The organism is Streptomyces sp. NPDC007205 (genome assembly GCF_040634095.1).
Lineage (GTDB): Bacteria > Actinomycetota > Actinomycetes > Streptomycetales > Streptomycetaceae > Streptomyces.
On sequence record NZ_JBEYEW010000040.1, the window covers coordinates 1 to 52,682 of the forward strand.

At 69.5% G+C, this 52,682-nt stretch carries 47 protein-coding genes, 1 tRNA gene, 1 rRNA gene and 3 pseudogenes; 32 read left to right on the plus strand and 20 right to left on the minus strand.

Annotation, left to right across the window (positions count from 1 at the left end; translation table 11 throughout):
• From rrf to ABZ624_RS36115, 3 genes are all read left to right on the plus strand, one after another.
• Positions 1 to 87 (plus strand): 5S ribosomal RNA (rrf, locus tag ABZ624_RS36105); the annotation flags it as partial.
• 115 nt (positions 88 to 202) lie between these two features.
• Entirely contained in the window at positions 203 to 865 is a 663-nt protein-coding gene (locus tag ABZ624_RS36110; protein ID WP_360098816.1) for a DegT/DnrJ/EryC1/StrS family aminotransferase, read from the plus strand.
• 85 nt (positions 866 to 950) lie between these two features.
• Positions 951 to 1,026: transfer RNA gene (locus ABZ624_RS36115), tRNA-Thr, on the plus strand.
• 50 nt (positions 1,027 to 1,076) lie between these two features.
• On the opposite strand, the gene ABZ624_RS36120 is transcribed toward ABZ624_RS36115, so the two are convergent.
• On the minus strand, positions 1,077 to 3,836 hold the full coding sequence (locus tag ABZ624_RS36120; protein ID WP_360098731.1) for a SpoIIE family protein phosphatase: 2,760 nt from the start codon (positions 3,834 to 3,836) through the stop codon (positions 1,077 to 1,079).
• Positions 3,837 to 4,262: 426 nt separating this feature from the next.
• Here ABZ624_RS36120 and ABZ624_RS36125 point away from each other — a divergent pair, with 426 nt between their 5' ends.
• From ABZ624_RS36125 to ABZ624_RS36170, 10 genes are all read left to right on the plus strand, one after another.
• On the plus strand, positions 4,263 to 9,725 hold the full coding sequence (locus ABZ624_RS36125) for a HAMP domain-containing protein (RefSeq protein ID WP_360098733.1): 5,463 nt from the start codon (positions 4,263 to 4,265) through the stop codon (positions 9,723 to 9,725).
• Positions 9,726 to 10,023: 298 nt separating this feature from the next.
• Positions 10,024 to 10,704 (plus strand): response regulator, encoded by a 681-nt coding sequence (locus ABZ624_RS36130; RefSeq protein ID WP_360098735.1) that lies wholly within the window; start codon positions 10,024 to 10,026, stop codon positions 10,702 to 10,704.
• A gap of 124 nt (positions 10,705 to 10,828) precedes the next feature.
• A complete protein-coding gene (locus ABZ624_RS36135; RefSeq protein ID WP_360098737.1) occupies positions 10,829 to 13,579 on the plus strand; it encodes a DNA translocase FtsK in 2,751 nt (916 codons plus the stop codon).
• A gap of 288 nt (positions 13,580 to 13,867) precedes the next feature.
• Positions 13,868 to 14,713, plus strand: coding sequence for a RodZ domain-containing protein (locus tag ABZ624_RS36140; protein WP_360098739.1), 846 nt, complete (start codon positions 13,868 to 13,870; stop codon positions 14,711 to 14,713).
• Positions 14,714 to 14,808: 95 nt separating this feature from the next.
• Positions 14,809 to 16,281, plus strand: coding sequence for a 30S ribosomal protein S12 methylthiotransferase RimO (gene rimO, locus ABZ624_RS36145; protein WP_360098741.1), 1,473 nt, complete (start codon positions 14,809 to 14,811; stop codon positions 16,279 to 16,281).
• On the plus strand, positions 16,278 to 17,030 hold the full coding sequence (gene pgsA / locus ABZ624_RS36150) for a CDP-diacylglycerol--glycerol-3-phosphate 3-phosphatidyltransferase (protein WP_360098743.1): 753 nt from the start codon (positions 16,278 to 16,280) through the stop codon (positions 17,028 to 17,030). Before rimO ends, pgsA begins: the two co-directional genes overlap by 4 nt.
• The gene (locus ABZ624_RS36155; protein WP_360098745.1) at positions 17,027 to 17,572 is read left to right on the plus strand and encodes a CinA family protein; all 546 of its coding nucleotides are present in this window, start codon (positions 17,027 to 17,029) and stop codon (positions 17,570 to 17,572) included. Before pgsA ends, ABZ624_RS36155 begins: the two co-directional genes overlap by 4 nt.
• A gap of 109 nt (positions 17,573 to 17,681) precedes the next feature.
• Positions 17,682 to 18,056: a helix-turn-helix transcriptional regulator gene (locus tag ABZ624_RS36160; RefSeq protein WP_030655977.1), complete on the plus strand. Its 375-nt coding sequence runs from the start codon at positions 17,682 to 17,684 to the stop codon at positions 18,054 to 18,056.
• Between the two features lie 194 nt (positions 18,057 to 18,250).
• Positions 18,251 to 18,721, plus strand: coding sequence for a DNA starvation/stationary phase protection protein (locus ABZ624_RS36165; RefSeq protein ID WP_360098818.1), 471 nt, complete (start codon positions 18,251 to 18,253; stop codon positions 18,719 to 18,721).
• A 124-nt stretch (positions 18,722 to 18,845) separates the two neighbouring features.
• On the plus strand, positions 18,846 to 19,124 hold the full coding sequence (locus ABZ624_RS36170) for a hypothetical protein (protein ID WP_360098747.1): 279 nt from the start codon (positions 18,846 to 18,848) through the stop codon (positions 19,122 to 19,124).
• On the opposite strand, the gene ABZ624_RS36175 is transcribed toward ABZ624_RS36170, so the two are convergent.
• The 3 genes from ABZ624_RS36175 to ABZ624_RS36185 form a co-directional block, all read right to left on the minus strand.
• Entirely contained in the window at positions 19,072 to 19,836 is a 765-nt protein-coding gene (locus ABZ624_RS36175; RefSeq protein ID WP_360098749.1) for an SDR family NAD(P)-dependent oxidoreductase, read from the minus strand. The two genes, ABZ624_RS36170 and ABZ624_RS36175, sit on opposite strands and share 53 nt — an antisense overlap.
• Positions 19,837 to 19,949: 113 nt before the next feature.
• The gene (locus ABZ624_RS36180; RefSeq protein WP_360098751.1) at positions 19,950 to 20,795 is read right to left on the minus strand and encodes a DNA-formamidopyrimidine glycosylase family protein; all 846 of its coding nucleotides are present in this window, start codon (positions 20,793 to 20,795) and stop codon (positions 19,950 to 19,952) included.
• A gap of 152 nt (positions 20,796 to 20,947) precedes the next feature.
• Positions 20,948 to 25,939, minus strand: a complete 4,992-nt coding sequence (locus ABZ624_RS36185; protein WP_360098753.1) for an ATP-dependent helicase — start codon at positions 25,937 to 25,939, stop codon at positions 20,948 to 20,950.
• Positions 25,940 to 26,163: 224 nt separating this feature from the next.
• On the opposite strand from ABZ624_RS36185, the pseudogene ABZ624_RS36190 reads away from it, so the two are divergent.
• Positions 26,164 to 26,407 (plus strand): annotated as a pseudogene (locus ABZ624_RS36190) (AraC family transcriptional regulator); the annotation flags it as partial.
• A gap of 125 nt (positions 26,408 to 26,532) precedes the next feature.
• Here the strand turns inward: ABZ624_RS36190 and ABZ624_RS36195 are convergent.
• Positions 26,533 to 27,477 carry a hypothetical protein gene (locus ABZ624_RS36195; protein WP_360098755.1) on the minus strand — a complete coding sequence of 315 codons (945 nt, stop codon included), beginning with the start codon at positions 27,475 to 27,477 and terminating at the stop codon, positions 26,533 to 26,535.
• 80 nt (positions 27,478 to 27,557) lie between these two features.
• Here ABZ624_RS36195 and ABZ624_RS36200 point away from each other — a divergent pair, with 80 nt between their 5' ends.
• From ABZ624_RS36200 to ABZ624_RS36220, 5 genes are all read left to right on the plus strand, one after another.
• Positions 27,558 to 27,752 (plus strand): DUF3046 domain-containing protein, encoded by a 195-nt coding sequence (locus ABZ624_RS36200; protein WP_360098757.1) that lies wholly within the window; start codon positions 27,558 to 27,560, stop codon positions 27,750 to 27,752.
• A 114-nt stretch (positions 27,753 to 27,866) separates the two neighbouring features.
• The gene (locus ABZ624_RS36205; RefSeq protein ID WP_360098759.1) at positions 27,867 to 28,007 is read left to right on the plus strand and encodes a hypothetical protein; all 141 of its coding nucleotides are present in this window, start codon (positions 27,867 to 27,869) and stop codon (positions 28,005 to 28,007) included.
• A complete protein-coding gene (locus ABZ624_RS36210) occupies positions 28,000 to 28,227 on the plus strand; it encodes a hypothetical protein (RefSeq protein WP_360098761.1) in 228 nt (75 codons plus the stop codon). Before ABZ624_RS36205 ends, ABZ624_RS36210 begins: the two co-directional genes overlap by 8 nt.
• The gene (locus ABZ624_RS36215; protein ID WP_360098762.1) at positions 28,214 to 28,402 is read left to right on the plus strand and encodes a hypothetical protein; all 189 of its coding nucleotides are present in this window, start codon (positions 28,214 to 28,216) and stop codon (positions 28,400 to 28,402) included. The genes ABZ624_RS36210 and ABZ624_RS36215 overlap by 14 nt, the downstream gene beginning before the upstream one ends.
• Positions 28,403 to 28,883: 481 nt before the next feature.
• Positions 28,884 to 29,159, plus strand: coding sequence for a hypothetical protein (locus ABZ624_RS36220; protein ID WP_360098764.1), 276 nt, complete (start codon positions 28,884 to 28,886; stop codon positions 29,157 to 29,159).
• A 751-nt stretch (positions 29,160 to 29,910) separates the two neighbouring features.
• Here the strand turns inward: ABZ624_RS36220 and ABZ624_RS36225 are convergent.
• Complete coding sequence (locus ABZ624_RS36225) at positions 29,911 to 30,402, minus strand: hypothetical protein (protein ID WP_360098766.1); 492 nt, start codon at positions 30,400 to 30,402, stop codon at positions 29,911 to 29,913.
• A 157-nt stretch (positions 30,403 to 30,559) separates the two neighbouring features.
• Complete coding sequence (locus ABZ624_RS36230; protein ID WP_360098768.1) at positions 30,560 to 31,159, minus strand: hypothetical protein; 600 nt, start codon at positions 31,157 to 31,159, stop codon at positions 30,560 to 30,562.
• A 477-nt stretch (positions 31,160 to 31,636) separates the two neighbouring features.
• On the opposite strand from ABZ624_RS36230, the gene ABZ624_RS36235 reads away from it, so the two are divergent.
• From ABZ624_RS36235 to ABZ624_RS36245, 3 genes are all read left to right on the plus strand, one after another.
• Positions 31,637 to 32,017 (plus strand): SH3 domain-containing protein, encoded by a 381-nt coding sequence (locus ABZ624_RS36235; RefSeq protein WP_360098770.1) that lies wholly within the window; start codon positions 31,637 to 31,639, stop codon positions 32,015 to 32,017.
• A gap of 473 nt (positions 32,018 to 32,490) precedes the next feature.
• Positions 32,491 to 33,231, plus strand: coding sequence for a methyltransferase domain-containing protein (locus ABZ624_RS36240; protein WP_360098772.1), 741 nt, complete (start codon positions 32,491 to 32,493; stop codon positions 33,229 to 33,231).
• A 290-nt stretch (positions 33,232 to 33,521) separates the two neighbouring features.
• Positions 33,522 to 34,115 (plus strand): hypothetical protein, encoded by a 594-nt coding sequence (locus ABZ624_RS36245; protein ID WP_360098774.1) that lies wholly within the window; start codon positions 33,522 to 33,524, stop codon positions 34,113 to 34,115.
• A gap of 11 nt (positions 34,116 to 34,126) precedes the next feature.
• Here ABZ624_RS36245 and ABZ624_RS36250 read toward each other — a convergent pair.
• The 3 genes and pseudogenes from ABZ624_RS36250 to ABZ624_RS36260 form a co-directional block, all read right to left on the minus strand.
• Positions 34,127 to 34,687, minus strand: a pseudogene (locus ABZ624_RS36250) (IS5 family transposase); the annotation flags it as partial.
• A gap of 783 nt (positions 34,688 to 35,470) precedes the next feature.
• A complete protein-coding gene (locus ABZ624_RS36255; protein ID WP_360098776.1) occupies positions 35,471 to 35,713 on the minus strand; it encodes a hypothetical protein in 243 nt (80 codons plus the stop codon).
• Positions 35,714 to 36,153: 440 nt separating this feature from the next.
• On the minus strand, positions 36,154 to 36,957 hold the full coding sequence (locus tag ABZ624_RS36260; protein ID WP_360098778.1) for a GntR family transcriptional regulator: 804 nt from the start codon (positions 36,955 to 36,957) through the stop codon (positions 36,154 to 36,156).
• Between the two features lie 197 nt (positions 36,958 to 37,154).
• Between ABZ624_RS36260 and ABZ624_RS36265 the strand changes: the two genes are divergently transcribed.
• Positions 37,155 to 37,463, plus strand: a complete 309-nt coding sequence (locus ABZ624_RS36265) for a hypothetical protein (RefSeq protein ID WP_360098780.1) — start codon at positions 37,155 to 37,157, stop codon at positions 37,461 to 37,463.
• A gap of 154 nt (positions 37,464 to 37,617) precedes the next feature.
• Positions 37,618 to 37,809 (plus strand): annotated as a pseudogene (locus tag ABZ624_RS36270) (AI-2E family transporter); the annotation flags it as partial.
• Here ABZ624_RS36270 and ABZ624_RS36275 read toward each other — a convergent pair.
• A complete protein-coding gene (locus ABZ624_RS36275) occupies positions 37,722 to 37,913 on the minus strand; it encodes a hypothetical protein (RefSeq protein WP_360098782.1) in 192 nt (63 codons plus the stop codon). The pseudogene ABZ624_RS36270 and the gene ABZ624_RS36275 overlap by 88 nt on opposite strands.
• Before the next feature lie 224 nt (positions 37,914 to 38,137).
• Between ABZ624_RS36275 and recA the strand changes: the two genes are divergently transcribed.
• The 4 genes from recA (at position 38,138) to ABZ624_RS36295 (ending at position 41,598) form a co-directional block, all read left to right on the plus strand.
• Entirely contained in the window at positions 38,138 to 39,265 is a 1,128-nt protein-coding gene (gene recA, locus ABZ624_RS36280; protein ID WP_360098784.1) for a recombinase RecA, read from the plus strand.
• A 3-nt stretch (positions 39,266 to 39,268) separates the two neighbouring features.
• Positions 39,269 to 40,138 (plus strand): recombination regulator RecX, encoded by an 870-nt coding sequence (gene recX / locus ABZ624_RS36285; protein ID WP_360098786.1) that lies wholly within the window; start codon positions 39,269 to 39,271, stop codon positions 40,136 to 40,138.
• 86 nt (positions 40,139 to 40,224) lie between these two features.
• Positions 40,225 to 40,359 carry a hypothetical protein gene (locus tag ABZ624_RS36290; protein WP_360098788.1) on the plus strand — a complete coding sequence of 45 codons (135 nt, stop codon included), beginning with the start codon at positions 40,225 to 40,227 and terminating at the stop codon, positions 40,357 to 40,359.
• Between the two features lie 156 nt (positions 40,360 to 40,515).
• Positions 40,516 to 41,598, plus strand: coding sequence for a MerR family transcriptional regulator (locus ABZ624_RS36295; RefSeq protein ID WP_360098790.1), 1,083 nt, complete (start codon positions 40,516 to 40,518; stop codon positions 41,596 to 41,598).
• A 98-nt stretch (positions 41,599 to 41,696) separates the two neighbouring features.
• On the opposite strand, the gene ABZ624_RS36300 is transcribed toward ABZ624_RS36295, so the two are convergent.
• The 5 genes from ABZ624_RS36300 to ABZ624_RS36320 form a co-directional block, all read right to left on the minus strand.
• Positions 41,697 to 42,110, minus strand: a complete 414-nt coding sequence (locus ABZ624_RS36300; RefSeq protein ID WP_360098792.1) for a rhodanese-like domain-containing protein — start codon at positions 42,108 to 42,110, stop codon at positions 41,697 to 41,699.
• On the minus strand, positions 42,107 to 42,640 hold the full coding sequence (locus ABZ624_RS36305; protein WP_360098794.1) for a cysteine dioxygenase: 534 nt from the start codon (positions 42,638 to 42,640) through the stop codon (positions 42,107 to 42,109). Before ABZ624_RS36305 ends, ABZ624_RS36300 begins: the two co-directional genes overlap by 4 nt.
• A 70-nt stretch (positions 42,641 to 42,710) precedes the next feature.
• Complete coding sequence (locus ABZ624_RS36310; RefSeq protein ID WP_324608114.1) at positions 42,711 to 42,797, minus strand: putative leader peptide; 87 nt, start codon at positions 42,795 to 42,797, stop codon at positions 42,711 to 42,713.
• 77 nt (positions 42,798 to 42,874) lie between these two features.
• Positions 42,875 to 44,539 (minus strand): FAD-dependent monooxygenase, encoded by a 1,665-nt coding sequence (locus tag ABZ624_RS36315; RefSeq protein ID WP_360098796.1) that lies wholly within the window; start codon positions 44,537 to 44,539, stop codon positions 42,875 to 42,877.
• 145 nt (positions 44,540 to 44,684) lie between these two features.
• On the minus strand, positions 44,685 to 45,254 hold the full coding sequence (locus ABZ624_RS36320) for a response regulator transcription factor (RefSeq protein ID WP_360098798.1): 570 nt from the start codon (positions 45,252 to 45,254) through the stop codon (positions 44,685 to 44,687).
• A 355-nt stretch (positions 45,255 to 45,609) separates the two neighbouring features.
• Between ABZ624_RS36320 and ABZ624_RS36325 the strand changes: the two genes are divergently transcribed.
• Positions 45,610 to 46,080, plus strand: a complete 471-nt coding sequence (locus ABZ624_RS36325; RefSeq protein WP_360098800.1) for a hypothetical protein — start codon at positions 45,610 to 45,612, stop codon at positions 46,078 to 46,080.
• Positions 46,081 to 46,157: 77 nt separating this feature from the next.
• Complete coding sequence (locus ABZ624_RS36330) at positions 46,158 to 46,604, plus strand: hypothetical protein (RefSeq protein WP_360098802.1); 447 nt, start codon at positions 46,158 to 46,160, stop codon at positions 46,602 to 46,604.
• 61 nt (positions 46,605 to 46,665) lie between these two features.
• Here the strand turns inward: ABZ624_RS36330 and ABZ624_RS36335 are convergent, their stop codons facing one another.
• The 4 genes from ABZ624_RS36335 to ABZ624_RS36350 form a co-directional block, all read right to left on the minus strand.
• Positions 46,666 to 47,586, minus strand: coding sequence for an amino acid ABC transporter permease (locus tag ABZ624_RS36335; RefSeq protein ID WP_360098804.1), 921 nt, complete (start codon positions 47,584 to 47,586; stop codon positions 46,666 to 46,668).
• On the minus strand, positions 47,583 to 48,230 hold the full coding sequence (locus tag ABZ624_RS36340) for an amino acid ABC transporter permease (RefSeq protein ID WP_360098806.1): 648 nt from the start codon (positions 48,228 to 48,230) through the stop codon (positions 47,583 to 47,585). The genes ABZ624_RS36335 and ABZ624_RS36340 overlap by 4 nt, the downstream gene beginning before the upstream one ends.
• 197 nt (positions 48,231 to 48,427) lie before the next feature.
• Positions 48,428 to 49,345: a glutamate ABC transporter substrate-binding protein gene (locus ABZ624_RS36345; protein ID WP_360098808.1), complete on the minus strand. Its 918-nt coding sequence runs from the start codon at positions 49,343 to 49,345 to the stop codon at positions 48,428 to 48,430.
• A gap of 57 nt (positions 49,346 to 49,402) precedes the next feature.
• The gene (locus ABZ624_RS36350; RefSeq protein WP_360098810.1) at positions 49,403 to 50,179 is read right to left on the minus strand and encodes an amino acid ABC transporter ATP-binding protein; all 777 of its coding nucleotides are present in this window, start codon (positions 50,177 to 50,179) and stop codon (positions 49,403 to 49,405) included.
• A gap of 291 nt (positions 50,180 to 50,470) precedes the next feature.
• On the opposite strand from ABZ624_RS36350, the gene ABZ624_RS36355 reads away from it, so the two are divergent.
• Positions 50,471 to 51,157 carry a response regulator transcription factor gene (locus ABZ624_RS36355; RefSeq protein ID WP_360098812.1) on the plus strand — a complete coding sequence of 229 codons (687 nt, stop codon included), beginning with the start codon at positions 50,471 to 50,473 and terminating at the stop codon, positions 51,155 to 51,157.
• A gap of 9 nt (positions 51,158 to 51,166) precedes the next feature.
• Positions 51,167 to 52,570 carry a HAMP domain-containing sensor histidine kinase gene (locus ABZ624_RS36360; RefSeq protein WP_360098814.1) on the plus strand — a complete coding sequence of 468 codons (1,404 nt, stop codon included), beginning with the start codon at positions 51,167 to 51,169 and terminating at the stop codon, positions 52,568 to 52,570.
• Positions 52,571 to 52,682: the final 112 nt, after the last annotated feature.

Below are 52,682 nucleotides of genomic sequence, written 5' to 3' on the forward strand. Positions count from 1 at the left end.
GGTTACATTCCGAACCCGGAAGCTAAGCCTCACAGCGCCGATGGTACTGCAGGGGGGACCCTGTGGGAGAGTAGGACACCGCCGAACAAATCTTGAGAAAGGTCGGATCCTGAACTTCGGTTCAGGGTCCGACCTTTTTATTTTTTCCTTAACGTGTCGTTCACGTCGCGCGCCCAGCATCCAGCGCATGGGAACTGCTGCAATGCTCAGGGCCGCCGGTGTCGGAGTCGGTGACGAGGTCGTCGTGCCGGCCTTCGGGAACGTCGAGGTCGCCGAGGCCGTGACCCTGGCCGGTGCACTCCCGGTGTTCGCCGACATAGACCCGGTGACGTACTGCCTGGACCCCGTCGCTGTCGAGGCGGCCGTAACTCCCCGTACGGCCGCCGTCGTTGTCGTACACCGTTTCGGACGGGGGGCCGATCTGGCGCGGTTGCACGCGATCGGACAGCGGTACGGGCTGCTGGTGCTGGAGCAGGGCGAGTCCGAGGCGCCGTACGACGAGATAGCGCAGCGCAGGGAGCGGGCCGCGTATCTCGATGCCAAGTTGAAGGGCGTACGGACGCCGGACGGCGGTGACGGGCACACCTATCAGCAGTACGTCGTGCGGGTGCCGGGGAACGGCCGGCCGGACCGGGACGCGTTCGCGCTGGCCTTGCGGGCCAAGGGAGTTGAGTGCCGGGCGCCGGTTAAGACGCCCGTGCACCGGCTGCCGGAGTTCCGTCGGTGCGTGTCCCTGCCGGAGACCGAGCTGGCCGCCGACGAGACACTGACACTGCCCGTGGACGCCTCGCTCACCAAGCGGGAGATGCAGCGGATCGTGTCCGCCTGCAATGCCCTTGGGGGCTTGCTTCAGCCTGCCTTCTGAGTGGGTGCCCGAACGAATTTGGGAACTCGGGCCTCCCCGGGGTACAGTTTCTTCGTCGCCGCGAGGGAAACCTCAGAAACGACAGGCCCCTATAGCTCAGTCGGCAGAGCGTCTCCATGGTAAGGAGAAGGTCAACGGTTCGATTCCGTTTGGGGGCTCCAGTAAAAAGGCCCACCCTTCCGGGTGGGCCTTTTTCGTGCTTCCTGTTTCCTCACATGTCCTTGTGGATTCCCGGGACGCGCATCGCCAGAATCGCCATGTCATCCGACGGGGCGTCCGAGGCGAAGCGTTCCACCGCGCGCATGATGCGTGCCGCGACCGCGCCCGCCGTCAGACCCGTGCACGTCGTGAGGACGTCGGCGAGGCCGTCGTCGCCCAGCATGCGTGAGCCCTCACGGCGTTCGGTGACACCGTCCGTGACGCACAGCAGGACGTCGCCCGGGTCGAGGGTGACCGTCTCCTCGTGCAACTCCAGGTCCTCGATCACGCCCAGCAGGGGCTGCGGTTCGGCAGCCGCCGTGACCGTGCCGTCCTGGCGCAGGCGCAGCGGGAGCGGGTGGCCGGCGCAGACCACCTTCAGCTCGGCACTGCCGTCCTCCTGCGGGCGCATCTCGCCGTACAGGAGGGTCAGGAAGCGGCTGCGGTCGCCCTCGTCGAGGATCGCGGAGTTGAGGCGCTGCAGGACGGCGGGGCCGCTCAGGCCCTCGCGGGCCAGCAGGCGCAGGGCGTGCCGGGCGAGGCCGGTGACCGCCGCCGCGTTCGGGCCCGTACCGCACACGTCGCCGATGGCGAAGCCGTAGGCGCCGTTGCCGATCGGGAAGAGGTCGTAGAAGTCACCGCCGACCTCGTTGCCCTCGCCGGCCGCGCGGTAGATGACCTCGACCTCGACGCCGTCGATGTGCGGCGTACCCGGCGGGAGCAGGCTGCGCTGGAGGGCCTGGCTGATGGCCGTGCGCTCCGAGTAGAGACGGGCGTTGTCCAGGGCGAGAGCGGCCCGGCGGGACAGGTCCTCGGCCAGTTCCAGGATCTCCTGGCGGAAGTGTTCGTCGGTCGGCTTGCCGAGGACCAGCATGCCGATGACGCGGTTGCGCGCGACGAGCGGGAGCACGACCGTCTCGCCGCCCACCGCGGAGGCCGTCGCGAGGGTCGGGCCGATGCCCGAGGAGATCTGGTGCGTGGGCCCGCCGGCGAGGCCGAGGCTGCGCATGGAACTGCGCAGGGCGGCCTTGTGGGCGACCTCGCCGGGGGTGGTCCAGACGCGGGCGCCGGGCGTCGGTACCGGATCGGGTGACGGGATCTTCGACAGCAACGACTTGATGCCGTCGATCAGTTCCTCGTCCTCGTGCAGGACGTACGACAGGTACGGCTCCGAGGCCTGGTCGGCGATCGTGTAGACGGCGCACCAGGTGGCCAGGGTGGGGACCGTCATCTGGGCCATCAGGGCCAGCGTCTGGTCGCGGTCCAGGGTGCCGGCCAGCAGGTCGGAGGCCTCGACCAGGAAGCTCAGGGAGCCGCGGCGCAGCCGCTCCAGCTCGCCCAGGCGGGCCGACTCGACGGCCAGGGCGATGCGGTCGGCGGCGAACTGCAGGCGCAGCGCCTCCTCGTTGGAGTACCGGCCGGGTGCCTCGGCGGCGACGCCGAGCGAGCCGGTCAGGCGGCCCTCGACCTTCAGCGGGACCGTGACGACCGAGCGCATGCCCGTGCCGTTCAGCAGCGGTACGGCCCCGGGGACGGATGTGAGGTCGTCGTGGACGGCCGGCATGCGTGCGGAGCCGTAGCGGCCGGGGCCGGCCTCGACGGGCACGCGCGCGAAGCGCTGGCGGGCGGAGGGCAGGCCGGTGGAGGCGCGCACCTCCAGTTCGGTCTCGTCGTCGGTGGCCAGCAGCAGGAACGCGGAGTCCGCGTCGAGCATGTCGCGGGCGCGCTCCACGGTGCGCTGCAGCAGGCCGTCGAGGTCGTCCGGGGCGGGGGAGCCGATGAACACCTCGAACGGGTCGGTGCTCTGGCCGTCGGAGGTCTGGTTCTGGTCGCCGGCCGGGACGCGCGACGGGGTCTGCAGGACGGCGCGTTCGTGGTCGCGGACCAGCAGACAGACGGTGGAGGGTTCGCCGCCCGTGTCGCGGACCCGGAGGTGGGAGGCGTAGACCGGGGCCACACGGCCGTCGGCGCCGCGGATGCCGTAGCTGCCCTCCCAGCGGGAGAGCTGGAGGGCCTCGGCCACGCCGGTGCTGGTGCCCGGGGTGTGCGGCCAGGCCGCGAGTTCGGTGAGGGGCCTGCCGACGACCTCGGCGGCCGCATGGCCGAAGAGTTCCTCTGCGTCCTCGTTCCAGGAGGTGATGGAGCCCTTGCGGTCGATCTGGACGACGGCGACGCGGACCCGGCCGTCGGCCAGCGGGAGGAGGTCCGCGGGCAGGGACGGGCCGGCGGTTCGGGTGCCGACCACGCGTTCGGGCAGGTTGAGCTGGAACCAGACGTTCTTGTGGGTGGGGGTGTAGTCGACGCCCCAGCGGGTGGCCAGGGCCGCGCACAGCTGGAGGCCGCGGCCGCCCTCGCGGTCGGGGCTGCCCATGGTGGACGGCGAGCTCTGGAGGGGGACCTCGCGCTCGGGATAGCGGTCGGAGACCTCGATGCGCACGCCGTCCTCGGTGCGCAGGCACAGGACGTCCGCGTGCGTGCCCGCGTGGACGACGGCGTTCGTCACGAGCTCGCTGGTGAGGACGACGGCGTCGTCGACGATGTCGGCGAAGCCCCAGCCCTGCAGGGTGTCGCGGACGAAGGACCGGGCGGTCGCGACCGATCGCCCGACGGGCTCGAAGGTGGCGGCCGCGCGCGCGGTGATCACAGAACTCCTCGGCCGGTTGTCTACGTGCAGGGCTGCGTGGCCGGCCGGCTCGCTCCGCTGCTGCGGCATCAGCGCGCCCGTCGGCTGTGGCTCCGGGGGCTGTCCCCCGGGGATGACTCCGGTGGTCATGGTCTGCGGCCGCCCCTCCGATGCCCGCTCGTTCTCGTGCCACCGCCCAGGCCGGTCGGACCGGTGCGGCTGGACAGCCGCATGCAAGGTTACTTACCTTCGCCGTCCGAGCGGGTGCCGGTCGCCGGTGTTTACCCCCCAGGGTGTGCGGACGATGTGCGAAGCTGCCGAACTGTTATGGCCTGGTTCGGGCAGGGTGAAACACTGGGCAGGCTTCTGGTGAAGGTCGGGTCGGGCTGCGTGCGTTCCGTGTACGGCGGGCAGCAGCCCCTGGTGTGGCCGGATCTCGTCTGGCAGAACTACGCAGCAGTAACACATACACAGCAGTAACAGGTACGCAGAAGCAACCGGTAGGTCGATGACCGGCACGCCGGGCCGAAGCGGCCGAGCACAGCAGTAACGGTCTACCCCTCCGGGAGGGACACAGTGGAGTCTGGCGCGGCGACGCGTGGCACGAAGACGCGCGCGAAAGGCGGACCGTCCCTGGGCAGGCGCGGCGGCACCACCGAGGTGGACACGGCTGCCCTGAACCGGCTGCTGGCGGCTCTCGTCTCGATGCGTGACGGGAACTTCCGCAAGCGGCTCACCGTCTCCGGGGACGGTGTGATGTCGGAGATTTCGGCCGTCTTCAACGAGGTGGCCGACCGGAACCTGCATCTCACCGGTGAGCTGTCCCGGGTGCGGCGCATGGTGGGGCGTGAGGGAAAACTCACGGAACGGCTGGAGACGGGGGCCTGTGAGGGCTCCTGGGCGTCCGCGATCGACGCCTCCAACGCGCTGGTGGATGATCTCGTCTGGCCGGTCTCGGAGGTCGGCCGGGTGCTCACGGCCGTGGCCGAGGGTGATCTGTCGCCGCGGATGGAGCTGCGGACGCAGGCACCGGACGACGGTACGGGGCATCCGCTGCGCGGCGAGTTCCTGAAGGTCGGCCGTACCGTCAACAACCTGGTCGACCAGTTGTCGACGTTCACGGACGAGGTCACGCGGGTGGCCAGCGAGGTCGGCACCGAGGGCAAGCTCGGCGGTCAGGCCCAGCTGCGCGGTATGTCGGGTTCGTGGAAGGACCTGACCGAGTCCGTCAACACCATGGCCAACCGGCTGACCGCACAGGTGCGTGACATCGCGCTGGTGACGACGGCGGTCGCGCGGGGTGACCTGTCACGCAAGGTCACCGTGCATGTCGCGGGCGAGATGCTGGAGCTGAAGAACACCGTCAACACGATGGTGGAGCAGCTGTCGTCGTTCTCGTCCGAGGTCACGCGGGTGGCCCGTGAGGTGGGCACCGAGGGCATCCTGGGCGGTCAGGCGCAGGTGCCGGGTGTGGCCGGTGTGTGGAAGGAGCTGACCGACTCCGTCAACACGATGGCGGGCAACCTGACCGCGCAGGTCCGTGGGATCTCGCAGGTCACGACCGCGGTCGCCAATGGTGACCTGTCGCGGAAGGTGACGGTTCCGGCGCGCGGCGAGGTGGCGCAGCTCGCCGAGACGATCAACCAGATGACCGAGACGCTGCGGATCTTCGCGGACGAGGTCACGCGCGTCGCGAACGAGGTCGGCGCGGAGGGGCGGCTGGGCGGCCAGGCGAACGTGCCGGGCGCGGCCGGTACGTGGAAGGACCTGACGGACTCCGTCAACACGGTCTTCCGGAACCTGACCACGCAGGTGCGGGACATCGCCACCGTGACGACCGCCGTGGCCAGCGGTGATCTGTCGCAGAAGGTCACGGTCGACGTGGCCGGCGAGATGCTGGAGCTGAAGAACACCGTCAACGGGATGGTGGACCAGCTGTCGGCGTTCGGTGCCGAGGTGACGCGGGTCGCGCGGGAGATCGGGGTCGAGGGCGAGCTGGGCGGTCAGGCGCAGGTGCCGGGCGCGGCCGGTGCCTGGAAGGATCTGACCGACTCCGTCAACACGGCGTTCCGCAACCTCACCGGGCAGGTGCGCAACATCGCCCAGGTGACCACGGCGGTGGCCAACGGCGACCTGTCCCAGAAGGTCACCGTGGACGTCTCCGGCGAGATGCTTCAGCTGAAGAACACCGTGAACACGATGGTGGACCAACTGTCGAGCTTCGCCGACCAGGTGACGCGGATGGCCAGGGACGTGGGTACGGAAGGCCGGCTGGGCGGTCAGGCCCGGGTGGACGGCGTGTCCGGCACGTGGAAGGAGCTGACGGACTCCGTCAACTTCATGGCCGGCAACCTCACCTCCCAGGTGCGGCAGATCGCCCAGGTGACGACGGCCGTGGCGCGCGGTGACCTGTCGCAGAAGATCGATGTTGACGCGCGCGGCGAGATCCTTGAGCTGAAGAACACGATCAACACGATGGTTGATCAGCTGTCCGCCTTCGCCGACCAGGTGACGCGGGTCGCCCGTGACGTGGGTACGGAGGGCCGCCTCGGCGGTCAGGCGCAGGTGCCCGGTGTCGCCGGCGTGTGGCGCGACCTGACCGACTCCGTGAACGGCATGGCCGGCAACCTGACCGCGCAGGTGCGCAACATCGCGCAGGTCGCCACCGCCGTGGCCCGCGGTGACCTCTCCCAGAAGATCACCGTGGACGCGCGCGGGGAGATCCTGGAGCTGAAGAACACCCTGAACACGATGGTGGACCAGCTGTCGTCGTTCGCCGAGGAGGTCACGCGGGTGGCCCGTGAGGTGGGTACGGAGGGCATCCTCGGCGGTCAGGCCGAGGTGCAGGGTGTCTCCGGTACCTGGAAGGACCTCACGCAGTCCGTGAACTTCATGGCGAACAACCTGACGATCCAGGTGCGCAACATCGCCGAGGTCACGACCGGGGTGGCCAAGGGTGACCTGTCGAAGAAGATCACTGTTGACGCGAAGGGCGAGATCCTTGAGCTCGTCACGACGGTCAACACGATGGTCGACCAGCTGTCCAGCTTCGCCGAGCAGGTGACCCGGGTGGCCCGTGAGGTGGGCACCGAGGGCATTCTGGGCGGCCAGGCGCACGTGCCGGGCGTCACCGGTATCTGGAAGGACCTCAGCAACAACGTCAACCTGATGGCCAACAACCTGACCATGCAGGTGCGGAACATCTCGCAGGTCGCCGCGGCGGTCGCCAACGGTGATCTGACGCGTCAGGTCACCATCGAGGCGCGCGGTGAGGTCGCGCAGCTCGCCGACACCATCAACACGATGGTGAAGACGCTGAGCTCGTTCGCCGACCAGGTCACCAAGGTGGCCCGTGAGGTGGGCACGGACGGCATCCTGGGCGGCCAGGCGCACGTGCCGGGGGTGGCCGGCACCTGGAAGGACCTCACCGAGTCCGTGAACCAGATGGCGTCCAACCTGACGGGCCAGGTGCGCAACATCGCCATGGTCACCACGGCCATCGCCAAGGGTGACCTGACGAAGAAGATCGACATTGACGCCCGCGGCGAGATCCTTGAACTGAAGACGACGATCAACACGATGGTCGACCAGCTGTCCAGCTTCGCCGAGGAGGTCACGCGCGTGGCCCGCGAGGTGGGCACGGAAGGACAGCTCGGCGGTCAGGCACGCGTGCGTGACGTCGACGGCACCTGGCGGGACCTCACCGAGTCCGTGAACGAGATGGCCGGGAACCTGACCCGGCAGGTGCGTGCCATCGCGCGCGTGGCGACCGCGGTGACCCGCGGCGACCTGAACCTGAAGATCGACGTGGACGCGTCCGGCGAGATCCAGGAACTGCAGGACTACATCAACAAGATGATCGCCAACCTGCGCGACACCACGATCGCCAACGAGGAGCAGGACTGGCTCAAGGGCAACCTCGCCCGCATCTCCGCGCTGATGCAGGGACGCCGGGACCTGGAGGACGTCGCCTCGCTGATCATGAGCGAGCTGACGCCGGTGGTGTCCGCGCAGCACGGCGCGTTCTTCGTGGCGATGTCCCTCATGGAGGGGCAGGAGCTGAGCGGGGAGGCCGAGGACCGGTACGAGCTGCGCATGCTCGGCTCGTACGGCTACTCGATGGGCTCCATGCCGACGTCGTTCCGGCCGGGGGAGGCGCTGGTCGGTACGGCCGCGCAGGAGAAGCGCACGATCCTGGTGGAGAACGCGCCCAGCGGGTATCTGAGGATCTCCTCCGGGCTCGGCGAGGCGCCGCCGGCGCAGGTCATCGTGCTGCCGGTGCTGTTCGAGGGCAATGTGCTCGGTGTGATCGAGCTCGCCTCCTTCACGCCGTTCACGCAGATCCAGAAGGACTTCCTCAACCAGATCGCCGAGATGATCGCGACCAGCGTCAACACCATCTCGGTCAACACCAAGACCGAGCAGCTGCTCAAGCAGTCGCAGGAGCTGACCGAGCAACTGCGCGAGCGCTCGGCCGAGTTGGAGAACCGGCAGAAGGCGCTGCAGGCCTCCAACGCCGAACTGGAGGAGAAGGCCGAGCTGCTGGCCCGGCAGAACCGCGACATCGAGGTGAAGAACACCGAGATCGAGGAGGCCCGGCAGGTCCTGGAGGAGCGCGCCGAGCAGCTCGCCGTGTCGATGCGCTACAAGAGCGAGTTCCTCGCCAACATGTCGCACGAGCTGCGTACGCCGCTCAACTCGCTGCTGATCCTGGCGAAGCTGCTCGCCGACAACGCCGAGGGCAATCTCTCGCCGAAGCAGGTGGAGTTCGCCGAGACCATCCACGGCGCGGGTTCCGATCTGCTCCAGCTGATCAACGACATCCTCGACCTGTCGAAGGTCGAGGCGGGCAAGATGGACGTCTCACCGACGCGTATCGCGCTCGTGCAGCTCGTGGACTACGTGGAGGCCACCTTCCGGCCGCTGACCGCGGAGAAGGGGCTTGATCTGTCCGTACGGGTCTCCCCGGAGCTGCCGGCGACACTGCACACCGACGAGCAGCGGCTGCTGCAGGTGCTGCGCAACCTGCTGTCGAACGCGGTGAAGTTCACCGACTCCGGGTCGGTGGAGCTGGTGATCAGGCCGGCCGGCGCGGCCGTACCGGTGGGCATCCGGGAGCAGCTGCTGGAGGCCGGCTCGCTGACCGATCCGGACGCGCCGCTGATCGCGTTCTCGGTGACGGACACCGGCATCGGTATCGCCGCCAGCAAGATGCGGGTGATCTTCGAGGCGTTCAAGCAGGCGGACGGCACGACCAGCCGCAAGTACGGCGGCACCGGCCTCGGCCTGTCCATCTCCCGGGAGATCGCACAGCTGCTCGGCGGTGAGATCCACGCGCAGAGCGAACCGGGCCGAGGCTCGACGTTCACGCTGTACCTGCCGCTGCACCCGAGCGAACTGCCGCCGCAGGGCTACCAGCAGTCCGTGCCCCCGCTGGAGGCCGGCGAACTGCTCGCCTCCGAGGCCAGGCAGTCCTTGGAGCTGTCCGCCGTGGAGATCGAGACCCCGGCCGAGGTGATGTCGTACCGCGAGACGCAGAACGGTCCCGCCGCGCTCTTCCGGCGCCGGCGGCGGAGCCTGCCGCAGGATGAGCAGCGGCCCGAGCACCGGGTGGCGGTCCCGGAGCAGGAGAGCGCGGCGCACCTCGCGCGCGGGGTGCGGTTCGGCGGCGAGAAGGTGCTGATCGTCGACGACGACATCCGCAATGTGTTCGCGCTGACCAGCGTCCTGGAGCAGCACGGGCTTTCGGTGCTGTACGCCGAGAACGGCCGTGAGGGCATCGAGGTGCTGGAGCAGCACGACGACGTGGCGGTCGTGCTGATGGACATCATGATGCCGGAGATGGACGGGTACGCGACGACCACGGCGATCCGCAGGATGCCGCAGTTCGCCGGGCTGCCGATCATCGCGCTGACCGCGAAGGCGATGAAGGGCGACCGGGAGAAGGCGATCGAGTCCGGTGCCTCGGACTACGTGACCAAGCCGGTCGACCCGGATCATCTGCTGGCCGTGATGCAGCAGTGGATGGGCGGGGAGTGACACGATCGGCACACCGGGATGTGAACGGCCCGGGAACCCTCGGCGGGTGTCGGGAGTTGCCCACGTGAGGCGACTGCGAACGGACGGCTTAGGGTGGCTGGAGACGTATGGGAACGCGGGATTCCGGGAACCATCCCGGCCCCCGCCCCGTTTTCGGTACGTGCACAGTGACATCGCGGTGACAGGGTGTGGCGACAGGCGGGGTGCGGCTACGATGACCGGCACAAGGACGGGCGGCGAAAGGGAGTCGTCCCCTGGGGCGGCGCCCGGTGTACCGCCGGGGCGAGGAGGGCGGGCCATGGTGCAGAAGGCCAAGATCCTCCTGGTCGATGACCGGCCGGAGAATCTGCTGGCGCTGGAGGCCATCCTCTCTGCGCTCGATCAGACGCTGGTGCGGGCATCGAGCGGGGAGGAAGCGCTCAAAGCACTGCTCACGGACGATTTCGCGGTCATTCTGCTGGACGTCCAGATGCCGGGCATGGACGGGTTCGAGACCGCCGCGCACATCAAGCGGCGCGAGCGGACCCGGGACATCCCGATCATCTTCCTCACGGCGATCAACCACGGCCCGCACCACACCTTCCGCGGCTACGCGGCGGGTGCGGTCGACTACATCTCCAAGCCGTTCGACCCGTGGGTGCTGCGCGCGAAGGTCTCGGTGTTCGTCGAGCTGTACATGAAGAACTGCCAGCTGCGCGAGCAGGCGGCACTGTTGCGGCTGCAGTTGGAGGGCGGCGGCAAGGGCGCGGTCGGCGGCAAGGAGTCCGCCGGGCTGCTGGCCGAGCTGTCCGCGCGGCTCGCGGCCGTCGAGGAGCAGGCCGAGGCGCTGTCCAAGCAGCTGGACGACGATTCGGCGGACGCGGCCGCGGTGGCCACGGCCGCCCACCTGGAGCGCAAACTCACCGGGTTGCGGCGCGCGCTCGACGCCCTGGAGCCGGGCACCGGCACCGGCAGTTCGTCGGTGCCGGCGCAGAACTGACATACGCCCGGGCGGCGGTTGCCCATGAGCGCTCGTCAGTTCCGCGCCCCGGCAAGGGCGACACGAACGGGTGAAGCTGTGGGCACACGTGTCCGCTGTGGTCTCCCCCGGTAACCTCACACCCATGGCCTCACGTCCCTCCGCAGCCAAGAAGCAGCCCGCCAAGAAGGCGGCTGCTCCCGCGAAGGCTCCGGCGAAGAAGGCCGCAGCGAAAAAGGCCGCAGCAAAGAAGGCTCCGGCCAAGAAGGCGCCCGCGAAGAGGGCCCCGGCCAAGAAGGCGGCGCCGAAGCCGGCACCGAGCCCCACCGGGGGCGTGTACCGGCTCGTGCGCGCCCTCTGGCTGGGCCTCGCGCACGCCGTCGGCGCCGTCTTCCGCGGCATAGGGCAGGGCGCGAAGAACCTCGATCCGGCCCACCGCAAGGACGGCATCGCGCTGTTGCTGTTCGGCATCGCGCTGATCGTCGCCGCCGGCACCTGGGCCGATCTGAAGGGCCCCGTCGGGGACCTGGTGGAGATCCTCGTCACCGGTGCCTTCGGGCGGCTCGACCTGCTGGTGCCGATACTGCTCGCGGTGATCGCCGTACGGTTCATCCGGCACCCGGAGCAGCCGGAGGCCAACGGCCGGATCGTGATCGGCCTGTCCGCGCTCGTCATCGGCGTGCTGGGCCAGGTCCACATCGCCTGCGGCTCGCCCGCGCGCAGCGACGGCATGCAGGCGATAAGGGACGCGGGCGGCCTCATCGGCTGGGCGGCGGCCACCCCGCTGACGTACACCATGACCGACATGCTGGCCGTACCCCTGCTGGTGCTGCTGACGATCTTCGGTCTGCTCGTGGTGACCGCCACCCCGGTCAACGCCATCCCCCAGCGGCTGCGGGCGCTCGGCGTACGCCTGGGCGTGCTGCACGACCACGAGGCGCTGGAGTACACCGAGGACGACGCGCACTACGACGAGCAGTGGCGCGAGGCGCTGCCCGCGCGCCCCCGCAAGCGCTCGGCCGCCCCCCGGGCGTACGACCCGGGCGGTGCCGAGGAGGAGGCGCTCTCGCAGCGCCGCGGCCGCCCCAGGCGCTCCGCGGTGCCCCAGCCGGATCCGCGGCGGCAGATGGACGCCGTGGACGTGGCGGCGGCCGCCGCCGCAGCCCTCGACGGCGCGGTGCTGCACGGCATGCCGCCCTCCCCGCTGGTCGCCGACCTCACCCAGGGCGTCAGCGTCGGCGACCGCGAGGAGACCACGCCGGTGCCCGCGCCGGCGCCGGAACCCGCGCCCTCGCCGGTCCCGGCGGCGCTCCCGAAGCAGGAGAAACCCCAGCCAGGAATCGTCCCCGACCTGACCAAGAAGGCCCCCGACGCGCCGCGCGACCTGCCGCCGCGGGCGGAGCAGCTCCAGCTGTCCGGGGACATCACCTACGCACTGCCGTCGCTGGACCTCCTCACCCGCGGCGGTCCCGGCAAGGCGCGCAGCGAGGCCAACGACGCGGTCGTCGCCTCGCTCACCCAGGTCTTCACCGAGTTCAAGGTCGACGCCGCCGTCACCGGCTTCACGCGCGGCCCGACGGTCACCCGCTACGAGGTCGAGCTCGGCCCCGCCGTGAAGGTCGAGCGCATCACCGCGCTGACCAAGAACATCGCGTACGCCGTCGCCAGTCCCGACGTGCGGATCATCAGCCCCATCCCCGGCAAGTCCGCGGTGGGCATCGAGATCCCGAACACCGACCGCGAGATGGTCAACCTCGGCGACGTGCTGCGTCTCGCGGAGTCCGCCGAGGACGACGACCCGATGCTGGTCGCCTTCGGCAAGGACGTCGAGGGCGGGTACGTGATGCACTCGCTGGCGAAGATGCCGCACATGCTGGTCGCCGGTGCCACCGGTTCCGGCAAGTCGTCCTGCATCAACTGCCTGATCACCTCGGTCATGATGCGGGCGACCCCGGAGGACGTCCGGATGATCCTGGTAGATCCCAAGCGCGTCGAGCTGACCGCCTACGAGGGCATCCCGCACCTGATCACGCCGATCATCACCAACCCCAAGCGGGCCGCCGAGGCGCTGCAGTGGGTCGTACGCGAGATGGACCTGCGCTACGACGACCTCGCGGCCTACGGCTACCGGCACATCGACGACTTCAACCAGGCCGTCCGCGAGGGCAAGGTCAAGCCGCCGGAGGGCAGCGAGCGGGAGCTGCAGCCGTACCCGTACCTCCTGGTGATCGTGGACGAGCTGGCCGACCTGATGATGGTCGCCCCGCGCGACGTCGAGGACGCGATCGTGCGCATCACGCAGCTCGCGCGCGCGGCCGGCATCCACCTGGTGCTCGCCACCCAGCGGCCCTCCGTGGACGTCGTGACGGGTCTCATCAAGGCCAACGTGCCCTCCCGGCTGGCCTTCGCCACCTCCTCGCTCGCCGACTCCCGGGTCATCCTCGACCAGCCCGGTGCCGAGAAGCTCATCGGCAAGGGCGACGGCCTGTTCCTGCCGATGGGCGCGAACAAGCCCACCCGTATGCAGGGCGCGTTCGTCACCGAGGCCGAGGTCGCGGTCGTCGTCCAGCACTGCAAGGACCAGATGGCGCCCGTCTTCCGCGACGACGTCACGGTCGGCACCAAACAGAAGAAGGAGATCGACGAGGACATCGGCGACGACCTCGACCTGCTGTGCCAGGCGGCCGAGCTGGTCGTCTCCACGCAGTTCGGGTCGACCTCCATGCTCCAGCGCAAGCTGCGGGTCGGCTTCGCCAAGGCCGGGCGGCTCATGGACCTCATGGAGTCCCGCAACATCGTGGGACCGAGCGAGGGCTCCAAGGCGCGTGACGTTCTGGTGAAGCCTGACGACCTGGACGGCGTGCTCGCCGTGATCCGCGGGGAGTCCGGGGAGTAGGAGGAGCAGGGCGAAGGGCCGTCCGGCGGACGCCGCGTACGCCGGGTGGCCGGATCGCCGTGACCCACCTGTTAGAGAACGGCGAGCAACCGTTTCCCTTTGTCGTACGTCCAGTTGAGCGAGAGGACAGGTAGTAGTCCCATCATGGGGTATCTGCCTGTCAAGCCCTCGGTGCGTCCGGCCGTTCCGATGGCGTACAAAGTCCCACCGCCCGGTTGCCCCACCCTTTCGTCCCACCCCTAGACTGAGCTTCCAGCACAGGTGGCTACACGCTCGAAAGGCGCCCCCGTGTCCATCGGCAACTCCCCTGAAGACGAGCGTCCGTTCCCCGACGAGTCCCGGGAGGCCCGTGTCTCCGTGGGCCGTGCCCTGCAGCAGGCGCGGATCGCGGCCGGGCTCACCGTGGACGACGTCAGCAGCGCCACTCGTGTCCGTATCGCCATCGTGCACGCCATCGAGGCGGACGAGTTCGGCCCGTGCGGCGGCGATGTCTACGCCCGCGGGCACATCCGCACGCTGGCCAGGGCCGTGCGCCTCGATCCCGCCCCCTTGATCGCCCAGTTCGACGCCGAGCACGGCGGCCGTCCCGCGCCCACCCCGGCCGCACCCCTGTTCGAGGCGGAGCGCATCCGGCCCGAGCGGCGCGGCCCGAACTGGACGGCGGCCATGGTCGCCGCGATCGTCGTCGTGATCGGTTTCGTCGGCTTCACCGCGGTCAGGGGCGGCGGCTCCGGAAACGATGCGAAGTCGCAGGTCGCCGAGGGCAGTGGTACACCCGCCGCGAGCAGGCCCGCCTCGCCCACGCCGAAGAAGGGCAAGCCCGCCGCGCCGAGCACCGAGCCCTCCGACAGCGCCATCGCCGCCGCGCCCCAGGACAAGGTGACCGTCCAGGTCAGTGCGCCGGGCGGACGCAGCTGGATCTCGGCCAAGGACCACAACGGCCGGATGCTCTTCGACGGACTGCTGAAAAAAGGCCAGTCCAAGACCTTCCAGGACAGCTCCAAGATCAACCTGATCCTCGGTGACGCCGGCGCGATCGAGCTGTACGTCAACGGCAAGAAGATCGACGACAACTTCCAGCCGGGCGCGGTGGAACGCCTGACCTACACCAAGGGCGACCCCGTCGCGGGCTAGACGGCCCTTCGGAAAGAGCGTGTGTGACGGGGTTGGCCAAGATCGGCCAACCCCGTCGACGTGGGCTGTCGGTGAGACGAAGTAGTCTTGAGCCCATGCCTGAACGCCGTACCGTCGCCCTCGTCACTCTTGGCTGCGCCCGTAACGAGGTGGACTCCGAGGAGCTCGCAGGCCGTTTGGAGGCGGACGGCTGGCAGCTCGTGGAGGACGCCGCGGACGCCGACGTCGCCGTGGTCAACACCTGTGGCTTCGTCGAGGCCGCGAAGAAGGACTCCGTCGACGCCCTCCTGGAGGCCAACGACCTCAAGGATCATGGCAGAACCCAGGCCGTCGTGGCGGTGGGCTGCATGGCCGAGCGGTACGGCAAGGAGCTGGCCGAGGCGCTGCCCGAGGCCGACGGCGTGCTCGGCTTCGACGACTACGCGGACATCTCCGACCGCCTGCAGACCATCCTGTCCGGCGGCGTCCACGCCTCCCACACCCCGCGCGACCGCCGCAAGCTGCTCCCGATCAGCCCGGCAGAGCGGCAGGAGTCGGCCGCCGCCGTCGCGCTGCCCGGCCACGGCCCGGCCGACCTCCCGGAGGGCGTCGCGCCCGCCTCCGGTCCGCGCGCGCCCCTGCGCCGCCGCCTGGACGGCTCCCCGGTCGCCTCGGTGAAGCTCGCCTCCGGCTGTGACCGCCGCTGCTCCTTCTGCGCCATCCCGTCCTTCCGCGGCTCCTTCATCTCCCGCCGCCCCAGCGATGTGCTGAACGAGACCCGCTGGCTGGCCGAGCAGGGTGCGAAGGAGATCATGCTCGTCTCCGAGAACAACACCTCCTACGGCAAGGACCTGGGCGACATCCGCCTGCTGGAGTCCCTGCTGCCCGAGCTGGCCGAGGTCGACGGCATCGAGCGGGTGCGGGTGAGCTACCTGCAGCCGGCCGAGATGCGCCCCGGCCTGATCGACGTGCTGACCTCCACCCCGAAGGTCGCCCCGTACTTCGACCTGTCCTTCCAGCACTCCGCGCCCGACGTGCTGCGCGCCATGCGCCGCTTCGGCGACACCGACCGCTTCCTGGAACTGCTCGACACGATCCGCTCCAAGGCCCCCCAGGCCGGCGTGCGCTCCAACTTCATCGTCGGCTTCCCCGGCGAGAGCGAGGCGGACCTGGCCGAGCTGGAGCGCTTCCTGACCGGCGCTCGCCTGGACGCCATCGGCGTCTTCGGCTACTCCGACGAGGAGGGCACGGAAGCGGCCACGTACGACGACAAGCTCGACGAGGACGTCGTCGCCGAGCGCCTTGCGCGGGTGTCCCGGCTGGCCGAGGAACTGGTCTCGCAGCGTGCCGAGGAGCGCGTCGGCGACACGGTGCGCGTCCTGGTCGAGTCCGTCGACGAGGAAGAGGGCGTGTACGGCCGCGCCGCACACCAGGCGCCCGAGACCGACGGCCAGGTGCTCCTCACGAGCGGCGAGGGCCTGAGCGTCGGACGTATGGTCGAAGCAAAGGTGGTCGGTACGGAAGGTGTCGACCTGGTGGCCGAGCCGCTGACCGGCTCGCCCGCGTGTCGTGAGGAGGCGGGCAGATGACCGGAGTCCCGGCATCCGCCGCGGGCGGCTCCTCCGGCGCGCACGGCGCCCGGGGGCCCGCTGCCGACGGCGCCGCGTCCGAGGTCTCCGGTTCTGCTTCAGGTCCCGAGGGCGGTGGCAGGCCGCCGCGCGGCGGGAAGATCGCGGCCGCGGCCGTCAACCAGGCCAGCGTCTGGAACGTCGCCAACCTGCTGACCATGCTCCGGCTGGTCCTCGTGCCCGGCTTCGTGGCGCTGATGCTGGCGAACGGCGGCTACGACCCGGCCTGGCGCTCGCTGGCCTGGGCGGCCTTCGCCATCGCCATGATCACCGACCTGTTCGACGGGCATCTCGCGCGCACCTACAACCTGGTCACCGACTTCGGGAAGATCGCCGACCCCATCGCCGACAAGGCCATCATGGGGGCGGCGCTCATCTGTCTGTCGGGCCTGGGCGATCTGCCATGGTGGGTGACGGGCGTGATCCTCGGCCGGGAACTCGGCATCACGCTGCTGCGTTTTCTGGTCATTCGCTACGGCGTGATCCCGGCCAGCCGTGGGGGCAAGCTCAAGACCCTCACCCAGGGGGTGGCGGTCGGGATGTACGTCCTGCCCCTGACGGGATGGCTGGCCACTCTGAGGTTCTGGGTGATGGCCGCGGCCGTCGTCCTCACCGTCGTCACCGGCCTCGACTACGTAAGACAAGCCATTGTGCTGCGCCGAAAGGGAATCGCCGAGCGCGCGGCAGCGTTGGAGGAGAAGGAAGCGTGAGCTCACAGGCCACCGAACTGGTGCGACTACTGACCGTGAGGGGCGAGACCCTCGCCGTCGCCGAGTCGCTCACCGGTGGTCTGGTGGCGGCGGAGATCACTTCGGTCCCCGGAGCGTCCAAGGTGTTCCGGGGTTCGGTCACCGCCTACGCCACAGAGCTGAAGCATGAACTGCTGGGTGTCGACGCCACCCTGCTGGCGCAGCGAGGAGCGGTGGATCCGCAGGTCGCAGGCCAGATGGCAGCCGGCGTACGGAAGACTCTGGGCGCTGACTGGGGCGTCGCCACCACCGGAGTCGCCGGCCCCGAGCCCCAGGACGGCAAGCCCGTCGGGACGGTCTTCGTGGGCATCGACGGGCCCCTCACGAACGGCCTCGGTTCTGCCGGTGGCGGAAAAGTGGAGGCCCTGCGGTTGAACGGCAGCCGCGCGGAAATTCGTATGGAGAGTGTACGGAGCGTACTCGCACTGCTTCTGAGAGAGCTTGCAGGCGAACAGACCGGGAATGAGCGGGCACAGGATACGGAACGGAACGGGGGGTTTTGATGTTTGCAGCCCTGAGTGAACACGACATCGCTCCCCGCACGGCCGCGGCGCAAGGCGGTACGGTGGGGCGAGAAGGATGCGGCTACGCGGTCCGAGGAGGGAGCCACCGATGATTCTGCTCCGTCGCCTGCTGGGTGACGTGCTGCGTCGGCAGCGCCAACGCCAGGGCCGTACTCTGCGCGAAGTCTCCTCGTCCGCCCGAGTCTCACTCGGCTATCTCTCCGAGGTGGAGCGGGGGCAGAAGGAGGCTTCCTCCGAGCTGCTCTCCGCCATCTGCGACGCGCTGGACGTACGGATGTCGGAACTCATGCGGGAAGTGAGCGACGAGCTGGCGCTCGCCGAACTGGCCCAGTCCGCTCGGGCCACCGAGCCCGTGCCCACGCCGGTCCGTCCGATGCTGGGTTCGGTGTCGGTGACCGGTGTGCCGCCGGAACGGGTGACCATCAAGGCGCCCGCCGAAGCGGTGGACGTGGTCGCCGCGTGACGTACGCGTGCGCGGTCTAGCGAACGTTTGAGGCCCCAGCCGGGCTTCTCGGGACGAACCCGGGGAGCGTGGCCGGGGCTTTCGTTGTACCGACCATATGTGCGATGTCTGTCACTTTTTCTCCCGTTTGCCGGGCTCGGTCCATGCGGTCATGGTGGAGGGACGTGACGGCGCAGAAGGACCGGAGGACGCGGATGTACGTCGTGAAGAGCCAGTTGGCCGACGCGGATCTGAAGACGGTGGCCGAGGCGCTGCAGGGCGCCCTCGTCGACCTGGTGGATCTCTCGCTGGTCGCCAAGCAGATCCACTGGAACGTCGTCGGGCCCCGCTTCCGCTCCATCCACCTCCAGCTCGACGAAGTCGTCGCCTCGGCGCGCACCCACTCCGACACCGTGGCCGAGCGGGCCTCCGCCCTGGGCGTGCCACCCGACGGGCGCGCCGCCACGGTGTCCTCCAGCAGCGGTATCAAGACCACCCCGGCGGGCTGGATCAAGGACACGGACGCCGTCGGGACCATGGTGGACGCGCTGGGCGCCGTGATCACCCGGATGAGGGAGCGCGTGGGCGCGACGGGGGAGCCGGATCCGGTGTCCCAGGACATCTTCATCGGGATCACCGCTGATCTGGAGAAGCACCACTGGATGTTCCAGGCGGAGAACGCGTAAGCGGCCCGGCACGGATGAGGCGCCCCCGGACAGGCTGCTGTCGCCGCTGCATCCGTGAGCCCTCGGTGCGCCTTCCGCGCGGCCGGTGCGGCGGTCTAGCGTCCGGCGGGAGGTGGTGGCGGGCATGGTGGGACGGATAGTGCGCCGGGTGGCCGTCCTGGCGCTGGGGGCTGTGTGGTGGTGGGCGGTGCTGCGGATCACCCTGGGGCACGGCGCGGGCGTTCTGGAAGGCGCCGTCGCCGCCGGCGGGTGGGGGGTGAGTCTGCTGCCGGTGCACTGTGTGCCCAAGGGGCAGGCGGCCGACGTGTTCCCGGCGGGGCGCTGGGTGGCCGCCTGGCGGACGGGCGGCGCTACCAGGGCATCGCCACACCCCCGTTCGGGCGAAGTATCTGACCGGTCGTGAACGCCGAGGCGTCCGACGCCAGGTACAGCACCGCGTGAGCGACGTCCTCCGGCTCGCCGACCCGGCCCAGTGGTGACATCCGGGCCATCACGCCCTCGGTGTGCGCCTGTGCCTCGCGGTCGTGCCGGTCGGTCATCGGGGTGCGGATCCAGCCCGGTGCGATCGCATTGACCCGGATGCCGTGCCGTCCGACCTCGGTGGCCAGCGTCTTGGTCAGCTGGACCACGGCCGCCTTCGCCGCGCCGTAGCAGAGCAGTCCGGGGCCGCCGGTGTCGACCGCGCCGGACGCCATGGTCACGATGCTGCCCCGCATGGCACGGGCCAGCATCAGACGGGCCGCCTCCTGGCAGGCGTACAGGACGCCCTTGAAGTTGACGTTCAGTACCCGGTCGAGATCCTCGTCGCGGGTCTCCAGCACGGGGCTGCTGTGCATGATCCCGGCGATCGCCGCCATCACGTCCAGACGCTCGCAGCAGCGGACCGCCTCGGCCAGGGCCGCCCGGTCGGTGACGTCCAGGACATGCGTACGGGCCGTACCGCCGCGTTTCTCGATCAGCTCCGCCGTGCCGTGCAGACCGTCCGCGTCCCGGTCGGCACAGTGCACCGCCGCGCCCGCCTCGGCGAGCAGGACGGCGGAGGCCCGGCCGATCCCGCCGGCGGCTCCGGTGACGAAGGCGGTGCGGCCGGTGAGGTCGTACGGGATGAGGGGCATGCAAGGACCGTACGAGCTTATCTGACGGGTCGTCAATTACTCGGATCCGGTGACTGGTTCGGGTGCCGTCTGCTTGGTGGCACACCGGGTTGTGCGGCGGGGCGGACACATCGTCAGGCGGTGCGGCGGGGATAGCGGTCTCGCCAGCGCTGCGGTGCGCCGGGGGCGGGGGCGGGGCCCCTCTGGCAGGTGGGGCACCAGTAGGTGGGGCGTTCCTGGGTGCCGTCGCCCTGGTCGGCCACGCGGACCGGCGTGTGGCAGCGCAGGCAGGGGCGGGGTGCGCGGCCGTAGACGAACAGGTCGTACCGGTGCAGGCCCGTGGTCTGCCGGACCGGGCGGTCGCGGTTCGCCTCCAGGAGCTGCTTGGCGAGCGCGGGCAGCTGCTCGGCGCGGTCCGGGGGCAGCGCGCCGGCCGGGAGCCACGGGGTGACGCCCAGCAGGAAACACAGCTCGCTCTTGTAGACGTTGCCGATGCCCGCGAGATTGCGCTGGTCGAGCAGGGCCTCGCCGAGCGGGCGGGAGGGGTCGGCGAGGACGTTGGCGAGCGCCCGCTCCGGGTCCCAGTCCGGTCCGAGCAGGTCGGGGCCCAGGTGACCGACGACCCGCTCCTCCTCGCCCGTGCGCAGCAGCTCCAGAACCTGGAGGCGGTAGCCCACGGCCGTACGGTCGACGGTGCCGAGGATCGCACGGATCTGGTGCGCCGGGCCGCCCCGCCAGCGTTCGTCCGCGCCGTACACCTTCCAGGTCCCCTCCATCCGCAGATGGGTGTGCAGGGTCAGGCCGCCCTCGAACCGGGTGAGCAGGTGTTTGCCGCGCGGGATCGTGCTGAGCACCGTACGGCCGGTGAGGTCCACCGTCGCGTACTTCGGCACCCGGAAGTCGCTGCGGGTCAGCGCCCGGCCCGCGAGGGCCTCGTGCAGCCGCCTCGCGGCCTGCCAGACCGTGTCACCTTCGGGCATGCGTCAAGGGTGCCACGGGCAGCGCCCCAAGAGGCGCGGGGCTGCGCCCGGTATGCGGCTGCCCCCGCGTGGTCGCGACCAGCCCCGATGGTGCCGCAGACGGAAGACGGCATATCCGCGGCACTCCCAACGCCGCGGCACCCAGCGGACCGTCACGCTCTCAGACGCAGCCCGCGCGGTGTGGCCACGAAGCCCGCTGCCTCGAGGAGGGTGCCTATCGGCGAGGTCAGGGCCTGGGCGCCGTTGATCCGCTCGACCGTGACCGTGCCGAGGGAGCCCGCGCGTGCCGCCTCGGCCAGGCCATCCGCGGCCGAGCGCAGGCGGGGGTCGTCCGGAGGCGCGATGTCCGGGCCGGCGGGCCAGGCCAGCAGCGTCTTGCCGCCGCGCTCCATGTACACGGTCAGCTCGCCCTCGACCAGGACGACGAGCGAACCCGCCTTACGGCCCGGCTTGTGCCCGGCACCGGTCGGGGGCTCGGGCCAGGACAGGGCCGCGCCGTAGGCGTTGGCGGGGTCGGCCGCGGCGAGGACCACGGCCCGGGAGCCGGCCGAGGACGTGCCCGTACGACCGCTGCCGTACCCCCGGTACGCCGACGAGCCGTAGGGGCCGGCTCCGGCTCCGCGGGGGCCGCCGTAGCCGGGCGAACCGAAGGGGTCGGCGAGGTCGCGGGGGGAGACGTAGTCGCCGGGTGCCGGCAAGGGATCCGCCGGTGGCCAGGTGAAGTCGCCGTCGAGGCCGGGATGCGCGAAACCGCCGTCCGACCCGTCCAAAGCGCCGGGGACGGGGTGTTCGTGAGGTACGCCGTCGCTTCCGCCGAACTCGTCCGGGAACGCCGGTGCGGCAAAGCCGCCCGAGGGATGTGGGTAGCCGTTCCCGGGGGACGCGGCGGTCAGGCTCTCACCGCGGTCCCGGGCGTTGGACACCGCGCGGAGCCGGTCCACCGCGCCGTCCATGGCGAACTGGGCCGCGCCCAGGCCCTCGACGACATAACCGCGCCGCGCCTGGCTGCTCTCCTCGAAGGCGGACAGCACGCGGTACACCGCCGAGAACCCGCCCTCGACCCCCTCCGCGGCGACCGCCCCGCGGGTGACCACACCGTGCCGGTCCAGGAGAGTGCGCGCCAGCGCGTGGGCGCGCACGGTGGCATCCGGTTCGGCCGCGGGAAGCAGGGACCAGCGGCCGGCGACCGTCGGCGGACCCGTACGGGACGCGGTGCGCGCGGCGGCCGTCAGGGAGCCGTAGCGCCCGCGTGGCACGGCGCGCTTGGCGCGGTGGGCGGTCGCCCCTGCCGTACGGCCCGAGCCCAGCAGAGAGCGCATCGGCGCCAGGGTGTCGTTGGTGAGCCGCCCCGACCAGGCCAGGTCCCAGAGCGCGTCGGCCAGTTGGGGGTCGGTGACGTCGGGGTGCGTGCCGGCACGGACCTGGTCGGAGATCTGGCGGAAGAAGAGACCGTAGCCGCCGGAGAGCGCGTCCAGCACGGACTGGTGGAGCGCGGTCAGCTCCAGGGGATGGGGCGGCGGGAGCAGCAAAGGGGCCGCGTCCGCCAGATAGAGGGAGACCCACCCGTCCTTGCCGGGCAGCGCACCCGCGCCGGCCCACACCACCTCGCCCGCGGCGGTCAGCTCGTCGAGCATCGAGGGCGTGTAGTTCGCCACGCGGGAGGGCAGGACCAGTTTCTCCAGCGCGGAGGCGGGCACGGAGGCGCCCTGCACCTGCTCGATGGCGCGCACCAGTCCGTCGATGCCGCGCAGACCATGCCCCTTGCCGATGTGCTGCCACTGCGGCAGGAACTGGGCGAACGCGGCCGGTGGCACCGGCTCCAGCTCATGCCGAAGGGCTGCCAGGGAGCGGCGGCGCAGGCGGCGCAGTACAGCCGCGTCGCACCACTCCTGACCGATGCCCGCCGGGTGGAACTCGCCCTGCACCACCCGGCCGTTGCCGGCGAGCCGCTGCAGGGCGCCCTCGGTGACCGCCACGCCGAGGCCGAAGCGGGCCGCCGCCGTGGCGGACGTGAACGGGCCGTGCGTGCGGGCATAGCGGGCCAGGAGATCGCCGAGCGGATCCTTGACCGGCTCGGTGAAGGCCTCGGGCACGCCGACCGGCAGTGCCGTGCCGAGCGCGTCGCGCAGCCGGCCCGCGTCCTCGACCGCCGCCCAGTGGTCGGCGCCGGCGATCCGGACCCTGATGGCGCGGCGCGCGCCGGCCAACTCGCGCGCCCACTGCGCGTCCGCGCCCCGCGCGACCAGCTCCGCGTCGGTCAGTGGACCGAGCAGCCGCAGCACATCGGCCACGCCCTCCACGTCCTTGACCCGGCGGTCCTCGGTGAGCCACTGCAGCTCGCGCTCCAGCTCGGTCAGCACCTCGGCGTCCAGCAGCTCGCGCAGTTCTGCCTGGCCCAGCAGCTCGGACAGCAGCCGCGAGTCCAGGGACAGCGCGGCGGCGCGGCGCTCGGCCAGCGGGGAGTCGCCCTCGTACAGGAACTGGGCGACGTACCCGAACAGGAGCGAGCGGGCGAACGGGGACGGCTCCGGGGTGGTGACCTCGACCAGGCGCACCTTGCGGGACTCGATGTCGCCCATCAGCTCGACGAGCCCGGGGACGTCGAAGACGTCCTGGAGACATTCGCGGACCGCTTCCAGGACGATCGGGAACGATCCGAACTCGCTCGCCACCTGCAGCAGCTGGGCCGCGCGCTGGCGCTGCTGCCACAGCGGGGTGCGCTTGCCGGGGTTGCGCCGCGGCAGCAGCAGCGCGCGTGCGGCACACTCGCGGAACCGGGCGGCGAACAGGGCGGAGCCGCCGACCTGGTCGGTGACGATCTGGTCGACCTCCCCCTTGTCGAAGGCGACGTCCGCCGCGCCGACGGGAGCCTGCTCGCTGTCGTACTCCGTACCGGCCTTCATCGGTGCCTGGTCGAGCAGGTCCAGGCCCATCAGGTCGGCATCCGGCAGGCGCAGCACGATGCCGTCGTCGGCGTGCATGACCTGCGCGTCCATGCCGTACCGCTCGGACAGGCGGGTGCCGAGCGCGAGGGCCCAGGGGGCGTGCACCTGGGCGCCGAAGGGGGAGTGGACGACGACCCGCCAGTCGCCCAGCTCGTCGCGGAAGCGCTCCACGACGATCGTCCGGTCGTCCGGGACATGGCCGCAGGCCTCGCGCTGCTCGTCCAGGTACGACAGCACGTTGTCCGCCGCCCAGACGTCGAGGCCCGCCGCCAGCAGGCGCAGCCGGGCGTCGTCCTTGGGGAGCGAGCCGACCTCGCGCAGGAAAGCGCCCACCGCGCGGCCCAGTTCGAGCGGGCGGCCCAGCTGGTCCCCCTTCCAGAACGGGAGCCGGCCCGGCACACCGGGGGCCGGGGAGACCAGGACCCGGTCGCGGGTGATGTCCTCGATGCGCCAGGAACTCGTGCCCAGGGTGAAGACGTCACCGACCCGGGACTCGTAGACCATCTCCTCGTCCAGCTCGCCGACCCGGCCGCCGCCCTTCTTCGGGTCGGAACCGGCGAGGAAGACCCCGAACAGCCCACGGTCGGGGATCGTGCCCCCCGAGGTGACGGCCAGGCGCTGGGCGCCCGGGCGGCCGGTGATCTCGCCGGTCACGCGGTCCCAGACCACGCGCGGGCGCAGCTCCGCGAAGGCGTCGGACGGGTAGCGGCCCGCGAGCATGTCGAGGACCGCCGTGAACGCCGACTCGGGCAGCGAAGCGAAGGGGGCCGCACGGCGGACCATGGTGAGCAGGTCGTCGAACTGCCAGGTGTCCAGTGCCGTCATGGCGACCAGCTGCTGCGCGAGCACGTCCAGCGGGTTCGCGGGCACTTTCAGGGACTCGATCGAGCCCGAGCGCATCCGCTCGGTGACCACGGCCGCCTGGACGAGATCACCGCGGTACTTGGGGAAGACGACACCGGTGGAGACGGCGCCGACCTGATGTCCCGCGCGGCCGACGCGCTGCAGTCCGGAGGCGACCGAGGGCGGGGACTCGACCTGGACGACCAGGTCGACGGCGCCCATGTCGATGCCCAGCTCCAGACTGGACGTGGCGACCACGGCGGGCAGCCGGCCCGCTTTCAGGTCCTCCTCGACCAGGGCGCGCTGCTCCTTGGAGACCGAGCCGTGGTGCGCCCGGGCGATCACCGGGGGCGCACCCTGGGCGGCGCCCGAGCCGCCCATCAGCTGGGCCGGGGAGTGGTGCTCGTCCAGGGTCTCGCCGGTCGCCCGCTCGTAGGCGATCTCGTTCAGCCGGTTGCACAGCCGCTCGGCGAGGCGCCGGGAGTTGGCGAACACGATCGTGGAGCGGTGGGCCTGGACCAGGTCGGCGATCCGCTCCTCCACATGCGGCCAGATCGACGGCCGCTCGGCGCCCTCGCTCGCTTCGGCCGCCGGAGCGCCGCTCAGCTCGCCCATGTCCTCGACCGGGACGACCACGGACAGGTCGAACTCCTTGCCGGACTCCGGCTGGACGATCTCCACCTTGCGGCGCGGGGACAGATACCGGGCGATCTCGTCGACCGGGCGAACGGTTGCCGACAGGCCGATCCGGCGGGCCGGTCGCGGCAGCAGCTCGTCGAGCCGCTCCAGGGAGAGCGCGAGATGGGCCCCGCGCTTGGTGCCCGCGACCGCGTGCACCTCGTCGAGGATCACCGTCTCCACGCCCGTCAGTGCGTCGCGCGTGGCCGAGGTAAGCATCAGGAACAGCGACTCGGGGGTGGTGATCAGGATGTCCGGCGGGCGGGTGGACAGGGCGCGCCGCTCGGCCGCCGGGGTGTCGCCGGAGCGGATGCCCACCCTGACCTCGGGCTCGGGCAGACCCAGGCGCACGGACTCCTGCCGGATGCCGGTGAGCGGGCTGCGCAGATTCCGCTCGACGTCGACCGCGAGGGCCTTCAGCGGGGAGACATAGAGAACCCGGCAGCGCTTCTTCGGGTCGGCCGGAGGCGGGACCGAGGCCAGCTGGTCCAGGGCGGCGAGGAACGCGGCCAGTGTCTTGCCCGAGCCGGTCGGGGCCACCACCAGCACGTCCGAACCCGCACCGATGGCCTGCCACGCGCCGGCCTGGGCCGCGGTGGGCGCGGAGAACGCCCCCGTGAACCAGCCGCGGGTCGCGGGCGAGAAGCCGTCGAGGGCTCGGTGTGCGGAGCTGACCATGCGTCCATCCTGCACCCGACCACTGACAATCGCGCTGAGCTGGGCAAACGCCGAGCGGCGGGGTGCGCGGGCCGGCCGCGGGTGGTGGGGCGGAGAACGGGCGTATGGCGGGTCGAGGGGGCGGGGCGGAGAACGGGCGTAGGGCGGGTCGAAGGGGGCGGAGCAACGAACGGACCGGCGGGGAGACGGGCGGGGCCGGCCGGTGCAGCGTGCGCGGCACCGCGACCCGGCTGCTGCGACTGGGCGGCGGCCCGTTGCCCCAGCAGCCGGTCAGCACGGCCGGAGCCGCTATCGCGGCGCGCGCATGCCGTGCTGAACGAGCCGATGGCCGAGCAGATGGCCGGACCGCCGGCGGCCCCGGAACGGCCGGCCCCCGACCTCGGCGCCAGCCGTGCTCAGCTGCTGCGGGCGTTCCGCGGCGCCTCCGGCATGCCGCCGCGCGCGTGGCTGACCGACGCCCGCGTGCGCTGCGCGACTCCTGCCGGACGCGGGACCGACGCCGGAGAGCCGGCTCGGCTCACGCAGCGGCTTCGCGCGCGAAGGACTGGTCCGGCCGGCGCACACGATGTGATCAACCGAGGCAGGACGCCGGCTCAGCCCACGAAACGGCCGTACGCCCGCAGTGTGCACAGCGCCTCGATGGTGACCATGGCGCGTGCCTCCAGTGCGGGGGCCGGTGCCCACTGGCGCCATCGGATCGGCCAGCCGCCGTCGTCCTGCTGCTCGGCGGCCAGGTGATCAAGGGACCGTGCCATCTCGTCGTCCGTGAACCACGCGCGCGCAAGCGACTCCGGACTTCTGGCGAAGTCGTGCGGGAAGTGGTGCTCGCCGGGCGCGTAGCCGGACGCGACCGGATACGCGTCGAGCCGGTCAGGGTCGAGTGCCGCCAGCCGTTGCTCCCGCACCATGCGGCCGAGCCGGTCCGCGGCGGCCTCCGCGCGCGAGCGGTCGGGAGCGGAGTCCAGGAACGCCACAGCGGCCTCCACCTCGTACGGGTGGGACTTGCCCAGGGACTCCACGGCCTGCCAGCAGAAGTCCGTGGCCCGGAACAGCCAGGCGTGCCACACCTCGTTGCGGTGCAGCAGCCCGACCACCGGCCCGGTGGCGAGCAGCTCGCTGGGAGGATCGTCGACGACCGGGACGAACGGCGCCGTCGGATATCCGCGCTGGCTGGGACGGATCGCGGGCAGGGCACCGTCCGCGGTGGAGACCGAGGTCAGATAGCGGCACACGCGCTCGACCCGCTGGCCGCCGCAGCGCCCGACGGCGTCCAGGACACGCAGCGCGTGCGCGGTGTGCAGAGGCTGGCTCACGGGGCCGCGCAGATCGGGCTCCAGCGCGTGCCCGTATCCGCCGTCCTCGTTGCGGTAGGCGTCCAGCGCCGCTTCCACCGCGTCCGGGGTGCCGTGCAGGAAGTGGTACGCGAAGAGGCGCTGTTCCAGCACGCGCGCGGTGAGCCACACGAACTGCTCGGCGCGGAAGAGCGGGGAGCGCGCCGGGGGCGGGGAGGGGAGTGGGGAAGCTCCGGTTTCGGCCATGCGTCAGACCGTAGGACGGAAAGCGGTCTCGGCAAGCGCTCCGGGCCGGGGCCCACACCCAGGGGCGGGATACTGGAGTCATGCGGTTGACGGTCTTCTGGCAGCGGATGGCGGAACACTTCGGTCCGGGGTACGCCGACACCTTCGCGCGCGACCACGTCATGTGGGAGCTGGGCGGACGCACGGTGAACGAGGCGCTGGACGTCGGCTGGGACGCGAAGGACGTGTGGCGGGTGGTCTGCACGGTCATGGACGTGCCCGGCGAGCGGCGCTGACCGTTGCCCGAGACACCCTGATCATCCCTGAACCCCGTCGGCCCTGCGGCACCGATCGGTCACGAAGATCGCAGGTGGGCGCCGGTTGTCGGTGGTGTGGGCGAGACTTTGCGCGTGGCACCCACTGACGAGACCCACGAGCCGCTGCCCCGGCAAGCGGCACCGACCGGTACGACACCGCCCGACCGGCCGCCCGCCTCCGGCGCCCTCGCTCCGGGCAGCCGCATGCCGCGCGCCGGCAAGCCTGGTGGTTGAGGTTCAGGAGGTCACCCTCGCACTGGCGGGGGTGCTGGAAGATGCGGGGATCAAGCTCCCGCAGTTCCACGCCCGGCTCGCCCCCTCTGAGGCCCGTGACTGGGTGGTCCGGCTCGGCGACGTCAACGTGCGTCATGGCCTCGCCATCTGCAACCTGCTGCGGGATGGCCTCACCCTTCGGCAGAGGTTCCCCGAGGAGTCCGTGAATGCCCAGTCGTGACGCCTCAGACGCTTTGGCGCGGCTCAACGATGCCCTTCACGGGGCCGGGATTCTGGCTGACACGGGGATCGATCCCTTGGGCGGCTTCGTCTACATCAACTGTCTCGGGATCGAGCAGTCCCAGGAACTGGCGCTGGTCATCCAGGCGGGTACCGAAGCAAGGGTGATCCACTGATGACGCTGGCCCCGGGCCTCGGTGCCTCGCGGTGGCTACGCCGTACCGACCCCCGATGTACTGCGGGCGTTGAGAACGGGCTTGAGAGGTGGCTGAACGGTGAGCAGTAGCACGCCGGTTCTTCGCGCAGCGGACCTTGAGTCCGTGCCCGTGGACGGTTGCCGCATCTGCATGGCTGCCGCAAGTGGGCGCTCTGCGTCGCGCTCGCGGAGTGACGTGGTCGGGGTTCGGAATTTCAACGACATGATCCGGCAGCACCCGCACGGCCGGGCAACAGACACCAGAGGAGAGGGCGCGTGAGCGCGGACGCCACAACCGACGCACAACGACACGAGTACACGACGTACGCGCCCAAGGGTGAGAAGTGCCGCAAGTGTTACGTGCCGTTCTTGAGCCTTGAGCTTGTACGGCGTGTGCAGCCGTTCGGCGTGGCTACCGGTCGCCCGTATGTTCACCTTCGGTGCCGGGTTGGGGCTGAGTCATGACGGCTCAGAAGCTTCCGAAGGGTTGGAAGTTGTTTCGGTCGAACGCTGACAACAACGACGAGAGCCGCTGGTACGCAACGGCGCCGTACGACGTGGAAGCCGTCAAGCGAAAGTCCGGCCTCGGCCTCGACGGGTGTTCGGGTGATGAGGTCAGCCACCCGGCATGGAACTTGGACCGGACGGTGTCTGCCGGCTCCTGGGGCGAACTGTGTGCTTTGGTGGCTGCGCAGGTGACGCTGTATGAGCAACTGTCTTGCGGGGGCGAGGAATGACGAGCGTGGAACGGCGCCTCCGCTATTGCTCCAGCGCCCGTGCTGCCCCTGGGCTAGTCAGCCTCGGCGGAGGCTCGCCGCAGCCCGCAGACGGCGCCTGGTGGACGGAATACGGCGGCATCCGGGATCCGGCGTCTGATGTGATCGCATTCCCACACGGAGCCCTACCGCCGTGCTGTGTCCCCGAGTGCCGGCACTGCAAGGAAAGGAGGTCTGGACGCGATGGCGTGTGACGCATGGTTGGACGTGCCCGAGGGGATGCGCGCAGCAGCGTTGGACGTTGCGGGCGGGCTGCCGAGTGAGGCGCCGGTGCCGGGCTCCGTGACATGCAAACTCGACAAGCACGACCGCGGCGGACACGTCGCGCCGCTACGGAGCCTCTTCGACGATGCGGCCGTGTGGGTCACGTGGGAGGGTGGCGACGTCAAGGTACAGCCCATCGCCTACTGCGACTCGTCCTCCCCCTCACAGGGAGGTATCCCCTTGTCCGATGCACTCTGTTGGCTGCCTGACGCGCATCGGGGTGGCCACACGTGGGAGCGATGCGCGTGAACGAGGACATGCGTACCCGCCCCAGCTCGGTGGACCCGTGCTCGACGTGCGGGGCGTTCCGAGCGGTACTCAACAGGGCTGTTCTCCTGGGTAACCCGCAGACGGCAGGACACCTCGTGCGCGCCATGCACGGGCACCAAATCCATGCCCACCCGCACCGGAAGCGTTCGAGAGTCCTCAATTAATTGGCGCCCTGTGGTTACTGTAGCCGTTTCTGAACCTGTGGCAGGATTCTTTCGCGCGCTTCCTGTGAACCGATGATCACAGCGAGTTTACCAACATCATTGTGGCGCTCGTTGATCGAAACGTTGCCTCGTTGATCAGAAGCAGATCCATGATCCTGAGACGAGTAGTCAATCACCATTGCTGACTTGCTACAAGCCAGTGAGGCCCACAGTCCAGATCCGTTCGCTCCAGCTGCCGATGCGAAAGAGTAGGGGCCGGCGGGATAGCTTAGGTTCCCTTCCGAAGAATTTCTCGGCCACGCTGAGGTGATTTGAATCAGCGATTTCTTAGAATCCTTCGTGTCGGCTACTCGGAGACCACAAGAATCGCCCTGGATGTACGCGACGAGATGGTAGGAACTCGCACGGACTTCACCGATCACCTTAGGAGGTCGCGATTCGGAGGGGAATTCATCCGCCGCAATAATGCGCTCTTCATTGGAGTCGATGGACTTGAGCTGACTCAAAGGTGTGAATTGGTCGGGCGGTGACTCATGTGCAACACCCTTTCCTCCTCCTGTGCACCCGACACAAGAGAGTGAAAGGGTGACCCCTAGGGCAAGATTTCGAATTACCCTCGCCATTGGAGTCACCCTTTCACATGCTACGGTTGTCGGCTGCTAGCTATTCCGCCCACTGGTTGAAGCAGACACCAACTGGCTTATACACGTCGACCACCCCCAAGTACGGGCGCATCGTGACCCTGGCCCGGTAGTGGTGCATGAGAGTGTACGCCTCGACAGTGCCGAACTTGCCCTTGGGGACCTCATAGCGGGTCTCGTTCGTCACTCTGTAGGCTTTCGTGACACTAAATCCCACAGAGGCAGAGATCGCACCCAGACTGATCCCGCCCTGGCCGTTGAGTACGACAGATCGCTCCTTATTGACCGACAGCACCAGAGTGGTCGGTCCGCTGCCGGACGTCTTCGAAATCACTTCAGTGTGGCACGCCTCACCCATATCGATGGGCGCAGCCTGCGAGCTGGCGGGATCCAATTTGACTGATCGTGCGTAGTCAGCGTTCCGCTTGATCGTCAACTGGGCGCCGGGCTTAAAGAGATCTCCAGGTACCTTTGCCCCAGGCTCGAAGAATTGACTGACGGGGCTTGCGGCGGAAGCAGCTGTCCCACTCTGGGCCAGCGCCGGCGTCGCTGAATTAAGCCCCAACACGGCCCCCATGGCGACGGCGCCGACGAGCATGCCAACCCTTGCTGTGCGCTTCATTACTCCCCTTAGGGTTGCGATGCGAACGCCCTTTCCGCACCTTGGTCATGGGTGCGGAGTTTCGTGAAACTGACTGATATCACGAGAGGCGTGAAAGCAGAATTTCACTATCGGCACGAAAATCTCGACCGTCAAGCAGTCACCTCACTGCTTGAACCGAAATTTTCGTACTGGTGAACGGAGAAGAATCTAGCGACTACGCAATGTGCACGTCAATCAGCTTGAGGGAGAATTGAGGGTGGAATGATTGATTCCGGAAGTAATTCCTAATTCTCGGCCTGAGATTAAAGACGCAACCAAACCGAACCCTGCCTTCCTTGGCGGTCAACGGGACGCCCAGTGCGGACCGACCCATCCGGATAAGTGGTTGACCTCTCGTCTCAGGATGGTCGATGCTGGTCACTCATCCGGATGAGTGGTTGTCAGGCTGATGGGTCGGCGGCTGCCCGCCCTCTTCGAGTTGAAGGGATTTCGATCATGGGGCGTAAGGCTCTGCGGGCGCTGGTGGTGTCGGGTGCGCTGGTGGCCGGTGTCGGCCTGGTGGGCGTCTCGGCGGCATCGGCCATGCCGGTGGATCCGGGGTATTCGTCGGGTGGCTCCGGCGGGGCGGGTGCGGTGTATCCCGCGGACCGGTCGGTGTTCAAGTCGGCGACGGTGGATGGGCTGCGGGTGCGCACGGGTCCGGGAGCGGATCGGTCGATACTCGGTCTGATCTATGAGGGTGAGCCGGTGCAGGTCATCACCTCCGCCTACGACGGGACGGGTCAGGTCTGGGACGAGGTGATGCTGCAGACCGATTCGGCAGGTGGCCTACCGGCCGGTTATGTCGGGTGGGTGACGGAGGAATTCCTCTACTGAGTCACTCCAGTGGGTTGAAGTGATGGTTGGGAGGCGGCCCAGGAACTGAACGACAGGTTAGGCGAACTTGGCATGGCCGCTCGGGTGGTGCGGGCGATACCCCATGCGGGGGCGCACGGTGAACCGGTGGTGTGGCTGCGTCCGGAGGGTGCTCGGTTGCTCGCGCTAGTGCTGGAACGAGAGGGAAGGGAAGACGGGGTGAGGCGGGACGATTGGCGCACGGCAAAGGGCTCGCGCGTGTGGGTCGAGACGGATCGGCGCGGGGAGTTCATCCGGTGCGAAGGGTGCCGACGGCCGATCCTGATCACGGGTGCGGGCCCTGCCCGGTTCGCCGCTGAGCGGCATGCACGGACGTGCCGGAACTAGGGCTCGTCCGGCGGATCATGGGCCGAGCCAGGGCCGGACCGAGCCGAGGGCAGGCCAGTGCCCCAATCGTGTTGACCGCCCCCGGCAGGCAGTGCTGGAGTCGGCACGTGGACAGCATCCCCGCCAACCGGCGGCTCTGGAACCAGATCAGCAGCGCCTACCAGCACGAGCACGACCCGCAAATCGGCGCCGCACCCCGGCTGTGGGGCATGTACTCCATCCCCGACGCGCACCTGCACGCCCTGGGCGACGTCACCGGCAAGCGCGTCCTCGAACTCGGCTGCGGCGCCGGCCAGTGGTCCAGGGCGCTCGCCGCCGAGGGCGCCACCGTGGTCGGGCTCGACCTGTCCGAAGCCCAACTCGCCGCAGCGGCCCGCGCGATGGGAGCAGCCCGCTACCCACTAGTGCAGGGCGCCGCCGAACAACTCCCCTTCGCCGCCGACAGCTTCGACCTGGTGTTCTGCGACTTCGGTGGGCTCAGCTGGGCGCCCCCGCACCTGGCCGTCCCGCAGGCCGCACGCGTCTTGGTCCGAGGGGGGCGACTGGTGTTCAACGTCGCCAGCCCATGGTTCGAAGCTTGCTACGACGAAGCCGCCAGCCGCGTGACCACGACGCTGCAGCAGGACTACTTCGGGCTGAACACCATCACCGAAGACGACGGCGCGACCAGCTATCAGCTCACCTACGGCGACTGGGTCAAGGTCCTGCGCGGCGCGGGTCTCATCATCGACGACCTCATCGAGCCGCGGCCCGAACTCGGAACACCCAACGGCTACAACGAAACCGACCCACCCGACTGGGCACACCGCTGGCCGGCGGAACTGCTCTGGGTAACCCACAAACCGTAAGTTCCGCCGCGCCGAGACGTGAAGGCATCCCCTCGCCGGGCAGGCCTAGGGACTGCCCCGCGAATCGGGAAGGCTCACCGGATTCTCGCCTACGGCTGACACGGCTCGGGATCGGTATGTGTGGCTCCTGAGCCAGACACTCGGTGATGACAGATGGGGATGCGTACAGCAGTGGCCATACCCACCCTCACGGATGAAATAGGCAGATAGGGACACCATGTGGTTAACGGGTCTGCTGTCCTGGACACACCCTGCAACCAAGGGGCGGTACGCGATCCAGAAGGCGGCTCATGCAGCATTCACGACGCACCAGACCAGCCACCGTCCACCCCACCGCAACTCCCACCGCGTCCGGGCAGCGGTCCCGGAAAGTGGCGGCCAGCCTGGGCGTCGCCATGCTGGCACTGTCCGGGTCCGTCCTCACCATGCCCGCCGTTGCAGCGGAACAGCGCGCCGTCGCTGTCCCGGCGGGTGACTACTGCGGACCGGCCGAGTCCTTCTACGGCGGAGGCAGCTACACCTACGCTCAGGTACAGGTGTGCCTGCGCTTCGCCTCCGGCGGCAATCAGGTCATCGTGAAGACCAGCAACGACCAGTACCAGTACGGCGGTTCCTGGTACAACGCTTCATCGACCTACCCCGCCAAGTGGAACGCCACCGGCTCGGTGAGCATCAGCGGCCAGCCGGGAAACTACGCCACCCCCAACCCCGTCACGCAAGGGTCCGCCAGCGGTTCGGCCAGTGGCGGCTCACCTGCGGCCCTCAGCGCCTGCGGCACCTACAGCGTCACCATGACGTTCCACCAGAACGGCCCGTACTGGACCGACAGCAGCAACGACATCGACTCCGGCCAGCGGTCCTACCAGGTAGGCGTGCCCTGCTAGAGGCTAGTGATTCACGAGCGGAGCCAGAGACGTAAGGCAGCAACGGTCACGGTGCCGTGGAAGACGTAGGCGCGCTTGTCGAAACGGGTGAATACGGCCCGGAAGCCCTTCAGGACGTTGATCGTTCGCTCGACTTCGTTGCGACGCCTGTACATCGCGCTGTCGAAGCCGGTGGGCCGGCCGCCCGCGCTGCCTCGGCTCTGGCGGTTGGCCCGCTGGTCTCTGCGCTCGGGAATGGTGTGCTTGATCTGTCGCCGTCGCAGGTAGCGCCGATTACGGCGGGAACTGTACGCCTTATCGCCGCCCAGGTGGTCGGTCCGTGTCCGCGGACGTCCTCCGCCTGAGCGGGGCACACGGATGCGTTCGAGAACCGGGATCAGCTGTGGGGCATCTCCCCACTGACCTGGTGTGATGACGAAGGCGAGCGGGCGTCGGCCGCCCTCGCTCGCCAGATGGATCTTGCAGGTCAGTCCGCCCCGTGACCGACCCAGGGCCTCATCGCTGCGGTGCTGAACAGGCCGACCACGCCGCCGTGGAATGCGCGGTGGGCGGGTGTGGGCACCCGACGCATGCGCGATGGCCGAAGGCGCGGGAGGGTCGGACGGTAGCGGTCTGCCCTCTCTCCTCACACTGCCCTAGGTGGCTTCACGGACGAGAATCGGGGAAGGCGACGTGCGGGCGTTGGGCTCGCAGCGCCTTTGCCGGTGTGGAAGCGGTTGGTCGTTGTGTCGGAAGCGCCCTCGATCACGAGGACTCTCGTGGGTAACTGCCTGGTAGGCAGGGTCATCGGCGAGATGGACTACTTGACCAGGCCTACCTATGTGGCGCTCTTCGGTGACCTCATGGCCGCGCGGAATCCCCATGTGGTTCTAGACCTGTCAGGAGTGACGTTCTGTGATTCGGAGGGCTGAACGCATTCCTGGTGGCGAACCGGATGGCAGTGAACAACGGCAGATCCCTGGCTTTGGCATGTGTGCCACCTGGGCTGAGGCGGGTGTTTGAGCTGACTGGGGTGGACCAGGCACTAGCGGTCCACGACGCTGTTGCGGAGGCAGTGGCGGTCCCCGGTGGCGAGCCTAGCGGTGATCACTTGTCGCCCAGTTCTGGACAGAGCCGAGTCCCGGGCGGCCCTTGGCCGGCTGACGGGCGAGGTCGGCTCGGCACCCCTCGACGGCGGTACCGTGTGAGATCGCGTGCGTGGTGACATCACGCGCGCACGGGCCCGGACCACGACGAAACCTTCTTCGCGCGTGAGGTTGCCACGCGTGGGCGGGGTCCAGGGGCGCGCTGTAGCGCCCCTGGTACCACCGCCCGCAACCCACTTGGCTATGTAGCAAGAGCGGTCCTGCCGGTCATTACCTGTCGTAGTCGCAGAAGACGTTGTCCTGACCCTGCTGGACGGCATGAGTGCCGGGGCCACAATCCCTGTAGACGTACTGGCCCTGGGCGCAGGTGTAGTACCCCTGGCCGGCGGCGAACATGGCTCCTTCCCGGCAGGCGGCGGCTGACTTGCTGGCCGCTGCGGCGCTACTGCCGGACAAGGGGATGACGACCGTGCCGGCTAGGAACAGGGCAGTGACCATCGAGCGGACTCGCATGGGATCTCCGTTCTCATGAAGTGAGGCGCCATACCTAACGTGCGACGACTGCCGCCGTACCGTGAAACCTGACCATCCCACTCGAAGGGTGATTGGGGCCTCGTGGTGATTCCGTCCGCTGCTCCGTTCGTCACGGCGCTGTACGTCACGGTGAGCGGCGTTGGCGCCCTACGAACTACCGTAGGTCCGTTTTCGAGTTGGCGCCCGTGGTGGGGGAGCGTAGGGCCTGGCGGTCGTGTAGCTCGCTTCCCCGGTGGCCGGCAGGACAGACGACAGAGCCCCCCGCGATGATTCCGCGGGGGGCTTCTTGCTTGGTGGGGTGCGGTGGTGGTGTCGGGCGGCTGTCGTCCGGACGGGACCGGCCGAAGGCCGCATGCCCGGCCGGGGCGGCAGGGCCGCCCGGCGCGCCGAAGGCGCGCCCTTGAGCAAGTAAAGAGAAGTTACTCCGATTCGGATCGTCGGCGGGCGGTGCGCTTGGCGGGTGCCTTCGTCGGCGTGACGGGGAATGTGAGCTGGCAGGTGGCGGCGGGGGCTTTGAGCTCCTCGCACAGCAACGGGCGGTCCTGGTCGGCATCGGCGGTGATGCGGTAGGTGATCAGGAGGGGGCTGGCGTCGGTGAGTCCGAGTGCGGTCCGCTCGTCGGGATAAGGGGCGCGGGCGGTGACGTGCTCGGTGAACGACAGGCTGAGTCCGGCCTCGGCAAGCTGACGGTAGAGGTCGATGATCTCGGCGTCTGGCTGCTCGGCCAAAGTGGGCACCTCGGCGGCGGTGGCCATCGGGATCAGAACACGGTGAGCCATGCGGGCACCGGTGGCCGGATCGTGGATCAGGCGGTCCACGTTGATGGCGTCCTGGTCCTGCTGGTCCAAGAGAAGCGCCGGGGGCCCGTCCAGCGCGGTCCTGGTGACGGCCGCCGGCTCCGTCTCCACCATCTCCGGTAGGTGCCAACTGCCCTTTGTGGTGCGCTGGATGGACCGGTCAACACGGGTGGCGGGGAGAACTCCCCCGGTGGGAAGCACCCTGCTGCCCTTACCCTGCAACGACTCCACCAGTCCCATACGGCGCAGCTCGGCAACGGCGGCACGGGCCGTGTGCTTGCCGATGCCGTACATCTTCACCATTTCCGACTCGGACGGCAGGAGATCGCCGGCTTGGTAGCGGCCTCGTGTGATGTCGGTGGCCATGCGCTGCGCTACCTGCAAGTACATGGACGGGGCGCGTTCGATGTGCTCTCGGGCTGCCATGGCTGGTGTCCTTCTCGGGTCGGGGGTGTAGGTACTCGGACGGGCTTCGGTCTGAGTTGCTTGTCAGTGGCCCTTGTCGGTGGTGCGTGGTATCGCGCACTCATGAGGATAAGTGGTTGCCCGCCTGACGCCAAGTATACGGGCACTCATCCGGATAAGTGGCTTGGTCGGTGTGATGCGGGATGAGGTGAACCGTCTTGATCAACAAGCCGATCGACACGAGGCGGCTGGGCACGATCCGGTGCCTGATCGCTCCGGAACCGCGCACCACGCTTGAGGGTGATCAGCGGTGCGACCGTGAGGGAAACCCGCTGTGGATCACGGGTCTCGTGGTGCGTCAGCTGGAAGGGCGGCGGCTGGACGAAATCCACGTGGTGACCAGCGGCCTGCCTCAGGGCATCACGGAGGGTTGTGAGGTCAGGGTCACGGACTTGTGGGCCACCGACTGGGAGATCGACGGCCGGTCCGGTACGTCCTACCGGGCTGCTGCGATCACGCCCGTGTAGGGCTCGGCCGGCGGCTCCGCTCCGGCTCCGGCGGCCGGTCCGCGCGGCAAGTCTGCGGGAGGTGACACGTGATGGAGCGCTACTTCTGGCACCTGAACGCCCGGCAGGCGGACGGCATGGCCTGCGTGGTCTGTAACGCCGACTTCCTCAACAAGCCGTCGGTGCGCTGATCGCCATCCCGGCGGTCGCCACCCTCCAGGCCTTCCTCGGGGCGTATGTGAAGCGGTACGCCGTCACGGACGATCCCAGGGTGCACGGTCACCGTGGCCGGAGGCCCGGCCGTCCCGGGATGCCGGCACGCATACGCCGGCTGCGGGCCGGACCGCCGGAGGCGGAGGAGTCGTAGGACTCGTAGGGCCGGCGGGCCTCGGAGCGCCGGTGCCGCCGTCGAGTGCCCCCCATCGCGAGCGTCATGGACACCGTGGTGCCGAAGGGGCTCTCCACGGCCATGCGCGAGGGCATGCGGCGCCACGCCTGGTGCGCTTGACACGTAAATCGAACATCCATTCTCATGGAGGCTCAGGCAAGGCTTTCGGCAGTGGATTTCGTCCCGTTTTGCGGGAAGAAGTCCCTCGGTTATCCACAGGCTGGGCCTGCGTCGGGGCGCATTGTCAGTGGCAGGCGTTAGCGTCTTTGACGTGAAGCGATCGACTCAAGCAAACCGGGTGGAACCCATGGCAGGAACCGACCGCGAGAAGGCGCTCGACGCCGCGCTCGCACAGATTGAACGACAATTCGGCAAGGGCGCGGTCATGCGCATGGGCGAGCGGTCGAGGGAGCCCATCGAGGTCATCCCGACCGGGTCGACCGCACTCGACGTCGCCCTCGGCGTCGGTGGCCTGCCGCGCGGCCGTGTCGTGGAGATCTACGGACCGGAGTCCTCCGGTAAGACGACCCTGACCCTGCACGCGGTGGCGAACGCGCAGAAGGCCGGCGGGCAGGTCGCCTTCGTGGACGCCGAACACGCTCTCGACCCCGAGTACGCGCGCAAGCTCGGCGTCGACATCGACAACCTGATCCTCTCCCAGCCGGACAACGGTGAGCAGGCGCTGGAGATCGTGGACATGCTCGTCCGCTCCGGCGCGCTCGACCTCATCGTCATCGACTCCGTCGCCGCGCTCGTACCGCGTGCGGAGATCGAGGGCGAGATGGGTGACAGTCACGTCGGTCTGCAGGCCCGTCTGATGAGCCAGGCCCTGCGGAAGATCACCAGCGCGCTCAACCAGTCCAAGACCACCGCGATCTTCATCAACCAGCTCCGCGAGAAGATCGGCGTGATGTTCGGCTCCCCGGAGACCACGACGGGTGGCCGCGCGCTGAAGTTCTACGCCTCGGTGCGCATCGACATCCGCCGCATCGAGACGCTGAAGGACGGCACGGAGGCGGTCGGTAACCGCACCCGGTGCAAGGTCGTCAAGAACAAGGTCGCCCCGCCCTTCAAGCAGGCCGAGTTCGACATCCTCTACGGTCAGGGCATCAGCCGCGAGGGCGGTCTGATCGACATGGGCGTGGAGCACGGCTTCGTCCGCAAGGCCGGCGCCTGGTACACCTACGAGGGCGACCAGCTCGGCCAGGGCAAGGAGAACGCGCGCAACTTCCTCAAGGACAACCCCGACCTGGCCAACGAGATCGAGAAGAAGATCAAGGAGAAGCTGGGCGTCGGCGTCCGGCCGGAGGAGCCCGCGGCCGAGCCGGGCGCGGACGCAGCGGTCGCCACCCCGGCCACCGACGACGCCAAGACCGTGTCTGCCCCGGCAGCCGCCAAGGCCACCAAGCCCAAGGCCGCCGCAGCCAAGAGCTGACCCGTGACACGACGAACCGACTGGGCCGAGTACGAGTACGTCACCCCCGGCGCCCCACGGGGGAGGGGCACCGGGGGCTACGCGGACTCCGCCTTGGGCGGTGACGACGGATACCGGGCCGATGGTTACGACGGTGACGACGGGCACGACGAGTACCGCGGAGCCGGGGGACATGGCGATGACGGCCACGCCCGCCTGCGCGGCCCGGGCGGCGAGCCGCACGGGGGTGGCTCGCCCGGCCGCGGCTCCGGCAGTGGCGGCGGCCCGCGCGGCGGCCGGGGGCGTGGCCGGCGGCGGCGCGGCTTCGGGGACGCGCCCGATGAGGACGAAGGCGCCCCTTCCTCGTCGAGGGCCGAGCGGGGGGAGTCTTCAGGGGACCCGGCTGAGCGGGCACGGGCGATCTGCCTGCGCCTGCTCACCGGGACCCCGCGCACCCGCAGGCAGCTCGCGGACGCCCTGCGCAAGCGGGAGATCCCCGAAGACGTGGCCGAGGAGGTGCTGTCGCGGTTCGAGGAGGTCGGGCTGATCAATGACAGCGCGTTCGCGGACGCCTGGGTGGAGTCCCGGCACCACGGCCGGGGGCTCGCACGCCGGGCGCTCGCCCAGGAGCTGCGCACCAAAGGGGTCGACTCCGCGCTGATCGACGAGGCCGTCTCCCAGCTCGACTCCGAGCAGGAGGAGGCGACGGCCCGCGAGCTGGTGGCCCGCAAACTGCGTGCCACCCGAGGCCTCGACCGCGACAAGCGGATCCGCCGTCTCGCCGGCATGCTCGCCCGCAAGGGCTACCCCGAGGGCATGGCCCTCCGCGTCGTCCGCCAGGCCCTGGAGGAAGAGGGCGAGGACACGGAGTTCCTCGGAGAAGGGGACTACTGAGCCCTCGGGGCGGCGGGCTACGGATCGCGGGTCTCGCCGTGAGTTCCCGGGGCTGCGGATTCTTTCGCCGGCCGATGCCGATGCCGATGCCGATGCCCCGCCTCGCCGGTGCGACGCGCCGTCAGGTGCTCCGCATGCTGCGCACCGAGGTGCTGTCCGTCCTGTTCCTCGCCACCTCGCTCGGCAGCGGGTTCGCCCGCGCCTACTCGGGCTGCCGGTAAGAACCGTGTCACCAGCCACGCTGGTCATCTGTTGCGACAGCGACGTCTGACCTGCGCGCTTTTCGGCACCGACCGTTCGTCCTGCCTGACGTCCATCGGCCGGCTGTTGACCCTCGACTTGGTGGAGGGCTCAGAGTTCTGGGTGTGGAGAGCGAGATGCGCAGTATTGGTGAGATGGCCCGGGACAGTGGCCTGAGTGTGAGCGCCCTGCGGTTCTACGACGGTGCCGGCGTGCTGGTCCCGACCTGGGTGGATCCCGTGAGCGGCTACCGCTGGTACGGCCCCGGGCAGCTTGAAGAGTCCCGATTGCTGGCTCGGCTGCGCCGGGCGCGTATGCCGTTGGCGGACATTCGGCTGGTGCTGGCCGGCTGGTCCAGCGCGGACACCGACCTGGTACGGAAGCTGCTTCAGGCACATCTGCGCCGCCTTGAACTGGGGCTGTCCGATGCCCGCAGTGAGTTCTCCACGCTCCGAGCGCTACTCGAATACAGGGAGAGTCCCATGACCATGCTCCGCACCGCCACTGCCCGGCTGGCCGTCTCCGCACCCGAGCTGGCCGCCGCGGTGGACGCGGTCCGCTTCGCCGCCAGTACCGACCCGGAGCTGCCGATGCTCGGTGGCCTCCTGTTCGACATCGAGGGTGAGGCACTGCAGGTCGTGGCCACCGACCGGTACCGGATGGCTGTCGCACAAGCCGGAACCACTGGCCATGGCGGACCTCGTGTGCAGGTCATCGTGCCGTCCCCGCTCGCCGACGCGATGCGGGCGCTGCTGAGCGACGACGCGTCCGTCCAGCTCACTGTGGACGGTGACCGCGTGGCCCTGGAGACGGGGGACCGTCAGGCCGCTGGCCAGTGCCTCGATCACGACTTCCCTGACTACCGCCGCCTCGTCCGCCTGCCGGCAGGGCGCCGCGCCCTCGTCGATGTCACGGCTTTCCGGGAGGCGGTGGAAACCGGCCCCGTTCGTGCAAGCGAGGTGCGCGGGCAGGACGGTGTTTCCTGTGACCTCAGCGTGCTCAAGGTGGGGGCCGACGGCGTGGTGATCGTCTGTGGTGACGGTGACGACGGCAAGGACCACGTCGCCGTCAACCGCGAGTTCCTGCTGGATGCCCTCGCCGCCGGAGACCAGGAGCAGCTGATCCTGGAGTTCGGTGCCCCTACGGCGCCCCTGGCGATCCGACGGACCGACACCGAGGACACCTTTTCGATACTGATGCCTGTCCGCCTGGAGAACTGACCGCAGCGCGCTTGCGGGGCGGGCGGCGTTCCGGGTACGGGCGGTGACGGTGGCCACGGCGAAGGAGAGCAGGAGCCGGGCCCCCGAATCGTCCCGGATCAGGCGCTCGCCGGCTCCACCGGGAGTCCCTCTGCCCGCCACGCCTGGAAGCCGCCCACCAGGTCCGTTGCCCGGTGCAGGCCCAGTTGGTGGAGGGAGGCGGCGGCGAGGCTGGACGCGTAGCCCTCGTTGCAGATCACCACGACGCGCAGATCGTGGCCGGTGGCCTCGGGGACGCGGTGGCTGCCCTGCGGATCGAGGCGCCACTCCAGCTCGTTGCGCTCGATGACGAGTGCCCCGGGAATCAGCCCGTCCCGCTCTCGCAGGGCCGCGTACCGGATGTCGACCAGCAGCGCCTGGCCCGTCCGCGCCGCCGCGTGCGCCTCATGTGCCTTGATGCGCCGGTAGTTCGCGCGCACCCGCTCCAGCAACTCGTCGATACCGACCGGCGGTTGGCCGATGGTGCCGCTCACTGCCAGTCCTCCGGGCGTTCGACCTGCTCCAGGCGCAGAACCTGGCCGGTGCGACTGTAGCGGCGGATGCGCGGCAGCGGCGGGTAGTAGGCGTGGACGGAGATCGCGTGTCGGTCGAGGGACTCGTTGAGGACCTCGTGGACATGGTGACGGCCGAAGGCGCGGCCCTGGCCGGCCGGCAGCCGGCGTCCGCGGTCCACGTCCTCGGCGAGTTCCAGGGTCTTCCAGCCGTCGGTCGGCAGCCGGGCGGCGAGCGAGTTCTCCCTGAGCTCGCCGGAGGCCGTGAGGAACGCGCCGACCGAGTCGGCGTGGTCGTGCCAGCCGGTGCCGGTGCCGGGCGGCCAGCCGATCAGCCAGGCCTCGCTGCCGCCCGGCCCCTTCAGCCGCACCCAGGTGCGGCCCTCCGGATCGAGTGGAAGGGAGGCGATCAGCTCGGCGTCGGCGGCCGTACGCCGCACGAAGTCGAGGAGGTCCGCCTGCGCGGGTGCCGAGCCGACGGCAGGCGAGACGGAAGGGGAGGGCACAGACACGTACACACACCGTCCTGAAGAGCGTTCGCGGAACGGGCGCGCGACGGCGCCCGGAAAAGGGGAGGCGAATTCAGCAGGACGGGCGACACACGCAGCCCGCATAGCGGACGAGGTCCATATGGACCCTCCGCCACAGGCGCACGCGGGTGTCGGTCATGGTCCGGAGTACAGCATGTCGGTGCACTTCGGTCAACTCACTGTCACCATGTGGACGGAGGGCGACGGGGCACACGGTCAGCGCACTCCGGAACGGGCTTCCGCCTGGCCCTCCGCCTGGCCCTCCGCCTCCGACTCCTCCTTCTCGTTCTCCTTCACCGCCTCGTTCTCCTTCACCGCGCCGCCCAGCGTCGCCTCCGCCGCCGCGTACAGGTCGGCCGGGCGGACCCCGCTCAGTGCGGTGACCAGGTGGCCGTCGGGGCGTACGAGCAGCACACTGTGCGCCGGCGCGCCCGGGTAGCTCTCGGCGACCAGCAGCTCGGCAGGGTGCGGCAGCGCGGTCACCGCGGCGGCGAGCCGGGGCATCACCCCGGCGGAGACCCAGTGCTTGCGGTCCCACACACCCGTGCCCGGCGCGATCAGCACGACGAGCAGGGAGCCGCGGCCGAGCCGGTCGCGCAGCTGTACGAAGGAACCGTCCTCCGCGGTGACCCGTACGTCGGTGACCTGCGCGCCGGGCGGGGTGTCGACCGGGATCTCGGCCTCCAGATGCCGGGGCGCCAGCGGGGAGTCGGCGTACGCCCCCGGCGCGCCGAGAGATCCGCGCCCCAGGTGACCGTCCGTGAGCAGTACATCGTGGTTCCGGGCGGTGCCAGGAACCATCTGACGCAGCCCGCCGGCGCCGCGCAGCACCGGCAGCACCTGGTCGGCGGCGCGCAGCCGGGCGGCGACCAGCGCGCGCCGCTCGGCCTGGTAGCTGTCCAGCAGCGCCTCGTGCGGGCCGTGGTGCCAGGCCACGCCCAGCTTCCAGGCGAGGTTGTCGACGTCCCGGAGGCCCTCGTCGAGCCCCTGGGTGCCGAGTGCGCCGAGCAGATGGGCCGCGTCCCCGGCGAGCAGGACCCGGCCGGCGCGCCATCGGCGGGCCAGCCGGTGGTGCACCGTGTGAACCCCGGTGTCGAGCAGCTCGTACAGCGGTGTGGAGCCGTCCGCCCAGGCCGCGAGGGTCTCGCGGATCCGGGCCACCAGGATCTCGGGCGTGACCAGCTCCTTGCCCGGTGGCAGCAGCCAGTCCAGGCGCCACACGCCGTCCGGGAGGGGGCGGGCGGTCACCTCCGCGGCCGAGGGCCCGGACTGCCGCCACGGCGGCATCCGATGGAGCAACGCCCGGCCCTGCCACGGAAGTTCCACCCGCAGCGCGGCGACCGCGTGCCGCTCCACCGCCGTACGGCCGGGAAAGCGGATGTCCTGGAGTTTGCGCACGGTGGAGCGGGGTCCGTCGCAGCCGACCAGGTAACTGCCTCGCCACCAGGTGCCCTTGGGGCCACGGGTGTGCGCGATGACGCCGGAACGGTCCTGCTCGATCGCGTCCAGGCGGCTGTCCACGGCCGTCTTCACCAGTGGCTCGTCGGCGACGGCCGCGCGCAGGGCACCGGTGATCACATGCTGGGCGATGTGCAGCGGGGCGGCGGGGGCGGCCTCGGTGAAGGTGATCTCGCTCATCACCTGCTTGCGCCGCAGGGACCGCCATCCGGCCCAGCGCACGCCGTGCTCACCGAGCGCCACCCCGGTCAACCGTTCCAGCAGGGCGGCCGTGTCCTCGCGCAGGACGACGGTGCGCGCCGGGCGGGGTTCGTCCTTGCCGGGGCCCTCGTCCAGGACGACGGACGGCACCTCCTGGCGGGCCAGCGCCAGGGCGAGCGCGAGCCCGACGGGCCCCGCTCCGATGATGATCACCGGTTCCACGGCGTGGCGCCCCCTGCCCGCAGCGGTGTCCTGACGGCGGTGGGTGAACAGAAGGGTGAAGCAGGGTGCACGATCACAGAACGTATGCAACCCAGTGCGCGTGCTTGCGTCAAGTGACGTCGGCCGTCATACGGCTGAGTGGTGGTCAGTCGGCGACACCGGCCTGCCAGGCGATACGGGCGGCGTGCATTCGATTGTCGACACGCAGTTTCCCGCACAGCGTACGGATATGGTCCTTGACCGTCTCCGGACTGATGTACAGGGCCTGGGCGATGGCGCGGTTGGGGAGGCCGTCGCTGAGGAGGGCCAGGACCTCGCGCTCGCGTGAACTGAGGCCGGCCACGCGTTCATGAGCGCCGTGCGGGGAGCGGGGCGGGGCGGGGCAGCCGTGGATGATCGCGTCGGCGATCTCGGGGGAGAGCGCGCGGCTGCCCTTGGTGACGGCGGTGAGGGCCCAGGTGAGGTGCTTGCGCGCGGAGCGGTGCAGCAGGACACCGGCCGCGCCATGGGCGAGAAGGGTGCGGGCGTCCCGTTCCGTGATGCGCTCCGCGATGACCAGGACGGCGGGGGGCGCCGTAAGGCGGGCGACGGTCTCCACCAGCGCCAGGGAGTCCTTGCCGCATGTGTCACCGCAGACCAGGAGATCCGGGCGGGTGGCCCGCACCAGTGCGGCCGTGTGGGCACGCTTTCCCTCGGCCACGACGCTGAGCCTCATATTCCGGAATGTGTCCGGTGCCAGGGAATGGAGCATTCCGCGCAGCCCCGCGCGTGAGAGTGATCTGTCGTCAATGATTCCCACCCGCAGCATGCCGACCCCCGTGTGGCTCTGTGCGTACGCAACGGAACGTGTGACATCGCACTCGCTCAGTCATGGCGGGCGACGCTCGGGTGATCCTCCCGATTGGCGCTGCCATGCGTCAAGTTCCTTTTGGTGCACGCTCCGTTGTGGTGTCAATCCCCGTCTTAGGGGGCAGTTTTTCGCGATCCCCCGAATGGGGGGTCATCGCTTCGTATCCCGGAACGCAGGATGGAGGCGCTTCGCAAGCCTGAGCGAAAGGAACGGAATTCAGATGGCCAATGTGGGTCGACGCGGTGCGGTGTGGGCAGCGGCCGCGGCCGTCAGTATGCTGACCATGGGAGCGGCGAGCGTGCCGGCGGAAGCGGCTGCCGCGCCCGCTCCGGGGCTCAAGGTCAGTTGCGGCAGCCCGGAACTCAAGGTCTGGTACGACTCGGACCAGTTCGGCAAATACCTCAAGGTGTGGTTCCAGACGGCCAAGGGCTGCCCCAGGGGGCGGCAGGTCGACAACCTCGGTGGGCAGATCTACTGCAAGTCCCCGTCCGGGCGGGCCAAGCTGGTCTATCGCGACAGTGTTATGCGCGCTAAGGCGCCCGTGGAAACCCTGACGAAGGCGTTGCCGCCGAAGAACCAGTGCAAGTCCTTCTACGCCGAGGCGAAAGTCGTCTACAGGATCGGCGACAGCCATTTGACGCCGGTGTACAAGGACACATGGCACTGGAACTGGGGCGAATACCCGGCATAGTCCGATTCCCACCGTAAAGCTCACGCCCTCCTCGCGTCCGGGTGCTCCCTGCGCGAGGTCCCTGAAGGAGTTTGTTCATGCGCACCAATGAAGGTACGAAGGTGAAGCGTCGCGCGGCCATGCTTCTCGGCACGGCGGTCCTGGCTTCCGTCCTGGCCACACCTACCGCGTTCGCGGACGGCCCCTCCGAGATCTATCTCGGCAAGGTGTCCGGCACCATCAAGGTCGGCGGTTTCCCCACCAAGTACACCTGGGTCGACAAGCAGTACCGCAGCACCTCGCTGCCCAACCTGCGTGAGCACACGATCCGCATCACCTTCCCCGGCTGTGCCATCTGGCGGGCCCGCGCGTCCGTCAAGTGGGGGTCCGGCTACGACACCGAACAGTCGTCGACCAAGGGCTGCAACAAGTCGATCCTGCTCACGCCCATAGGTGACATGAACGCCAACGTCACACTGGCCGTCCATCAGGATCCCGCGGACATGTCGGCCACGGTCGTCATCAAGCCCGTCGCGAAGAGGTGACAGCCGTGTGAAGCGGGTGCGGGCGGCGCGACCCGCTGCCGCCCGCACCCTCACTTCCCGGCTACTGCACCACCTGGTCGCCCTCGCCCACGGCGTCGAGCACCGCCGGCTGCTCGGCCGGCTCGGCCGCCGCCGCGACGGCGACACCCGTCCTCGTACGGCGGCCCCGCCGCTCGATCCAGGTCGCGAGCGAGGAGAGCGCGAGGCACATCGCCACGTAGATCGCGCCGGCGACGATGGTGACCGCCGTGTACGGGTTCTCCCCGTTGACGATGATGTTGCCGGCCATCTGCCGGGTGGCGTACAGCAACTCGGTGTAGGTGATGACGTAGCCGAGCGAGGTGTCCTTCAGGGTGACCACCAGCTGGCTGATCATGGTCGGCAGCATGGAGCGGACCGCCTGCGGCAGCAACAGGGTCGTCATCACCTGGTACTTGCGCAGACCGAGCGCGTAAGCGGCCTCGACCTGGCCCCGGGGCACGGCGTTGATGCCCGCCCGGAACACCTCGGCCTGCACGCAGCCGTTGTAGACGGTCAGGCCGACGACCAGGCCCCAGAAGGCGGAATTGTCCCCGATGACCCCGAGGTCGCCCTTGTAGCTGAGGAACAGCACCCACAGGGCGTAGATGGTGATGAGCAGCGGGACCGCGCGGAACAGCTCGATGAATCCGGTCGCGAACCAGCGGACCGCCCGGTGCTCGGACACCCGGGCCACGGCGAGCAGCAGGCCGAGCAGCAGGGACAGCGTGCCGGCCACGGCGAACACCTTCAGCGTGGTCAGCACACCGTCGCGGATCATGGTGCGCACACCGGCGTTGTTGAAGATGCTCCAGACCTTCGGATCCAGCTGGCCCTTGACATCCAGCCGGTACACGACGAAGGCGAGCAGGCCGGCCAGCGCCAGCGAACCGAGCACCGTGTAGAGGCGGTTGCGCACCCGGGCCTTTGGGCCCGGCGCGTCGTACAGAACGCTCGAAGTCATCGCGCGACCCCCAGACGGCGCTCCAGCAGCCGGAACAGGCCGCTGATCGAGAAGGTGATGACGAGGTAGCCCAGGGCCACCCACAGGAAGATCCAGGCGATGGCGTAGCCCTGATCGCTCATCGTCTTCTGCCAGCCGAACAGTTCGGTGACACTGAACGCGCCCGCGATGGCCGAGTTCTTGGTCAGTGCGATGAAGATGGAGCTGAGCGGCGCCACGACGGTCCGCGTCGCCTGCGGCAGGACGATCATGCGCAGCGTCTGCGAGAAGGTCATGCCGATCGAGCGGGCGGCCTCCGCCTGGCCCACGGGCACCGTGTTGATGCCCGACCGCACCGCCTCGCAGACGAAGGCCGAGGTGTAGAAGCCCAGGGCCAGCAGCGCCTTCATCCAGGGACTCAGACCCGGCGCGAAGACGACCGGGACGACGAACCACGCTATGAGGAACAGCAGCGTCAGCGGCGTGTTCCGGAAGAGGGTGACCCACGCGGTGCCGAACATCCGCAGCGGAGGCACGGGGGAGACACGGAAACCCGCGATGATGACACCCAGCACCATCGCGAGGACTCCACTGGCCAGAGTCAGCAGTACGGTGCCGATGAACCCCTCGCGGAAGTCCGCGAGATGGTCGAGCAATACGTTCACGGGGAGGTCCTCGTGGCGGTGTACGGGCAGGGCAGGACCCGTCCGGGACGAAGCGCCGGACGGCGTCGCCGGCACGGTCCGACGCGCCGCCGCGGACCCGCGGGAAACCGGGTCGGCGGCGGCCTGGTCGGCGACGGCCGGATGCGTCGACGCCGCGGCGGCGACGTCTCAGCGGCGCGTCAACAATGCTCGGCGCGTCAGTAGCGGTCGACGGCCGGCGGCTCGGTGTACGCGGAGCCGGACAGGCCGAGCGTCGCGTCGTACGCCTTCTTGTAGTCGCCGTTCTTCTCGTGCTTGTCCAGGGCACTGTTCACGGCGTCGCGCAGGGCCTTGTCGTCCTTGTTCATGCCGACGCCGTACGGCTCCTTGGTGAAGGGCTTGCCGACCACCTTGAGCTGGCCGGGGCGCTGCGCCGCGTAGCCCTTGAGGATCGCGTCGTCGGTGGTGACGGCGTCGACCTCGTTGTTCAGCAGCTGCTGCACGCACTCGGAGTACTTCGACAGCTCGACGGTCTTCGCACCGTACTTGGGCTTCTTGATCTCCTGCAGCGGGGTCGAGCCCTTGATGGAGCAGACGGTCTTGCCCTTGAGCGAGGCGGGACCGGTGATCCCCTTCTCGTCCTTGCGTACGAGCAGGTCCGCGCCGGCGAGGAAGTACGGGCCCGCGAAGCCGACCTGCTTCTTGCGCTCGTCGTTGATCGTGTACGTGCCGACGTACAGGTCGACGTCGCCCTTGGAGATGGTGGTCTCGCGGACGTTGGAGTCCACGGTCTTGAACTCGATCTGCTCCGGCTTGAAACCGAGGTCGGCGGCGACCATCTTGGCGATCTCGATGTCGAAGCCGGACCGCTTGCCGGTGGTGTCCTCGAAGCCCAGGAACGGCTGGTCGCTCTTGGCGCCGATGACGAGCTTGCCCGCCTTCTGCGCCTTCTTCAGCGTGGCGGAGTCGATCTTCACCCCGCTCGCGACGGCGTACGTCGGCAGCTTCGGCGCGTTCGCCCCAGTGCTCCCGCCGCCGGGCTGGTCACCGGCGTTGCCGGACTCGCCGCCACAGGCCGTCAGGCTCAGCGCGAGGGCGGCGAGAACGGCCGCGGGGGCGGACTTGTGGAACTTCATCTGGAACATCCTTCGGGTCATCGGGCTGGGCGGTGGCGGAGTGACGTCCCGGCGCCGTCAGTGGTGCAGGATCTTGGACAGGAAGTCCTTGGCCCGGTCGCTGCGCGGGTTGCTGAAGAACTGGTCGGGCGCAGCCTCTTCGACGATGCGGCCGTCGGCCATGAAGACCACACGGTTGGCAGCCGATCGTGCGAAGCCCATCTCGTGGGTGACGACGACCATCGTCATGCCCTCACGGGCGAGCTGCTGCATGACCTCGAGGACCTCGTTGATCATCTCGGGGTCGAGGGCGGAGGTCGGCTCGTCGAAGAGCATGACCTTCGGGCCCATCGCCAGCGCGCGTGCGATGGCCACGCGCTGCTGCTGGCCGCCGGACAGCTGGGCGGGGTACTTGTCGGCCTGGGTGCCCACACCGACCCGGTCCAGCAGGGCCCGGGCCTTCTCCTCGGCCTGCTTCCTGTCCGTCTTGCGGACCTTGAGCTGACCCAGCATCACGTTCTCGAGCACGGTCTTGTGCGCGAAGAGGTTGAAGGACTGGAAGACCATCCCGACGTCCGCCCGCAGCCGGGCCAGCTCCCTGCCCTCCTGGGGCAGGGGTTTGCCGTCGATCGCGATGCTGCCGGAGTCGATCGTCTCCAGGCGGTTGATGGTGCGGCACAGAGTCGACTTTCCGGACCCGGAAGGCCCGATGACCACGACGACCTCGCCGCGGGCGATCGTCAGGTCGATGTCCTGGAGCACGTGCAACGCGCCGAAGTGCTTGTTGACGCTCTTCAGGACGACCAGTTCGTCGGACGTGACCACGTCTTCCTTGGTCACCGATACTTTGGTCATCGCTCTCGGGGCTCCGTCCTCCTCGGTTTCGGAGGACAGTAGTGAGCGGCTGTGACCTGCGTCATCACATCTGAGGGAGATCTGAGCATCACGATCCGATAGCAAACGGACACGTCTCGTAGCACTTTCCCCGCGTGCGCGTATCGGCCGGATAACGGAACCGACGGGGCAACCGGAACGCTCTTGACGCCGTCCTAGTCCATCGGCGTGACTGCCATGGTGCACGCGCGCGTGAGCCGCACATCGCGCGCGGACCCAGACCGTACGACCGCTGAACCGGAGGGGGCCGGAATGAGACTGCTGCTCGTCGAGGACGACAACCATGTCGCGGCGGCCCTGTCCGCCGTGCTGGCGCGACACGGCTTCGACGTCACTCACGCGCGCAGCGGCGAGGAGGCTCTCCAGGCGCTCGTCCCCGAGGGCGCTGGCTTCGGCGTGGTCCTGCTCGACCTGGGCCTGCCCGACCAGGACGGCTACGAGGTCTGCGGCAAGATACGCAAGCGCACCAGCACCCCGGTGATCATGGTGACCGCGCGCTCCGACGTCCGTTCCCGTATCCACGGGCTCAACCTGGGCGCCGACGACTACGTGGTGAAGCCGTACGACACCGGGGAGCTGCTCGCCCGTATCCACGCCGTCAGCAGGCGCACCGTCCACGAGGACCCGGCGACCGGTGGCGAGAGCGCCCTGCGCCTCGGTTCCGTACGCATCGAACTGCCCACTCGGCAGGTCACCGTGGACGGTTCGGCGATCCAGCTGACCCGCAAGGAGTTCGACCTGCTCGCCCTGCTCGCGCAGCGCCCCGGCGTGGTCTTCCGGCGGGAACAGATCATCAGCGAGGTCTGGCGCACCAGTTGGGAGGGCACCGGCCGCACCCTGGAGGTGCACGTCGCCTCCCTGCGCGCCAAGCTGCGCATGCCCGCGCTGATCGAGACCGTACGGGGCGTCGGCTACCGGCTCGTCGCCCCGGCCGCCTAGCGGGGACGGGTGCGCACCCGGCTGCTGCCGCTGCTCATCGTCCTGATGGCGGCCGTCCTCCTCGCGCTCGGGCTTCCGCTCGCCCTCAGCCTGGCCGCCGCCCAGCAGCAGAAGGTCGTCGTCGACCGCATCGACGACACGGCACGCTTCGCCGCGCTCGCCCAGTTCGTCACCGCCGGACCCAGCGGATCGCGCCGCACCGGCACCGACGAGCGCCTGGAAGCCCTGCGCAGGGAACTGGACAGCTACTACGGCGTCTACGGCATCCGTGCCGGCGTCTTCTACCGCAACGGCTCGGCGATGGCCAACGCCCCCGGCGACTGGTTCGTACCGCGCCAAGGGGAGGTGCGGGAGGCCTTCGACGAGGCGCTGCTCAGCCGGCGCAGCCACGACCCCAAGCAGGTGTGGCCCTGGCAGCGCAGCCGGCTGGTCGTCGCCTCGCCGGTGATCCGGGACGGGGACGTCGTGGCGGTCGTGGTCACCGACTCGCCCACCGCGCAGATGCGTTCGCGGACCCTGCGCGGCTGGCTGTTCATCTGGGCCGGCGAGAGCGCGGCGATGCTGCTCGCCGTCGGCGCGGCGCTGCGGCTGACCGGCTGGGTGCTCAGACCGGTACGGGTTCTGGACGCCACCACCCACGACATCGCCACCGGGCGGCTGAAGTCCCGGGTCGCGGTCGCCGGCGGTCCGCCGGAACTCAGGCGGCTGGCCCGTTCGTTCAACGAGATGGCGGACAACGTCGAGGACGTGCTGGAGCAGCAGCGCGCCTTCGTCGCGGACGCCTCGCACCAGTTGCGCAACCCGCTCTCGGCGCTGCTGCTGCGCATCGAACTGCTCGCTCTCGAACTCCCCGAGGGCAACGAGGAGATAGCCTCGGTCCGCACCGAGGGCAAGCGTCTCGCGCAGGTCCTGGACGACCTGCTCGACCTGGCGCTGGCCGAGCACGCCGACGCGGATCTGACGCTGGCCGACGTCGGGGCGCTCACCGCGGAGCGGCTCGCCGCCTGGTCGCCGGTCGCCGAGGCCAAGGGTGTCCGGCTGACCGGGGACTGCCCGCCCACGACCGCCTGGGCGGACCCGATCACCCTGTCCAGCGCCCTGGACGCGGTGATCGACAACGCCGTGAAGTTCACGCCCGAGGGCGGCACGGTGGAGGTCACCGTCGCCGCCGACGGCGACACCTCCACGGTCGTCGTCACCGACACGGGGCCCGGCCTCACCGACGAGGAACTCGCGCGTGTGGGCGACCGTTTCTGGCGCAGCGGCCGCCATCAGAACATCAACGGCTCGGGCCTGGGTCTGTCCATCTCCCGGGCCCTGCTGGCGGCGGGCGGCGGCTCGATCGAGTACGCCCACCACGAGCCGCGGGGACTGCGGGTGACGGTGTCGGTGCCCCGGCAGGAGTCATCCTGACCTCGGCTGCCGACGGAGCCTAGGTGTATTGACCTGAAGCGTTGTTCACACGGCTGATCGGTGGGTGGCCGCCGAGTGCGGTGTGGCAGCGGTGGTGGTTGTAGGTGTGCAG

Coding starts and splice junctions, on each gene's coding strand:
- ABZ624_RS36180 (WP_360098751.1), bottom strand. CDS start 20,795: ATGCCCGAAGGTGACACGGTCTGGCAGGCCGCGAGGCGGCTGCACGAG.
- rimO (WP_360098741.1), top strand. CDS start 14,809: ATGCCTGAACGCCGTACCGTCGCCCTCGTCACTCTTGGCTGCGCCCGT.
- ABZ624_RS36120 (WP_360098731.1), bottom strand. CDS start 3,836: ATGACCACCGGAGTCATCCCCGGGGGACAGCCCCCGGAGCCACAGCCG.
- ABZ624_RS36130 (WP_360098735.1), top strand. CDS start 10,024: ATGGTGCAGAAGGCCAAGATCCTCCTGGTCGATGACCGGCCGGAGAAT.
- ABZ624_RS36215 (WP_360098762.1), top strand. CDS start 28,214: ATGCCCAGTCGTGACGCCTCAGACGCTTTGGCGCGGCTCAACGATGCC.
- ABZ624_RS36200 (WP_360098757.1), top strand. CDS start 27,558: ATGCGGTTGACGGTCTTCTGGCAGCGGATGGCGGAACACTTCGGTCCG.
- pgsA (WP_360098743.1), top strand. CDS start 16,278: ATGACCGGAGTCCCGGCATCCGCCGCGGGCGGCTCCTCCGGCGCGCAC.
- ABZ624_RS36220 (WP_360098764.1), top strand. CDS start 28,884: ATGACGGCTCAGAAGCTTCCGAAGGGTTGGAAGTTGTTTCGGTCGAAC.
- ABZ624_RS36175 (WP_360098749.1), bottom strand. CDS start 19,836: ATGCCCCTCATCCCGTACGACCTCACCGGCCGCACCGCCTTCGTCACC.
- ABZ624_RS36230 (WP_360098768.1), bottom strand. CDS start 31,159: ATGAAGCGCACAGCAAGGGTTGGCATGCTCGTCGGCGCCGTCGCCATG.
- ABZ624_RS36310 (WP_324608114.1), bottom strand. CDS start 42,797: ATGACCGACACCCGCGTGCGCCTGTGGCGGAGGGTCCATATGGACCTC.
- ABZ624_RS36345 (WP_360098808.1), bottom strand. CDS start 49,345: ATGAAGTTCCACAAGTCCGCCCCCGCGGCCGTTCTCGCCGCCCTCGCG.
- ABZ624_RS36185 (WP_360098753.1), bottom strand. CDS start 25,939: ATGGTCAGCTCCGCACACCGAGCCCTCGACGGCTTCTCGCCCGCGACC.
- ABZ624_RS36325 (WP_360098800.1), top strand. CDS start 45,610: ATGGCCAATGTGGGTCGACGCGGTGCGGTGTGGGCAGCGGCCGCGGCC.
- ABZ624_RS36335 (WP_360098804.1), bottom strand. CDS start 47,586: ATGACTTCGAGCGTTCTGTACGACGCGCCGGGCCCAAAGGCCCGGGTG.
- ABZ624_RS36170 (WP_360098747.1), top strand. CDS start 18,846: ATGGTGGGACGGATAGTGCGCCGGGTGGCCGTCCTGGCGCTGGGGGCT.
- ABZ624_RS36135 (WP_360098737.1), top strand. CDS start 10,829: ATGGCCTCACGTCCCTCCGCAGCCAAGAAGCAGCCCGCCAAGAAGGCG.
- ABZ624_RS36260 (WP_360098778.1), bottom strand. CDS start 36,957: ATGGCAGCCCGAGAGCACATCGAACGCGCCCCGTCCATGTACTTGCAG.
- ABZ624_RS36235 (WP_360098770.1), top strand. CDS start 31,637: ATGGGGCGTAAGGCTCTGCGGGCGCTGGTGGTGTCGGGTGCGCTGGTG.
- ABZ624_RS36355 (WP_360098812.1), top strand. CDS start 50,471: ATGAGACTGCTGCTCGTCGAGGACGACAACCATGTCGCGGCGGCCCTG.
- ABZ624_RS36245 (WP_360098774.1), top strand. CDS start 33,522: ATGCAGCATTCACGACGCACCAGACCAGCCACCGTCCACCCCACCGCA.
- ABZ624_RS36295 (WP_360098790.1), top strand. CDS start 40,516: ATGCGCAGTATTGGTGAGATGGCCCGGGACAGTGGCCTGAGTGTGAGC.
- ABZ624_RS36255 (WP_360098776.1), bottom strand. CDS start 35,713: ATGCGAGTCCGCTCGATGGTCACTGCCCTGTTCCTAGCCGGCACGGTC.
- ABZ624_RS36160 (WP_030655977.1), top strand. CDS start 17,682: ATGATTCTGCTCCGTCGCCTGCTGGGTGACGTGCTGCGTCGGCAGCGC.
- ABZ624_RS36165 (WP_360098818.1), top strand. CDS start 18,251: ATGTACGTCGTGAAGAGCCAGTTGGCCGACGCGGATCTGAAGACGGTG.
- recA (WP_360098784.1), top strand. CDS start 38,138: ATGGCAGGAACCGACCGCGAGAAGGCGCTCGACGCCGCGCTCGCACAG.
- ABZ624_RS36275 (WP_360098782.1), bottom strand. CDS start 37,913: ATGGCCGTGGAGAGCCCCTTCGGCACCACGGTGTCCATGACGCTCGCG.
- ABZ624_RS36110 (WP_360098816.1), top strand. CDS start 203: ATGCTCAGGGCCGCCGGTGTCGGAGTCGGTGACGAGGTCGTCGTGCCG.
- ABZ624_RS36290 (WP_360098788.1), top strand. CDS start 40,225: ATGCCGATGCCCCGCCTCGCCGGTGCGACGCGCCGTCAGGTGCTCCGC.
- ABZ624_RS36350 (WP_360098810.1), bottom strand. CDS start 50,179: ATGACCAAAGTATCGGTGACCAAGGAAGACGTGGTCACGTCCGACGAA.
- ABZ624_RS36195 (WP_360098755.1), bottom strand. CDS start 27,477: ATGGCCGAAACCGGAGCTTCCCCACTCCCCTCCCCGCCCCCGGCGCGC.
- ABZ624_RS36330 (WP_360098802.1), top strand. CDS start 46,158: ATGCGCACCAATGAAGGTACGAAGGTGAAGCGTCGCGCGGCCATGCTT.
- ABZ624_RS36320 (WP_360098798.1), bottom strand. CDS start 45,254: ATGAGGCTCAGCGTCGTGGCCGAGGGAAAGCGTGCCCACACGGCCGCA.